The sequence below is a fragment of the Pseudoalteromonas sp. SG41-5 genome, assembly GCF_014164495.1.
GTDB classification, from domain to species: Bacteria; Pseudomonadota; Gammaproteobacteria; order Enterobacterales; family Alteromonadaceae; genus Pseudoalteromonas; species Pseudoalteromonas rhizosphaerae.
In genome coordinates this window covers 1-41,936 of record NZ_JACJFH010000041.1, presented here as the reverse complement: position 1 = coordinate 41,936, position 41,936 = coordinate 1, and the positions used below count along the sequence as shown (strand labels likewise).

The window sequence follows — 41,936 nt, the reverse complement described above, 5'->3', positions numbered from 1 at the left end:
AACGCCTCCCTTGGTACCAGGCTCCCGAAACAGCTTACACACAAGATGAAAACGGTTTATATCACTGGTATGCCGACGGCCAACTTAATAGCTGCTTTTTAGCGGTAGATCAGCATGTTATTGCCGGCCATGGCGATGAAACAGCGTTAATTTATGACTCACCCGTAACCAATACCGCGCGCAGCTACAGCTACTTTGAACTGCAACAAGAAGTCGCTAAATTCGCAGGGTTAATGCAGTCTTTAGGCGTAACAAAAGGCGACCGCGTGGTTATTTATATGCCCATGATCCCCGAGGCCGTAATTGGTATGTTAGCCTGCGCTCGCATCGGCGCTATTCATTCGGTCGTTTTTGGCGGGTTTGCAGCACATGAGCTTGCCGTAAGAATTGATGACGCCAAGCCTAAGTTAGTACTCAGTGCCTCTTGCGGTGTAGAAGTGAATACCGTAATTGAATACAAAGAGTTACTTGATAACGCCCTCGAATCAGCCTCGTATAAAGTAGAACATTGTATTATTTATCAGCGAGAGCAAGTAACTGCACCACTTATGCCTGAGCGTGATATTGACTGGGCTGTTGCAATGCAAACAGCTACTGGCGTTGATCCCGTTCCGGTAAATGGCGATCACCCGCTTTATATTTTATACACGTCAGGCACAACGGGTACTCCCAAGGGGGTTGTTCGTGAAAATGGCGGCCATGCCGTGGCCATGCATTACAGCATGGAAACCGTATACGGAATGAAACCCGGTGACGTGTTTTGGGCCGCTTCGGATATTGGTTGGGTTGTAGGCCATTCGTACATAGTGTATGCCCCGCTTATGTACCGCTGCGCCACTATTTTATTTGAAGGTAAACCAATAAGAACCCCGGATGCCAGTGCATTTTGGCGTGTGGTTGAACAGTATAAAGTAACGGCTTTATTTAGCGCACCAACGGCCTTTAGAGCGATAAAAAAAGAAGACCCCAATGCCGATGGGTTTAAACAATACGATACTTCAAGTCTGAAACGCTTGTTTTTAGCAGGCGAGCGCTTAGATCCCCCCACCTACGATTGGCTCAAAGAAAAAACAGGCCTACCTGTACTTGATCATTGGTGGCAAACCGAAACTGGCTGGGCGATAGCCTGTAACCCTGTCGGCATTGAGCACCTGCCTACAAAAGCAGGCAGTTCAACGGTTGCTACTCCTGGGTTTGACGTACGTATTTTAGATATGAATGGTGACCAATGCGCCCCCAATAAACAAGGTGCAGTCGTTATTAAACTGCCTTTACCACCAGGATGTTTACCCACTATTTGGCAAAATACCGAACGCTTTAAAGCCGGTTATTTAACTGAATATGAAGGCTATTATCTTTCTGGCGACGGCGGTTATATTGATGATGATGGCTACCTATTTATTATGGGCCGCACCGATGATGTAATTAATGTCGCGGGGCATCGTTTATCAACTGGTGAAATGGAAGAAATTGTAGCCGCTCACCCAGCAGTTGCTGAGTGTGCCGTATTTGGTATTAATGATGCGCTCAAGGGTCAAAACCCCATGGCCATGGTAGTGTTAAAAAATGATTTTCGTGGCTCGCATAAAGAAGTAGAGCAGCAATTGGTGCAAACCGTGCGTAATCAAATCGGCGCTATTGCGTGTCTTAAAAATATTATGTGTGTAGAGCGCTTACCAAAAACACGCTCGGGTAAAATTTTACGCAAAAACTTACGTCAACTTATTGATGGTGAAGAACTGCAAATTCCATCAACCATTGACGATCCGAGTATTTTTGAGGAATTAACTCTGCAACTTGCTGAAAGTAAAATATAAATATTATTTTTAAAACGTCTATTTAAGCGCGGCTTAAATAGACTTTTCTCGCCCCATCTGCTTAACTAGATTTCATTAAATAGATGAAACTCACGCAAATAAATCTCTTGGGAATATAAATGACTGAAATACGATCGCAGCTGCGAGAATTTTTACTGCAATGGTTTAGTCTTTATTTTCCTGGGAGTGCGCATTTATGGTACAACATATTAGTACTGTGCTGGGTTGGCTTATTTGCGCTCATATTGCACCTCATCTTAAGGTCAGTTTCAAAACGACTACTTAAAGGCCGCTTTAGTGATAAAGTTGTTCAAACCGATACCCACACGCCTGCCGACTTAGCGCTTAAATTAACACGTAATATTTCCTTTGTTTTACAAGGTGCTGTGGTTGTTATACAAGCAAGGCTCTGGGTTCCCGAAGGAACGGCTTTTTTACATATCATTGAGATGTTTACTGATCAGTGGATCATTTTATTTGCACTGCTCTCGCTGTTCTCTTTGCTCAATATTTTTCAAGCAATATCTGACAGGCAACCCATTGCAGCTCACTTTCCATTACGTGGTTTTTTACAAACAATTAAACTGATCGCCAGCGTATTAACCGGTATTTTAGCGATTTCATTATTAATGAATAAATCCCCGTTAATATTACTCAGTGGTTTAGGTGCGCTATCGGCTGTACTGCTCCTGGTGTTTAAAGACGCTATTTTAGGGCTGGTGGCCGGTATTCAGCTTTCAGCAAACAATATGCTTGCGGTTGGTGATTGGTTAGAAATGCCCAAATACGGCGCAGATGGCGATGTGATTGATATAGCCTTGACCACAGTTAAAGTAAGAAATTGGGATAAAACCATTACCACTATCCCAACCTATGCGCTAATTTCTGACTCATTTAAAAACTGGCGCGGTATGTCAGAATCCGGTGGCAGACGCATAAAACGGAGTATCCATATAGAAATGAGCAGTGTGCGCTTTTTAGATGAGCAAGAGATCACCGCGCTGAAAAAAGCAGATTTATTAAGTCACTACCTCGAAATTACCCTACCGGTTATCAACGAGCAAAATACCACAAAAAAAGTAGATATGAGCTGTACGTTAAATGGTCGTCGGCTCACTAATGTTGGCACATTTCGTCATTATTTAGTCGCGCTATTAAAACATCACCCACATATTCATCAGGGAATGACACTGATGGTAAGGCAGCTAGAGCCAACTAAAAATGGCTTACCCATTGAGATTTATGCATTTACCAATACAACTAATTGGGGTGAGTATGAAAGTATTCAGTCAGATATATTTGACCATATATTAGCGATATTACCCGCCTTTTCGTTACGTGCCCATGAGGCACCAACAGGGAACGATATTCGTCAACTAATTAAATAATCACTAAATCCGTTTTAATTGCGCTATTAACCACTGGTGAATATCGCTGTTATTTGAACGTGGATGCCACGCTGCAATCACCTTAAATGGCGGTGGTAATAATTCAACTTCAAGCTGTTTCACTTTGGCGTTTGGCAGTAAACGCGATGGGTAAAAAGCAATTAAGTCAGTACTGCAAAGCAAATCGGGTACAAATGAAAAGCCAGGCACTGACATAACTATATTGCGCGCATAGCCCTTATCAGCAAACCATTGGTCGTGAGAGCCTCTTAAGTTAGCACGTGACGCTGAAACCACTAATTGAGGGTGTGCCGCCACTTCAGCAAGGCTCAACGTCGATGAAGAAAACACTGTGTTTTTCCCCGCAATACAAATATGTTGTTCTTCAAATAATGTGTCATAGATTAAGTTTGCAGGGATAAATTCAGGAAAACTAATTAATAAATCCAGCTCTCCTGCACTTATTAATTGATTAACATTATCAGAGGCAAAGTCACGAATAATCAGCTTTAATCCTGGCGCTTCGCGTCTTGTTATTTCTAATAATTGTGGCAAAAGAGCTGCTATAGCGTAATCAGTCGCACTTATTGTAAATACGCCCTTGTAGCTACTTGGGATAAATTGTTTAGGTATTAATAACGCTTCTACCTGAGTTAATATTTGATTAACGGGCTTCTCTAGTGCAATTGCCTTAGGTGTTGCAACCATTGTATTGCCTTGTCGAATAAAAAGCCGATCGTCAAATAAGTCACGCAATTTTCGCAGCTGCTCACTAATAGCCTGCTGGGTTAAGCCCATTTTGCGGGCCACATCCGACACATTTTTTAGTTTAAGTAATGCACTCAATATTCGTAATTGTTTTATATCAAGCCGAGATATACCATTCATAATTGTATCTTAAACAAAAAAGCATTGTTTCAAATTGTACCTTTTAATCCCTATGCTCACCAGCATTGTAATTGGCACTAAACAGCATTATTAATTTAAAAGGTATTAAAATGAGTCAACCAAGTAAAAATATCGACAGTCTATTTTCATCAATCAATTTAGGCCCATACACACTTAAAAACCGTATTGTAATGCCGCCACTTACACGTTCACGTAGCACGGTTCCTGGCAATATCCCCAACGAGGTGATGGCCACATATTATGCACAGCGTGCTAGTGCTGGTTTTATGGTTACCGAAGGCACTCAAATTGAACCAAGAGGACAAGGGTATGCCTGGACACCGGGCATTCATTCTAATCAACAAATAGCTGGTTGGAAAAAAGTAACTGATGCAGTACATGCAGAAGGTGGAATTATTTTTGCCCAGCTTTGGCACGTTGGCCGCGTTTCACATACCAGCTTACAGCCTAATGAAGCCAAACCTATTGCTCCCTCAGCTCTAACAGCTGATAGCGTTAAAGTCTTTATTGAAACAGGACCGGCTCAAGGCGCTTTAGCCGATCCAAGTGAACCACAAGCTTTGACAACCGATGAAGTAAAAGAGCTTGTTGGCATGTATGCACAAGCTGCCCGTAATGCGCTAGAAGCGGGGTTTGATGGTGTAGAACTGCATTGTGCTAATGGGTATTTAGTAAATCAGTTTATTTCTGAGCACACCAATAAACGAGATGATGAATACGGCGGATCTCTTACTAATCGCCTGCGCTTTTTAAAAGAAATTGTCGCGGCAGTAAGTGACGTAGTAGGCCCTGAGCGCTTAGGGGTTAGATTTGCGCCCTTATTTAGCAGTACTGATGAAACCCGTGTTTATTTAGGGTTAGTAGAATCAGACCCACATCATACCTACATTGAAGCGATTAAAGTACTTGAACAAGCCGGTATTGCTTACCTTTCAATTGCAGAAGCTGATTGGGACAATGCTCCTGATTTACCAGAGCTATTTTATCAAGCAGCTAGAGCTGAATTTTCTGGGCGTATTATTTACGCTGGTAAGTACACTGTTGAAAAAGCGGTGGCGATGTTAGCTAAAGGCTACGGTGATTTATTTGCTTTTGGTCGCCCTTTTATTGCAAACCCTGATTTACCAGCGCGCATAAAAAATCAATGGCCATTAAATGAAGCCGATGCAGCCACTATGTATGGCGGCACTGAGCAAGGTTACAGTGACTATCCTTGCTATAAAAATGATTGATAAAAATAACGGAGTAAGAGGCAGCTTAAGTTAAAAATAAATGACCCAAACATGCAGCCTATGTTTGGGTCATTACAGGGTATTACTGCTTTTTATCTATCACCATTTTTAGTTCATTTAATGCAGAAACCGAAAAACCCCGATCATAAAAGTAAATAATCTTACCGCTACCATCAATTAATACGATGCGGCTATTATTCGGATTTTCATTACCAGTGAACGCTTGTACTGCATCACCGTCTTTATAAATAGTGATCACCCCGCCCCACAGTTCTTTAGGAATGCCTTTTCTCATACCGCTATCAATAAAAGTACTAAACATACGCGGCACCATGCCTTGAATTGTGGGTAACTCATAAGCGGTGACGTTTATGCCACTCATATCCAAGCCAATAAGCCAGCGATCAATATCAAATTGACTATCTTGTTTATACCCAATTAACAGTAATGTCTGTGCGTTGTTAAAGTCTGTAGGGATAGTAAATTGCTGTTGCTCCAAGCTTTCACCACTGATAGTTGGAAACTGTTTACCGACTAAGTTCTGATTTGGGTATTGACTCGAACACCCACTTAAAAAAATAAAAAACATTAAACCAACAACTGATCGCAACATCTCTGTTCTCACTATTAATTAATAAACGATTAGGAAAAATTCTTTTGAATACAAATTTTTGATACGAATAAACACGCTATTAAGATCTAAATAACAACCAAAGAAGTCCATTCATACTGTTTTTTATCATTGCTTAATTTACCATTGATTATTAGCACCTTTAAATAGAAGCTCAACGGTTATATTTGTGTACAATAGTATTTTTTATACTCAAACATTATTAGCACATATCAATTTGTTCTATAGCATATCAAAAGTGTATTTTCGTTACCCGATACAAAACGCTAAAGTGCCGCGCTTATTCACAGCTTTAAAGAGGATGCTATGTCGCTTGCTGTTTTATTAATGCTGGCATTATTTGTCGGTTTGCTGTTTGCGATTTATCTTTTTTCGCAAAAAAGTAAAACCTTATCTCGCACTGTTTTATTTGGCTTAGTTGTTGGTAGTGCTTTTGGTTTAGCCTTACAATTTTTATTTTCCCACTCCCCAGAGTTTATTAATGACGTTTTAAGTTGGGTAAGTGTTGTTGGTAAAGGCTATGTTGGGCTATTAAAAATGATCATCATGCCATTGGTATTGGTGTTTATGATTGCCGCCGTGGTGAAACTAGAAAACCAAGGCTCTTTGGGCAAAATATCGTTCATTAGTATTGCTGTTTTACTCTTTACTACGGCAATTGCAGCCTTAATTGGTATTGCCGTAACCTATGGCTTTAATTTAAGTATTGAAGGCTTAGTTTCGGGAACCCGTGAGGCAGCAAAAATGAGCACGCTAGAGGGTAAAGCAGCCAATGTAGCTGATTTAAGTGTGCCACAAATGCTATTGAGCTTTATTCCAGAAAATCCATTTGCTGATTTAAGTAACCAACGCTCAACCTCTATAATTGCCGTCGTTATTTTTGGTGTCCTTGTAGGGATTGCCGCACGCAAGGTGATGCTTGAACGTAGCGAACTAGCAGATCCAATTCGCAACGGTGTTAACGCCTTACAAGCCATAGTAATGAACTTAGTAAGAATGGTGATAGCGCTAACGCCTTATGGCGTCGCAGGGTTAATGGCAAGCGTTGTGGCAAACTCAAGTAGCAATGATATTGTTAATTTACTGGCGTTTATTGTGGCTTCCTATGTCGCTATATTATTAATGTTTATTGCTCATGGTTTATTACTTAGCCTAGTTGGTGTGAACCCTAAGAGTTACTTTGAAAAAATTTGGCCAGTACTGACCTTTGCATTTAGCTCGCGTAGTTCAGCAGCCTCTATTCCTATGAATGTGGATGTACAAATTAACCAGCTAAAAGTGCCGCCTGCTATAGCTAACTTATCGGCTTCTTTTGGCGCCACTATTGGCCAAAATGGCTGTGCCGGTATTTACCCAGCCATGCTGGCAATGATGGTAGCACCCAGCGTAGGAATTGATCCGCTGACATTCGAATTTATTTTACCGTTAATTGGCATTGTTGTTATAAGCTCTTTTGGTATTGCCGGAGTAGGTGGTGGCGCAACGTTTGCTGCATTGGTTGTATTACCGACCATGGGATTACCGGTTGAGATAGTCGCGTTACTGATCTCAATTGAGCCATTAATAGACATGGCACGCACCGCATTAAACGTATCAGGGTCAATGACCTCAGGTGTTATAACGAGTAAATTAATTAAAGTGCACTAGATTTTTTGTAGTCGCCCAGCTTTGGCTGGGCTTTTTTATCTGTATTACTCCCTCCGCCTTAAGTAAAAACAATCCATTTATCTAATCACTAAAACAAAATCAATCATATTTATAGATTGTAGTAATCGCTTTATTTCGCACACACATTTCAGCCCGTTGCTATATTCTTTTCATTGCTTTGTTATTCAGGCTTGATTAAGCCTCACTTGAGCAAACAAATTTACAACTCAATAATTTTTAAAACGATTGAGATCTCTGTTTAAAGTAGTAATACGCTTTGTATAACGAAATTCGTTAACTTTAAGGAAGCTGACAATGAAAAACCGTTCATTCAATAAAAAAGCGCTTGTTGGATTTATAAGTATGGCACTTATATCTGGCACCGCTGTTAGCCAAGAAAAACCACAAATGTCAAAGCCACAAGGTGCTGTTGGCATGGGTGAAGCTAAAATGGGCGCAACCAGAACAAACCAGTTTTGGTGGCCAGATCAACTTAACCTTTCACCTCTGCGTGATCATGATGAACGCTCAAACCCTTACGGTGCCGACTTTAATTATGCCAAGGCATTTAATAGCCTAGATTTAGACACAGTAAAAAGTGATATTGATGCCCTACTAACACAATCTCAAGATTGGTGGCCGGCGGATTTTGGTAACTATGGGCCATTTTTTATCCGTATGACATGGCACAGCGCAGGTACTTACCGTACGCTTGATGGCCGCGGTGGTGCTGGTGGCGGTCAACAACGTTTTGAACCTCTCAACAGCTGGCCAGACAACGTAAGCCTAGATAAAGCCCGTCGTCTACTTTGGCCTATTAAACAAAAATACGGAGAAGCACTTTCATGGTCAGATTTAATCGTATTAGCCGGTAACGTTGCTCTAGAAAACATGGGGTTTGAAACCTATGGTTTTGCCGGCGGCCGGACTGATGACTGGGAACCAGACATGGTTTACTGGGGCCCTGAAGTAGAAATGCTTGCCAGCGACCGTGAAGATGCCAGCGGCAAATTAGAACGCCCATTGGGTGCAACTCACATGGGTTTAATTTACGTAAATCCTGAAGGCCCTAAAGGGGTTCCTGATCCAATCGGTTCAGCTAAAAATATTCGTGTGGCGTTTTCTCGCATGGCCATGAACGACGAGGAAACTCTTGCACTTATCGCAGGTGGCCACACCTTTGGTAAAATGCATGGTGCGCACAAACCGAAAGATTGTGTGGGTGCAGAGCCCGCAGCAGCAGGCATTGAAGAACAAGGGTTAGGCTGGAAAAACAAATGTGGTAAAGGCCACTCTGAAGATACCGTATCAAGTGGTTTAGAAGGCGCATGGACACAAGCTCCTACTCGCTGGTCATCACTGTACCTTAGCAATCTACTTAACTTTGAGTGGAAACAAACTCGCAGCCCAGCGGGTGCGATCCAATGGATCCCAACCGACGAATCTATGCACAAAACCGTACCTGATGCTCATGTGAAAGGTAAGTTTAATTCACCAGTCATGACGACTGCAGATTTAGCACTTAAATTCGATCCTGAATACCGCAAAATTGCTGAACGCTTTTTAAACGACCCTAAAGAGTATCAACTGGCATTTGCTAAAGCATGGTACAAATTGACTCACCGAGATATGGGGCCACCACGTAACTTCTTAGGTAAAGAAGTTCCTAAAGGAGACTTAATTTGGCAAGATCCTATTTCAGCAGAGACTCAATCAAACATTGATGCTGGCGCAGTAAAAGAGCTTAAAGCCAGTATTTTAGATTCAGGTCTTAGCGTATCAGAGCTAGTACGTGTTGCATGGGCATCTGCAGCAAGCTACCGTCATTCCGATATGCGCGGTGGTGCCAATGGTGCACGCCTTGCACTTGCACCACAAAAAGACTGGGCTGTGAATAATCCAGCTGAAACAGCAAAAGTAATCAAAACCTTAAAAGCGATTCAAACCGACTTTAATGATAGTTTCTTTAGCAAAAGCCAAGTGTCACTGGCCGACCTGATTGTGTTAGCTGGTAATGCAGCGATTGAAAAAGCAGCGAAAGATGCAGGCTACACAGTAGACGTACCGTTTAATGCTGGCCGTGGCGATGCTACGCAAGCTCAAACTGACGTTAATGCATTTAGTTTATTAGAGCTGCCTGCCGATGGCTTTAGAAACTACTTTGATGCTGAACAAAGCTACAAATCGCCAACTGAAATGCTAATAGATAAAGCAGATCAACTTGATCTAACAGTGCCTGAAATGACGGTATTAGTAGGCGGATTACGTTCGCTTGATGCGAACTATAAAGGCACTGACTACGGCGTATTTACTGACAAGCCAGGCACTCTAAATAACGATTTCTTTGTTAATTTATTGGATATGTCTACGGTTTGGAAAAAGTCATCAGATGCGGGGATTTATCAAGGCTTTGATCGTCAATCAGGTGAGCAAAAGTACACAGCCACTTCAGTTGACCTTATCTTTGGTTCAAATTCAGAGCTGCGTGCAGTTGCAGAAGTATATGCCTTTGATACATCAAAGCAAAAGTTTGTAGAAGACTTTGTTGCGGCATGGACTAAAGTAATGAACTTAGACCGTTAATAACCATTAAGTAATGCAACCATAGCGCTGCAATTAATTGCAGCGCTTTTTATGTTGGTTAATCATACTCTTTTATATATTACTGCATTGCTTTGCAGCTAAACATACTGCCCAAACCTTGCTGAGTGTAAGTGCCTATAAAGATAGTCAATAAGCTTCGTCATCACTAAAAACCGTCACTGAAAGCTCTTCATCTATATTTTCAAAAACTAAAAAATTAATAGGCTTACAACAGACTTGGCAGTCCTCAATATATTGTTGATCAACATCTGCCGGATCGAGCAGCACGTCAATATTCTCACCACAATAAGGACATGCTATCGTTTTTTCAGTTAATTGATTCATTGCTATAACCTCACATATTACTTGCTATACCCATTATCATTAGACATATAGTATCAAGCTGCATTTCTTTGTGCAGGCTCTTTGTTGAATTTCTTTGCAGGAGCAATCAGCATACTATACTCACTCATAGTACTGCCGATAACATACTTACACTCAAAGTGTTTTAACAAACAACTTTATTTATTGCTATATTAAACTCATTAAATTTAAGGGTGTTGGGTAAAACGAAAAAGCAACAGGCATAAATATCTTTGCCTAAGATAGTGCATATCTAGCCTCACAAAATTTAGGACATTAAAAGATATTTGCATAAATATATTCAAATTCATCATCTTTTTCATAAAATACGACATCACAAAGGGATCCTTTTGCTCCGCCTCGCTTTTTGCAAACTCAATATTTTTGCGCATATAAGAGCTCAAAATATCTAAATGACTTCAAGGAATTGGGATTTAATTTTTAGCAGCTTAGATTGCACTCCAGCCTCTATAAAAATCTAACGAGCCTGAAGAATAATTCGTTTTTAATTTATTTTTTATTGATGTACTAACCACAGTCGAATTCCTATTTTGATTCAATCGGTTACTTCTATTTCACGAAAAATATAAAAAGAGGACTTGGTGTTGTTTTAATTGGCATTTTGGAAGTTATTACAGGTGTTTGAGGATATAAAGCGCAGTGCTTTAGAAAAGTAAAAAAGCGCTGCAACAATACAGCGCTTTCATTACTCATAAAAATTATTTGTTTAAGCTTAACCGCTTTATTTAAAAGAAGCCGAGCGGATCTTCGCTGTAGCTTACTAATAAATTTTTAGTTTGTTGGTAATGGTCAAGCGCAAGCTTGTGGGTTTCGCGGCCGATGCCTGATTTTTTATAACCACCAAACGCAGCGTGTGCAGGATACATATGGTAACAGTTGGTCCATACACGGCCTGCTTCTATTTTGCGGCCAAAGTGATAAGCACGGTTCATGTTGCGGCTCCATACCCCTGCGCCTAGACCAAATTCAGAGCTATTAGCCAGTTCGAGTGCTTCGGCTTCGTCTTTAAAGGTCGACATTGAAATCACCGGGCCAAAAATTTCTTCTTGGAATACCCGCATATCGTTAGTGCCTTTTAACAGCGTTGGCTGAATGTAATAACCGCCATTTAGCTCATCTGTTAGTTGCTCTACATTGCCGCCAGAAAGTACTTGTGCGCCTTCTTTTTTGCCAATTTCAATATAGCTGAGAATCTTATCAAACTGTGCTTTAGACGCTTGTGCGCCTACCATGGTTTCACTATCAAGCGGGTTACCGCGTTTAATTTTTAATGTGCGCTCTAAAATACGCTCAATAAACTGCTCGTAAATATCTTCTTGAATAAATAGTCGCGATGGGCAAGTACACACTTCACCTTGGTTAAAGTACGCAAGTACTGCGCCTTCAATGGCTTTACTTAGGAAGGAATCGTCTTTTTCCATTACATCGTTAAAGAAAATATTCGGTGATTTACCACCGAGCTCAACCGTTGATGGAATAATGTTATCAGCGGCACATTTTAAAATGTGTGAACCAACAGGGGTTGAGCCGGTAAAAGCAATTTTAGCTATACGCGTGCTGGTTGCCAGCGCTTCGCCCGCTTCTTTACCGTAGCCATTTACTACATTAAGCACGCCTGCAGGCAATAAATCACCAATGACTTCCATCAACACTAAAATAGATACTGGTGTTTGTTCAGCCGGTTTGAGTATCACACAGTTGCCTGCGGCAAGCGCTGGTGCAAGTTTCCATGCGGCCATTAGAATTGGGAAGTTCCACGGAATGATTTGTCCAACAACGCCCAGTGGCTCATGAAAATGATACGCGACTGTGGTTTCGTCTATCTCGCCAATACTGCCCTCTTGGGCGCGAATACAACCGGCAAAATAACGAAAATGATCTGCCGCCAGTGGGATATCTGCCGCCAATGTTTCGCGAATGGCTTTACCGTTATCCCACGTTTCGGCAACTGCAAGAAGCTCAAGGTTTTGCTCTATCCGATCAGCTATTTTTAATAATATATTGCTACGAGCCGTTACTGAAGTTGTAGCCCAAGCAGCTTTTGCAGCGTGGGCTTTATCAAGGGCAAGTTCAATATCCGCTTTATCAGAGCGTGGTACTTTACAAAATACTTTACCGTTAACGGGACTAATATTATCAAAGTACTGACCATTTACAGGCTCGACCCACTGTCCGCCAATGTAATTACTATACTGGGATTTAAAGTTAATAAGTGCGCCGTCGCTGCCAGGATTTGCATAGATCATTGTGTGTGTCCTTTATTCAAAATGTTGCTTTTTAAATTTAATCAAATTGACTAAGTTTGACGGGAGATTGTTGTTTATTTATCCGTCACCTGTTGACATTAGCTTATAAGAAGCATAAAAACTTGATTAGCTGTCCAAAAAACATGTCTGTGCGTCCAAACTCTGTTGGTCGTGTTTAAAGGAAATAAAATGAATACCACGTTATTGACTGAAAAACTGACTAAAAAGCGCCAAGCGGTTGATGTACTGATCGAAAATAAAATTACTTTTGCCTCAGACAACGCCGAGCTGAGCATTTACGACACCTACCAAGACGCACAAAAAGTAGCACTGCATTCCAGCGAACTGCTGTTTTGCGGCATGATCAGCGGTAAAAAAGTGATGCACGTTGCTGACAGTAACTACCATGAAGAATTTTTACCCCAGCAATCATTTGTATTAGCACCCGAACAAGGGGTTTTAATCGACTTCCCAGAAGCATCAATGAAGCAACCTACCACCTGTTTGGCTATCGAAATTAGCCGCGATAAAATCAGCCAAGTAGCTGACGCGCTAAATATGCAGCAGCAAATAAGCAGCGATGATTTTTTTCATTACATTCCAAAGCTGGTGCATACCCAACACAATCAACAAACCCAACAATTACTTGAACGGATGATTGGGTTATTTAGCGAAAACGAGCAAGATCGTCATTATTTAATTGATCTATCAGTAAATGAGTTAATCACTCGATTATTACAACAACAAAGCCGCGATTTAATGCTCGCCAATTGCCAACAAACTATTGCATGCCCATTAACCGATGCCCTACATTTTATTAAAGAACATCTTAATCAAACTTTAGATATCGATACTTTATGTAAAATAGCCTGCATGAGCCGTAGTAAATTTTACCAGCAATTCAAACTCGCCTTTGGGCAAACTCCGGCCATGTGGCAACAACAGCTAAGATTAAAGAGATCTCGCCAACTTCTACAATCAGGACAACAAATAAGTCAAGTTTGCTACGATCTTGGCTTTACCAACCCCAGTCACTTTAGCCGTTTGTTTAAGCAAAAATTTGGTGTTTCACCTAAACAATGCAAGCATTAATATTCATCTATTAAGAATTTTTAACTAAATTAAAAGTTTTTATTGACTCGAACGCAATTGCAGATTATTTTCCCGCTGATGTTTTTATCGGCATAACAATAGCGGCATGCATCCCCTGCACCGTCTGGCGCCAAGCCAACGCATTTTACTGTGTCGCAATTGTGCTAAACCCACCGCGAAACCTAACAGTGACTTCTGCGTGCAAAAGCAGTGACTTGGAATATCAGCCGTTGGGCTAACATTCTTTGTTTTTGTTAAGCAGTTTGAGCCAATTACTCAAATGCTTTTTATTTTGTGAATACTTAAATGCTCGAACCTTCTGCGTTAAGTCTTGTGCCGCCAGTTGTAGTGGTGGTTTTGGCGATCGTGCTACGTCGTCCTATTTTATCTTTGCTGATCGGTGCCCTTGTTGGCCTTGCTATGCTAAATCCTGTTGAAATGCTTAGCAACTTTGCTGCGGCATCGTTAAAAGTAATGGTAGATGAAACAATCGGCTGGCTTATTCTAGTGTGTGGTGGCTTTGGTGCGTTAATCGCATTACTAGTGCGTACCGGTGGTGCAGCAGCATTTGGTAGTTTTGCGCTGCGTTTTTGTAAAGGCCCACGCTCATCTTTACTCATGACCTTTTTGCTTGGTATCGTTATTTTTATTGATGACTACCTCAATGCGCTTACCGTGGGTGAAACCATGAAACGCATTACTGATAAATTTAAAATCAGCCGTGAAATGCTTGCCTACGTGGTCGACTCTACCGCAGCGCCAATCTGTGTATTAGTGCCGCTGTCTACCTGGGCGGTGTTTTTTGGCGGCTTGTTGGTTGATAACAACATAGCCGTCGAAGGCCAAGGTATTGCTGTGTATATTCAAGCAATACCCTATATGCTGTATGCATGGTTTGCCGTGTTACTTGTGCCATTAGTGGTACTTGGTGTTATCCCTTTATTTGGGCCGATGAAAAAAGCCCAATTACAGGCGATGCAAGAACAACCGCAAGTAGATCCTGCACAGTACAACGAAGTGCAAACTGCCGATGAATACGCAGTAAAAGCCGTTGAAGAAAGCTTTGAAAGCGCAGACAGCCACGGCAAACTGTACAACTTTTTACTACCTATTTTATTGCTCGTTGCGTTCACTGTGTATTTTGACATCGACGTGTACAAAGGGTTATTAGCGACATTCGCCGTGACGCTGCCATTTTATATGCTGCAAAAGCTAATGCCATTTGCCGAAATGATTGAAAAAATGCTCGATGGTTTTAAAAGCATGTTGCCAGCAATAGGAACTGTGATCGCCGCATTTATTTTTAAAGATGTGTGCGACCAACTACTATTACCACAGTTTGTAATTGATTCCTTAAGCCCATTCATGACCGCAGGCTATTTACCTGCAGTGGTGTTTTTAGCAATGGCAATTTTGGCGTTTGCTACAGGCTCAAGCTGGGGTATTTTTGCGGTAACAATTCCTATTGTGATGCCTCTGGCAGTCGCGGTTGATGCAAATATACCGCTGGTGATTGGTGCGCTGTTATCTGCCTCATCATTTGGTAGCCAAGCATGTTTTTACTCAGATTCAACTGTCCTTGCAGCACAAGGTTCAGGCTGTAACTTAATGAGTCACGCAATTACTCAATTGCCCTATACACTCATCGCAGCAGCCTGTGCATTTGTCGGGTTTCTAGTGATAGCTTAGGCCGATAGGTTTAAGAGGAAAGTTGCAAGGTTAAAGGTTAAAAACAAACCCATCATTTAACTAGACAGCCACTCTAATTGAGCAAGTAACACTGTACCAGATAGTAAGCGGTCGAATCAGCCGCTTACTAAAGCTTTAAAGCCAATCTTTTAGGGTAACTAAATGGTTGGCATTCAACGCATTTTATTTCATGCGCATCAGTATGTGCGGGATTTATTATAAAATTATACTCATCTGAACAAACAGATGAAGGAACTTGCAGTACAGCTTCTCCCATACTCGTTAACCAGTCGCTACCCACTATTTGGGTTTTTAATATATAAGGGTGATCATCCCAGTCACTTGGTAGATCAGATACAACCAAGCGTTTAATTTTCAGTTTATCAGGTATCAATATAGATGTGACTGATAGCTGCTTGTTAAGTATATCCGTAGAGTCGTTCACTAACCTCTCAAGCATTGCAAGTGAACGGCTACTTGCTGTGTAAACAACAGGTTTACCAGCCATGTGCCATCTACCTTCTGCATAAAGCCCACCTAGGCCTGATAGCGCGTTATTTGAATTGTTATGTTCAGTTGGGGCAATTCTATAACAAATCATCAAGCAGTGAATCCATACTCTAGCCCATAAATAATTCGCTTAATTAACTCACGGCCGCGAATGGTATGCAAAAATTCTTTTGGCGCATTGCCATCGAACTGCGTATGAGCGGTGTTCAACCACTCATTCCAACGTTTTACATCACCAAAGTATGAAATACCTATAGACGACAAACGTGCAACTTCCAATGCATTTTGACTTAAGTTAATACCTAAACGTTTGCGCTCTTTTACATGTCGCTCCAATGTCCGCGTAGTAGTACCAATAGTCTTAGCTATTAGTTTTTGTTCCCATCCAAGCGATTTACTAAGAAGGAAAATGGACGAAGCTTTCAAGCCTGTAGTAGCAACAGTAATTTCTTCTAGTGCATTAGAGTTATTAGTGATTAACCCACCACTCACTACTTTTATAAAATCAAACTTTAAAGTTTCCATAGACACCTCCAGCGACAATTGTCGTTAATTATAATACCAAGTGTCAAAACTAGCAAGGTGACATAGCGCTATTCGCTGATAGCTGAACGAGATGGCCGCTGGGGTTCTTGCATCTCATGCGCACCATGCAATTTGTCTAATTCTGTATCAGTCTAATGTAAAGTACTCTCTTGAGTAAATTCAAACACACTAACAACTTTGGCCTTTAACCTTGCTAACTTTACCCTCGCGAGCATTACTCTTTTCCAATTAACCACGACTATTACTTGTATCTGCTCCCCTAAAAAGCGGATAATTGCAGCTAAATGAAAATACACTGACTAAGTCTGGCGCAAACACCTGCAAGCCTTACTTATTAGTGCGCATGAAGGTGGACCAACTCAATGGAAATTAAAGTTAATTTTCTCGATAATCTTAGATTAGAAGCTAAGTTTGACGATTTCTCAGTCATTGCGGATCAACCAATCCGTTACAAAGGCGATGGCTCTGCGCCAAGTCCATTTGACTACTTTTTAGCATCTTCGGCTTTATGTGCTGCGTACTTTATTAAAGTGTATTGTAATGCCCGTGATATCTCGACTGACGGTATTCGTGTTGCGCAAAACAACATTGTTGATCCTGAAGATCGTTATAACCAAATCTTCCAAATCCAGGTTGAACTCCCTGAAAGTATTTCTGAAAAAGACCGCACCGGCATTTTACGCTCTATTGATCGTTGTACCGTAAAGCGTGTTATTCAAACCATACCTGAATTTAAAATTGATGCCGTAGAGAGCTTAGATAACGACGCGCAAGCCATGTTAATGGCAAAATCAGCAGGCAGCGAAAACACCTTTATTTTAGGTAAAGATTTACCGCTTGAGCAAACCATTGCTGATATGACTGCGATTTTGGCTGACTTAGGCATGAAGATTGAAATTTCATCATGGCGTAATATTGTACCAAACGTCTGGTCATTGCATATTCGTGATGCTGCATCACCGATGTGTTTTACCAATGGTAAAGGCGCCAGCAAAGAAAGCGCATTATGTTCAGCCCTTGGCGAGTTTATTGAACGTTTAAACTGTAACTTTTTTTACAATGACCAGTTCCTTGGTGAAGAAATTGCCAACAGCGAATTTGTTCATTACCCGAACGAAAAATGGTTTCAGCTCACTGATGATGACTCACTACCAGAAGGTATTTTAGACGACTATACCTTGAGCATTTACAACCCTGAAGATGAACTGTGCGGCTCGCACCTTATCGACACAAACTCAGGTAATATTGAGCGCGGTATTTGCTCTATCCCGTATGTGCGTCAATCTGACGGCGAAACCGTATACTTTCCATCAAACTTAATTGAAAACTTATTTTTAAGTAACGGTATGAGTGCCGGTAATAACTTTGCAGAAGCCAAAGTACAATGTTTATCTGAGATTTTTGAGCGCGCGGTTAAACGCCAAATTATCGAACAAGAAATTGTACTGCCTGATGTACCGGAAGAAGTACTTGCTAAATATCCAGGTATTGTTGCTGGTATTAAAGGCTTAGAAGAGCAAGGCTTTCCGGTTGTTGTAAAAGACGCATCTCTAGGCGGGCAATTCCCTGTCATGTGCGTAACGTTAATGAACCCGAAAACCGGTGGCGTATTTGCTTCATTTGGTGCACACCCAAGTTTTGAAGTCGCCCTTGAACGTAGCTTAACAGAGCTATTACAAGGTCGCAGCTTTGAAGGTTTAAACGACGTACCTAAACCAACATTCAACAGCATGGCAGTATCTGAACCTGAAAACTTTGTTGAACACTTTATTGATTCAACCGGTAAGATCTCATGGCGCTTTTTCAGTGCTAAACACGATTATGACTTTGTGGAATGGGATTTTTCAGGTACTAACGAAGAAGAAACAGCTAGCTTATTTGGTATTTTAAAAGCCTTAGGTAAAGAAGCTTATATTGCTGAATTTTCAGACCTTGGCATCGCATGCCGTATTTTAGTGCCTGATTATTCAGAAGTTTACCCTGTCGAAGACTTAATTTGGGATAACACCAATAAAGCCCTTAAATACCGTGAAGATATTTTAAATCTGCACAGTTTAGATGAAGACCAACTTGCCGACTTAGTTGAGCGCTTAGAAGACAGCCAGCTTGATAATTACATCGATATCATCACCTTAATTGGCGTTGAGTTTGACGAAAACACCGTGTGGGGTCAGTTAACTATTCTTGAGCTTAAGCTGCTAATTTATTTAGCATTAGGCGATTTAGAAGCGACCATGGAACTGGTTGAAACCTTCTTACAGTTTAACGATAACACTGTTGAACGCGGGTTATTCTACCAAGCAATGCACGCGACTTTAGAAGTTGCGCTAAATGATGACTTAGAAATTGAAGACTACATTCACAGCTTCACCCGCATGTTTGGCCAAGAAGTAATGGATGCAGTCGTCGGCTCTATCAATGGTGATGTGATGTTCTACGGTTTAACTCCAACCAATATGCAACTTGAAGGGTTAGATCGTCATCAGCGTTTGATCGACAGCTATAAAAAACTGCATGGGGCTCGCGCTGCAAGAGCCAAATAACTATTGTCAGCGCGAGATTTGCGTAGGCGGGAGTTTATATCGCGCTGTTACTCTTTCTGTCGGACAATAACGTCTTAAATTTAAGCACCTAGCAATGGCAGGTGCTTTATTTTTTTATAGCGCAAAGCCAACGATATACAATGGGCTAGCTCTTTAACTGGCACGGTTTGATTAAGCTTAAACACCAAAGCACGGTTACCTTCATAGCTAAACGTATCACCATAAAGCTCTTTGAAGGTTTCAATAAGTTTAGTTTTACAGTTAAAGTAAATACAAAATTGCTCAGCTGATTTTGGTTTGTGATCAAAACGAATGGTAGAGCCTATTTTTGAAATATAACTCGGCTCTCCCCACTTGAGTGTTTCTTCAAGTTCAGTGATGCCATCCTGCACAGCTACCTGCAAAATCAGACTTCTGATCTCATGTAATACAACCGCGATATTTTCAGGGTACGTCGTAAATTTTTGTTTAACACTCTGATGCATTTAACGCTCCTTAAAGAGTCGTAAAATTAGGCTATTTCGTTAACTCAAGTATTTTTACTTTGTTTATCTGTGCTGAGTAAATTTTGCCCTGCCACTTCGACTTTTTAGCTAACTATGCTGGCTTTTCTGAATGTTTCCAGATACCCGCGATCAATTAACGGCTGGCTCATACCGATAATGCCCTGTAATTTTATAGCGAAACAGCACGTCTTCACGCTGCGGCCCTGCGCCTATGTTATGCACTATCAATGGGGTTTTGTTATCTGCAGTGTATGTATCTACCACGATACCGATATGCGGCAAATTGCCCGGCAGCATCCACGTGACAATATCGCCTGCTTTATAGGTCTGAGCATTATTAGTTATGGGCAGTACTGTACCGTGGCGTTTAAAAAAAGCCTGTAAATTAGGCACGCGACGATGATCTATATTACTATCGGGTTTAGTAAGCCCCCATATTCTTGTTGATGGATAGACTGAAAAATTATCGCGCATATCTTCATGAACTAACTTTTGTAAATCGATACCCAATGCTCGGTAGCTGCGAATAATCACATCTGTGCATACGCCAATATTGGCAGGTACATCGCCATTTGGATAGGCAATACGGTGATAAGCGCCGTCATAGCGCACGCTTTGTGTTGTTCTATCATTTGCAGCGTTTACAAAATCATCAGCAAATGAGTTGGCTAAGCTATAAAAAGGGCTTAGCAGTAGCAATATGGACACTATCTTATTCATCAAAATCCTAGCGGTTTGAGCTGTTCCTTTTTTATATAGTTACACTGTATGTACATTTTGTAAATTATTTAAAAGATAATGATTCATAAAAAAAAGCCCAAGCAAATCGCTTGGGCTTTAATCTTTTTCAACGCTTCAATGTGCTAAATTACTTTTGCAATTTAATGCCATTAAAGTGCGCTTGTAAGTCTGTTACCAATGTTTGTTTTGGTAAATCTGCAAACGGTTTGTCGGCAAATTTGCTACCACGAAGCTGTACGTTTAAACGCGCAGCTTGTGGGTTTAACATAGTTTGCTGGTAGTAGTCTTTAATATCTGCAAGCGTGACTTTTTCAACTTCAGCGATTAACTTATCCTTTGAATCAAAATCAAAGTTTTCACGATACCAATCGCCAATAAGTGGGCCCATTTCATCGCTAAGATTTTTAGGCTGCTGTTTAAGCGACACTAATACGGCGTTTTTAAGTTGAGCAAACGTTTCTTCGCTCATGTTATCAAGCTCTACTGCATATTGCATTTTGAACTCTTCAAAACGCGCTTGCATGGTTTTTACATCTTTTACCGGGGTTTGAATAAACAAGCCAATCGCTGAGTAATCTTCAATCGGCCTTGCTAAACCACCAACCGCATACGCTAATTGCTCTTCAGTACGTAACTTGTCAAACGCGACGGTGCTAAAGTGACCTTGTAAGACTTGCGCTTGCGCTTTTTGCTTATAGCCTGCAATCGGGTGTACAGTCATATCAATGATAGCTACATCAGCCACATCAATATCTTTTTGCAATACAATCGTTTCGCCTGGTTGCGGTAACCACGCTTTACTGCGCGCAAATTCAGTGCTTTTATGCGCCGCTGGTAAAACTGCCGTTAACTCTTTAGCTATCGCTTCAACATCTGATTGGTTATAGTTACCATAAGTGAACACCCGCATTTCGTTATTAGCAAAGGTATGCTGTTTAAGCTGCTCAAAATCTGCAATGGTTAATGCTTTTGCCGTATTGATCAGTGCATCGGTGTCAAAGCTGCCTGTTCGTATTAATTTAGAGTACTCACCAAATGCTTGATAATAAGGGAATTGTTTTTGGGCGTTTAATAAATCACGTTGGTAACGATCAAGCGCTTGAGCAAAACCTTGCTCAGTTACTTGCACATCAATATTTGTCAGTGCTTGCGCGAGTAAAACATTTTGTTTATCGGTAAAACCACTCATTGAAAGGACAAGTCCGTTACTTGCTTCAAGGCCAACACTCATACCTGCCACGGCAGCTTCGGTACTTAGCTTGCTTTGTTGTAAGTTAAATAAGTCAGACCATACTGAATAAAGTACTTTAGCTTTGATATCCGTCAGAGCATCTGGGGTATTTAAGTAAACTTCGACCAAACCTTTCGGTTGCTCGGCAAAGTTTTGACTCGCTTGACGCCATACTTTTACGCCATTTTTATCATATACCAGCTTAGGGTGTTTTTGCTCTGCAAATTGTGCTGTTTTAATCGCAAAACTCTCAGGTAATAAACGATTTACCGTAGGTAATGCTAAGGCAAACTGACTAGGCTTACTCCAGCTGGCAATTTCAGCATCACTGATATCTTCAATGCGGTATTTACCATCGTAAAAATGCAATTGTGAATCGGTTTCTTCTTGCTGTGAGGTATACCAAATACGCAGAGTATCAGCATTGAGTTGCGCAAGTACGTTGTTGATCGCAGCTGCATCAAACTTAGCATAATAGAAAGGCGCATTAATAACGTGGTTTAGTGGATAATCTTGCATGCTACCAGTTAAATTACTGACATAGCCAAATTCATCGCCTTTTTCTAAAAATTGAAATTCATTATTAAGTGAAGTGCGAATTTCATTAAAGTATTTACTATCTACACCTTCTTTTTTGATCAAATCAATATATTGCATTATTGTTGCAACGATCGTTTCACGGTTTTTCATGCCTTCGTCTGTTAATTGCACATTAACCGTCAGCGCACCGTAATTACCATATTGGGTTGGCGCTGCCCCGGCTGAAAGTTGTGAAACCCAGCCTTTATCACGCAAAATTTGCGCCGGGCTACCTTGCATTTCATTGCTTAATAAGTATGCTACAAAACGGTTAGGTTTAACGGCAAACTCATTGCTGTTATCGGTAATAGTAAAATCAAGTTGTAACTCTTTTACGTCTTCATTTGGCGCGTAGTGAACGCGTTTTCCACCTACGTTATCAAAATCTAGCTTTGTGGTAACAGTTGGTTTGTCGATCTTTTTATCTTCAATATCAGCGAAGTATTTTTGTGCTTTCGCTTCCATTTCCGCAAGTGGTAGATTTGAAATCATTGCTACTTTCATAATGTTAGAAGAGTAGTATTTATTATAAAAATCAACGGTTTCTTTATGTAAAGAGCTACCGTCTTTATCACCTAATGTTTCAAGATTACCGATTAAAAAACGATTAGCTGGATGATCGCCCATCATTTGTCGGGCAAGCTTAAACTGACCAAAAAAATCCATCTCGCGACGCATTGACCATTCGGCGTTTACTGCGTTTTTTTCTTTATCGGTGTATTCTGGGTAAAGCTTAGGGGATTTAAAAAAGTCAGCAAAACGATCCAATGCTTCATCGTAAGCATCGTTATTTACTTCAAACATGTAATTAGTAATATCTAACCATGTATAAGCATTGTGGGCGCCGCCGTTTTTAGTCATAAAAGCAGAGTAACCCTTGGTATCTGGGTAACGATCTGTGCCTAAAAATAGCATGTGCTCTAAATAATGCGCCATTCCCTGCTGGCTGATTGGATCATGTAATAAACCAACACCCACACTCAATGAAGCTGCTGATTTTTCAGCAGTTGGATCCGACACTAAAATTACTTCAATCTCATTCGCAAGTTTAAGGGTTTTATATTGACGAGTATCGTTGGGACTTATTACCAGCGTATCTGAAAGTAATGACGTTTGCTGCTGTACCGCTGTGGTGGTAGTCCCGCAGCCACTTAATACTGCTAAAGCAATAGCGCTTAAAGTAATTATTTTTTTCATATTGAGAATGTGATCCATACTTATTTGTTGTTTGAATGATCGGTAAAATTCAAAAAGCTTGCAATCATTTTTCTAAATACTTTGTAACACATTGTGAATTATAAAGACAAACTGCTAGGCTTAAAGTTACGTTATTTATCAAATGAGACTCTTAATGGAAAAATATGTATTACTCGCGATGTTTTCTCAGGTACTACTCACTTTTACGGTAATGGTAGTCATGGGCCGCCGCCGTTTTAGTGCGGCGCGTAACAAAACGATTACTATGCAAGATTTTGCCACTATGCAATTAAATAATGCGGGTGATGATGTATATATTGCCGGTAGAAACTTTATTAATCAGTTTGAAATACCTGTGCTATTTTTTGTAGCCTGTTTAGCTGCTTTACAGCTCAATGCAGCGGGTTATGTATTTATTACTTTAGCCTGGGGTTTTGTGATTTCGCGCGTCATTCACAGTATTATTCATTTAGGCAGCAATAGCGTAAAACCTCGCTATTATAGCTTTTTGCTTGGCTGTTTACTGGTTTTAACTATGTGGGTGTTATTAGTAATGCGGGTATTTGCACTCTAAAGCGTTACGTTTGCTATCGGGACACATAACCCGATAGCAAGTATATACCTTTAAGCTGCGCGGCGGCGTTTAAAGCCAAGCAATAATAATGGTAGTAACCAGCTCATACTACCACTTGAGCTATCCCCATCATCAGGCTGAGTTGGAGTCGGATCGTCAATTAGCGTATTTTCTTTTGGAGATAAATTTACTGACGAATTTGGATCATCATCAAGTACCAGAACACTATTGATCGACACTAAATTAGCAATAGTCAACGTGGTATCTGCACTTGCACATTGGTCTTTAGTTAGATTAACTACCGGTATTTCACCGCAATGCACTAACGCAGAGATCTTATCAAGCACAGCATAACTATCTGCTGTAATCTGACCAAATACGGTAAAACCGCCATTTTGCTTATCTAAGTTTGCGCTATTATCTTTGAGATTAAAAAACCATTGACTTGTGGCACTATTCGCATTATTGCTTAATTTAGCCATGGCAATCGTGCCTTTTACATTCGATAATTCTGGCTCATTCACAACAGCTGGTGACGTTGTGATCGCTTTAAAATCATCGGTAAAAGTAAAGCCTCCACCTTGAATAATAAAATCCTTGATTGAACGGTGGATCACGGTTTGATTGTACGCATCACTTTGTATATAACTTAAAAAGTTCTCGACCGTTTTGGGGGTCTGTTGATCAAACAAATCAACCTTAATAGCACCTTGTGAAGTTTGCATTTCAACTACAGTTGCATGGCTTGCAAATGAGGTTGCGGTTAACAAACCGCATAGTAATAGTTTTTTCATTATTATATTTATCCTGAAGAATGTTGTGGTTATGTGAATTTAATGCAAATAGTAAAGAACTCTTGTGGAGATTACGATAGCAAAACGTACCTTTAAACAAATCAAACCGAATTGATTACATTTAAATTACATGTGGTTACAATGTGTTGTTATTCACTCACGTTATAAATAAATTTTGTTTAAAACGAAATCGTCTTAATAGCCGAGTTTATTTTGTTAGTATTATTTATAACAATAAAACACACACAACAGGATTAACAACTATGTCGTATGAAGAGCAACACATCTGTGATTTTGGTTTACACCAAGGAGAGGCGTACACTAAGTTACCGGCAAGCTTTTTAAACTGGATGGTGGGTAATAACCATGAAAAATCAGCATTAGCAGAACAAGAGTTACAGCGACGTCAATTAGCGGCAACTGGAAAGTTAAATTTCCAAGATGACATTAAAATAGAATAATTACGTTATTTTGCAATAAAACTAGTTTAAACTATGCGCTTAATAAATAGCACAACACTGACAACACGGGTCATATTATGCGCATATTACTTTCATTTTTCCTATTACTAAGCATTACTGCATGTAGTAATCATCAAACCTCCGTTCAACAAGCTGACACAGCAGATATTCACTATCTCACCATTTTACATACCAATGATAATCATGGCCGTTTTTGGCATAACGAAAAAGGTGAATACGGTATGGCTGCACGTAAAACCTTAATAGACCAGTTACGTGCTGATGCGCAGCAACAAGGTCACGCAGTGCTACTTCTATCTGGTGGTGATATAAATACAGGCATTCCAGAATCAGACCTGCAATTTGCAGAGCCTGATTTTAAAGGAATGTCATTAATTGGTTACGATGCGATGGCGATTGGTAATCATGAATTTGATAATCCACTGAGTGTTTTAAAACAACAGCAGCAGTGGGCAAATTTCCCGCTTCTTTCGGCTAATATAATTGATAAAAAAACCGGTAAAAATGCCTTCGAATCTTATAAGATTTTTAACAAACAGGGGCTGAAAATCGCCGTTATTGGTTTGACAACCACAGATACCGCTAAAATAGGCAACCCGCAGTATATCGGCGGACTTGAATTTCAAGAGCCCGTTGCAGTAACCCAAGCTTTAGCCGAGAAAATCAAAGCACAATATCAACCGGATATCACGATTGCAGTAACTCATATGGGTCATTATGTTGATGCGAATTATGGTATAAATGCACCTGGCGATGTTACCCTTGCCCGCTCTTTACCAGCTCATACCCTTGATATGATCATCGGCGGTCACTCACAAGAACCTGTGTGCATGGCAAGCGAAAATAAAAATGACGATAACTTTAAACCCGGTATGACATGTAAACCAGACCAACAAAATGGTACGTGGATAATGCAAGCTCATGAATGGGGTAAATATGTCGGCAAAGCCGAGTTTAAACAAGAAAACGGCGTATTAACCTTATTAGATTATAAACTATTGCCAGTTAACTTATACGTTGATAAAACGCAAGCTGATGGTTCAATTAAGCCTGAGCTTGCCAACGAATACATCAAACCAGACGCTGCCTTAAAAACATTTTTAGCTGATTACCAAGCCAAAGGTGCAAAACAAATTGAAGGTGAAATTGGTTATGTTGATGCAAAGCTTGAGGGCGATCGCAATAAAGTTCGTTATCAACAAACCAACTTAGCGCGCGTTATTGTGCAAGCACAAATGAATGTTGTTGGCGCTGATTTTGGTATCATCAGTGGCGGTGGCGTACGTGATAGTATTGCTGCAGGTGCAGTTAGTTATAAAGATATTTTAAAAGTACACCCTTTTAAAAATCGCATCGCGTATGTTGATTGGCAAGGCCAAGAGCTTTGGGATTACCTTGAGACTGTAACTAGTTTCCCACCGGATTCTGGTGCTTATTTGCAATACCACAAATTAAGCTTCGAGCGTAACGATAATGCGCTGACTAAAGTGATGATCAACGGCAAAGTTCTGGATAAAAACAAAACCTATCGCATGAGCATTAATAGCTACAATGCATCTGGCGGTGACGGCTACCCGATACTGATAAATCATAAAGGATTTGTCAGCACTGACGAAACAGATGCACAGGCATTGAAACGCTTCTTTATTGAAAATAGTCCAGTCAGAGCCATTGAATTTGCTCCTAAATAATCAGAGCTTACCTCACACAGTTTAAGTATTAGCAGTGTGAGGTTTTTATTCTGAACTAACTTACTAACCAGGTTAAGGTTATTTGCCTATCACCTCTATATCATCTGCTTTGATATTCGATAAACCATAACTATGTAACCGTGACCGAGAGCCTTCACCATGTGCCTTAGGAGGGTAATATTTCTCCTTCAGCTGTGAGTGTTCAATAAGTACCTCATCCAATGCAGCCCTAATTTCACTCAAGGTTTTTTCTAGACTGTTAGTAAAATTAGGCCGTTTACGAATAGTATGGCCAAGTTGTGTTAATCGGTAAAAATACTTATTAGCAAGTTCAATTAACTCATCCGGCACATCTTTGTTTTGATTAAGTATCACGTCCGGATTCTCAACGCAAAACTCGATTAAAGCCAAGTAAAAACACAGTGGTTTGTTAGCTAAGCCAGCTTTTATCTCAGCGTTATCATTAATAGCCAAAACTTTGGCTTGCAAATCAATCACTAGTTTCACTTGCACATTAATCAGTGGAAGTTGCTCTACTTGTTCTTTTAATGCTAAGTGTTTCAGCGATGTTCGGTTAATAAGTTCAGCCCACTTAGAAAATAAAAAAGCCAATAATAACAATACAATAAAGGCATAAATATCGCTTGTATGCCACCAACGCGTCTCAATTAAAAATGTAATCGCAACTTTTTGATCACTTGTTTCAAGATACTCTATCCGACTTTCGCGGCCATTATTTGTTAATGCCAGTGAGACATCATTGATGGTATTAACTTGAATTGGCTGTTGTATCAATTGCATATTCAAACGTTGTAGATAACCAACAATAGCATCATGATTACCCGAGTGTTTCAAAAAACGATTTGATAAGTCTAACCGAGGTAAATCTAGTGCAATTCGGTTTTCAATATCAGCCATTATTAAATCGTTATGTTGCGCCTGCTGCAGATAACTAGAGAGTTTAAACGTCAATAGCGCCGCACTAAAAATAAGCAGTGTCACGCCAAACAAGCGCTTATTATTCATCACGTTGCTCTCCTAAGAATTCAGCTTTACCCGCTGAACAATGCCAGTATGGTTCAACATGATTAAAATAAGTAGACACTTGCTGCTTAGATAATTGGATTAATTGAGATTGGATAGCGCACAGCAAATCAGTGTTCTCATGCTGCATTTTAAAGTACCAACGTGTGCCTATTACATTATCGCTGATTGGAGTTATATAATTTTTAGAAAAATGCGCCTGATCTGCTTCCTTCCAAAAAGAGGCTATTAAATCAACCTGTCCATTGGCTAATAACTCCCTAAGCTCATTATGTGAACTGGCGTAAGTAATTTTTAAATTTTCAAGGTTGATCCCTAAATCTTTAAACTTTTGTTTAGGTAGTATATGCCCCGATCGGCTTGTAGGATAATCAAGTAAGCCAATCCGTTTCCCCAAAAAGTATTGCTTGTTAATTTTTGGCTTTTCTTTAGCTGAAATAAAAAACGCAGTATAACTTGGAAAGCCAACCACAGGCTGGTAGTTATAGGTCGATTCAGCTTTGAAGGCTGACATAATGTTGTTTTTTGCTAAAATTAAATCAGCAATACCTTTACCAATGAACTCAATGCTATCGGCAGTACGGTAACCCCATAAAGCGATCACTTCGCCATATTGTTTTGCTACAACGGGATCGTCACACAGGTTTTGTGTTAAAGAACGAGCAACCTTTTGCGACGAGGCATAGACAATTAATTGCAATTGGTTTTCTGTTGCCCTCGTCTGACAGCGACTAGATGTTTCAATTAAAGGCTTCAAGGTCCCCGTTGATGTAACCACACTCAGCTGGCCACTGAGCCAAACCAACAAAAAAAACAGTAACAAAACAGTAACAAAGAAGCTGTGTTGCAAAAGCAGCTGTTTAATTTTCAAAAGTTCAACAATCCAAAACGATTCATCCTCCTATTTGACCAATTTAAATTACTTATTACAACAAGTAATTTTACCCAAAACAGTTAAGCTTATGAATTGAAAGAACTATCAATGGGAAATTATGAATTTCTTTGAGTCCTTCCTATTTATCTCAAAATCAGGACAATTCGCGCTATAGAAGAGGCCGCTCTTGTCAAATAAGATCATTGAGGAAAACACAAATGTTACGCAAAATTACACATGGATTTAGTTATCTTTTAGTCGGCGCAGTACTTTTATCATCACAAAATGTATTGGCTTGGGGACAAAATGGCCACAGAATTGTCGGTAAAATTGCCGAAAATCACATAACAGACGCAACTAAAGCAGAGCTTAAAGAACTTTTAGAAGGGCAAAGCCTAGCGCAAATTGCTACTTGGGCTGATGAAATGCGCTCTGATCCGAGTCCTTTTTGGCAAAAAAAATCTTCTCGTTGGCATTACATCAACGCGCCAAGCAACTCAACTACATTTACTCACAACCACGATGAAAATTTAAATAAAGATAATGTAAGCAACATTCTTGAAGGGATGTATTTTGCCATCGATACACTAAAAAACAAAAACAGCTCAATAGATGCCAAACGTTTTAGCTTACGCTTTCTTGTTCATTTAGTTGGCGATAGCCATCAGCCGTTTCATGCCGGACGTGCAGAAGACAGAGGTGGTAACCGTGTTAACGTTACCTTTTTTGGCCAGCCAACCAACCTGCACTCATTGTGGGACACTAAATTAATCGAAAATGAGAACCTATCATTCACTGAATTCGCGCAGTTTATTGATACTAATAATGCAGAAATAATTGCTGAGTACCTAGCCAGTTCACCAGAACAATGGGTAACAGAGTCACACAATTTAGCTGACAAACTATACAAGCTAAATAATGACGAGATTGGCTTTAGCTACATTTACGAAAACACACCGATTATTAAAACTCGCTTACAACAAGCCGGTATTCGATTAGCAGGATTATTAAATACGTTATTTGATAGTTCAGCAAAACCGTTAGCAAAGGCACTTAAGATGTCAGCTAACACAAACAAGTAATAAACCTTAACTTTCCACGGGAATCAACAAAATGAATAAGCTTCGCCTTTCGAAATTAACTGGGGCTGTGATCCTAGCCTTAGGTGTTTCTACAAGCGTAATGGCAGCAGATACCTCATCCGCTATGCGTGGTAAAATTACTACACCTTCTGGCACTGCAGCTGCAAATGTGAAAATTAAAGTTATTCACCAACCAACTGGCACTGTAAGCGAATTAACAACCAATGAAAGCGGTACCTTTATTGCCAATGGTTTACGTGTTGGCGGCCCTTACACTGTGTTTATTGATTCAGACCAATTTACCGATACCATGCTTGAAAATATATATTTAGAACTGGGCGATACATATCGTCTTAATTCTCAGCTTCAAGCAGCTAACATCGAAAAAATTGAAGTATCAGGCTATAAAATTATTCAGCAATCTGGTGGTTCAAGCAGTACCTTTGGCGAAGATACAATCAATAACATGCCAAGCTTTAACCGTGACATTAAAGATATTGCCCGTCTAAATCCTTTAGCAAGTATCAATGGTAATGGCGAGTTAACTTTTGCGGGGAGCAACCCTCGTACTAACGGTCTAACTGTTGATGGTATTGGTCAAAACGATGACTTTGGTTTAAATTTTGGTGGCTACCCGACGTCTCAACCTCCCGTTTCACTTGACGCAATAGAGCAAGTTTCAGTTGACGTATCGCCTTTTTCAGCTTCTAAAGGTAACTTTGGCGGCGGTACAATAAACGCCGTAACGAAGTCTGGTACTAATGAATTCAAATTTTCAGGTTTCTATGAAACATCTACACCGGATATGGCCGGCGATGTTCAAACAATTAAAGAAGAAGATACTGATAAAGCCGGTTATAAAACTTATTCAACGAATAAAGTAAAACCGATTCAAACTGAACAACGTTTTGGTTTTAATGTCGGTGGCGCAGTTATTAAAGATGAACTATTTTACTTTGTAAACTACGCACAGTGGTCAAGTGAGCAGGATTTAGATTATGGCTTTAAGGATTCTGGTGCTGCAAATGAATTTAAAATAACAGAAGACAGCTACAATCGTTTTATTGCTATTTTAAATGACGAATATGGTTTAACCGATTCATTAGCAGGCGCGCCTGAAGACACCAACAAAAATTTATTAGTTAAACTTAGCTGGAATGCCAGTGATGAGCATCGCCTAGATTTCACATATCAATGGCAAGACGATCAAGCTGAGAAAAATGAGAGTAAAGGTGGAAATAGAGTAGTCTTAAAATCAAATACATATGCATATGTTACTAAGTTTAATAATTTTGCCACTAAACTTTATTCTGATTGGACTGAAGACTTTTCAACAGAGATTGGTATTGCCTATAAAGATGTGACCTCTGACAGTATTACTCGCTCAAACTTAGGTAGCATTACCGTAGAAGAAAATGGCAGAAAGGGCCCTAACTTTAATTTTGGTACTGATAGATATCGCCATGCGAACAAATCTGAAACTGAAAACTTAACACTGACACTTGATGCAACTTATCTAATGGACGAGCACGAGATAAACTTTGGTGCTCAATATGAATCACTTCGTTTATATAACTTGTTTGCTGAAAACTCATTAGGTACATGGAAATTTACTAGTCTAGAAAATTTTGCAAACCGCGAAGTAGGTGCTTATGATTTCTCTTATCAAAATGCGTACACTAATAATTCAGCAGATACCGCCTATGATGTAACTCGTAGTCAATTAGCTTTATATATTGAAGATACCTTTTACTTAAATGATGACTTAGAAGTGACAGCTGGCCTTCGCTATGAGCGCTTATCATCTGATGATAAACCGACTCTTAATGAAAGCTTTCTAAGCACCTATGGTTTTAGTAATCAAGAGAACCTTGATGGTTTAGATATTATTCTACCTCGCGTTGGCTTTAAATATTATGCAACTGAAGCATTAACTATTAACGGTGGAATTGGTCGTTTCCAAGGCGGTATTCCAAATGTCTGGTATAACAACTCATTTCAAAAAGATGGTATTACCCTCGTTTCTGCACCAAATAGTGTAATAAACGACTACTACCAAAATAACCCAGCAGATATCACTCAGGTCCCTGATGTTATTAAAAATTCGTTAGAGCAAGGCGCAGGAAGTACTGCTTACATTGATCCTGATTTCAAGTTACCTTCAAGTATTCGCGCTCAAGTTGGCTTTGAATATGAATTTGATTCTGAACTATTAGGTAATGGCTTTAAATGGCAGGCCGAAATTGCTTACCACAAAAAAGAAAATGAAGCTGTATGGCATAATACCTCTATCCGTCCTATCGGTTTAGCGGCTGACGGCGAGCGTGTAATTAATGAAACCATCTACAGTGGTGCATTGAAAGATAATGTTGATATTGCAATGACTAATTCAACCGACGATGGTCGCTCTATCATTATCTCTACTGGTATTGCTAAAGAATGGGATAACGGTTTATTTGTTTCTGCAAGTTATGCTCATCAAGATGTTACTGAGTCTTCTGTTGGATCAGCGTCGCAAGCCGAAGGTAACTATAAGCACAATATTACTGCTAATCGTAATCAAGATGTGGCAGCACGTGGCTTTTATGAAGTTGAGCATAGTTTCAAAATTAACTTAGGCTACAATGCTGAATTTATTGCCGGTTATGCGACTAAATTTAATATGTATTTTGAACGCCATTCTGGTCGTCCATTTAGTTATACAATGAATATGCATAAAGATGCTCACTTAGGTGACACAAGTTCTTTATTTAGTAGCAGTGCTTATTTGGCCTATATTCCAACGGGTGCTGATGATGCGAATGTCAATTGGGCTGATTCTGAAATGAATTGGGCACAATTAGCAGAGCGTTTAGATCGCGCAGGTATCTCTCAACGTGGCGGCATTATCGGTAAAAATACTGGAACGCAGCCTTGGGTTACCACCATGGACATCAGCATTAAACAAGAAATCCCTGGCTTTGCTAACGGCCATAGTGGCGAGCTATACCTTATGATTGATAATTTCGCTAACCTACTTAATAGCGATTGGGGTATAGAAAAAAGCTTGGGCTATTCAGACCAATCTATTTATGATTTTGGTGGTCTTGATGACCAAGGACGCTATATTATTGATAATAGCTTTGGTGGAGCTGATGTAAGAAACTATAGCCAAATAACGAGCTCATCAACATGGCAAGCTAAGATTGGTATCAGCTACAAGTTCTAATTTTTAACTCTATGTAAAACCCGCTTTTAGCGGGTTTTTTTATGCATAAAGCACTGGGTTTCATACTTTTGTCATATTTAATGAGTAAATTGACCCATGGGTACTAAATTGCTCGAAAAACCGCAATTTTGTTCTAAACTACTTTTATTACAAATTTATGTGCAATGTAACTTATTTGTAATGAAATAATAGGGTACAATTTAGCTGCTTGGAAAATCCGAGCAAATTAATACCAAAACTAAAAAATATTACACCTTACACGGGAAATAAATAATGAAAATTCAACTCCGCAAAACAGCACTTTCACTTGCTATCGCAGCTTGTGTTGGCGTAAGTGGCGCAGCGTTTGCAAATGAAACTGCATCATCTGTAAAAGGCCAAATCACAGGTCCAAATGGCAACCCAGCCACTGGTACTCAAATTACTATTATCCACTTACCTTCTGGTTCAACAAAAACAACAACAGTAAATGAACAAGGTAACTTTTCTACAAAAGGTTTACGCGTAGGCGGCCCATATAAAATCATTGTTGATTCTGATAAATATGAAGATACTCAACTTGATGATGTTTATTTAACTCTTGGTCAAACTTACCCAGTAACTGTTGCACTTCGCTCGCAACAAATGGAACAAATCGTTGTTAGTGGCGCACCAATTAGCGCTCAATCAGGCAGCACAGGTCCAGCTGCTTATTTCACTTTAGATGATTTAGAAAACAAACCAGCTATTAACCGTGACTTAAAAGATATTATTCGCGCTGATCCACGTATCTATATCGATGAAACAAACGCTGGTGCTATCAATTGTGGCGGTGGTAACCCACGTTTTAACAGCTTAACTGTTGACGGCGTTCGTATGAACGATAACTTTGGCTTAAACTCAAGTGGTTACCCTACTGAAAGAATGCCTTTCTCGTTTGATTCAATTGCACAAGTTGCAGTAGAACTTGCACCATTTGATGTTCAATACGGTGGTTTTACTTCATGTAACATTAACGCCGTAACAAAGTCAGGTACCAACGAAATCACTGGTGGTTTCTTCTATGATTATACCAATGACTCAATGTCAGGTGACTCAATTGAAGGCGAGAAACAAGAGCTTGGTGATTACTCAGAAAAACGTTACGGCTTTAACGTAGGCCTTCCTCTTATTGAAGATAAGCTATTCTTATTCACTTCTTATGAGAAGCTTGAAGGCGCTGAGATTTTCGAATATACGCCATTTGTAAACAAAAGAATTGACCAAGCAACTATAGATCATATTACCCAAATCGCTAAAGACACGTATAACTATGATCCAGGTACTATGATACCTAGCATGCCCGTTGAAGATGAAAAAATCTTAGTTAAACTAGATTGGAACATAAACGACGAACATCGTGCAAGCTTTGTATATAACTACAATGATGGCTTCTCAATCGCTCAATCGGATGGTGGTTCAAGCAGATTATCTCTGTCTAATCATTTTTATGAACGTGGCGCAAAACTTGAGTCATATGTAACGTCATTATACTCAGATTGGACTAATGATTTCTCAACTGAAGTACGTGTAGGCTATTCAAAACTTGATAACCGTCAAAATTCACTTGATGCAGCATCTGGTTTTGGTGAATTTAATGTGTTTACTGGAAGTGTTAATGTTTACTTAGGTCCAGATGATTCTCGCCAATCAAACGTATTAAGTTATGATAATTTATCACTCAAATTAGGTGGTACATATTACCTTGAAGACCATGAGCTATCATTTGGCTATGAGCGTGAAGAACTCGATGTATATAATTTATTTGTAGCGCATTCGGAAGGAGAATATCAATTCTTTTCAATTAAGGATTTTGAAGAAGGTCTAGCTCGCGTTTATTACGGCAATGCCGAAAGTCAAAACCCTGACGATGCAGCAGGTGAATTTAAGTACGCATTAAATACGTTATACTTCCAAGACAAATTTGATCTAATTGATTATGATGTAACATTTACTGCAGGCCTTCGTTATGATTGGTATACAAGTAACGATAAACCTACCCATAATCAAAACTTTGAAGACCGTTATGGCTATTCGAATAGCCAAAACCTTGATGGGGTTGACTTACTTCAACCACGCTTAGGTGTTAACTGGATATATAATGATCAGTTAGAATTGCGCGGCGGTATTGGCTTATATTCAGGTGGTAACCCTAACGTATGGATTTCTAACAGCTATTCAAACGATGGTGTTCGTAATGTCCAAGTTAATCAAAAAAATATGCAAATCCTTGGTCCGGATGCTGTCGCATTCAATGGCACAGGTCAACCTGGTTACGATATTCCACAAGGCTTATATGATAAAGTAGGTCAAGGTGGCGCAGATGCTCCAGTAAATGTGACAGATCCTAACTTTGAGATTCCATCAGAATGGAAATTCTCACTAGGTGGTACTTATATCACTGAAAGCGATTATGTGTTTAATGTTGATTATCTTTATACCGATAAGCAAGACTCAGCCATTGTTAAAAACATATCGTATAACAAAACTGGCACAGCACCAGATGGTCGCCCTATTTATAATGGTGGTTCTGACTTCTTGCTAACCAATGTTAAAGGTGATGATGCTTACTCGCATATTCTGTCTCTTGCAATGAATAAGTCATTTGATAATGGCATTGACTTTGCTCTTTCTTATGCATATACAGTGTCTAAAGATGTTAACCCGATGACTAGCTCTGTAGCATTTTCTAACTATCATTACGTTGCGGTGTCTGATTCTGAAAACCCAGGTGTGGCAACATCTAACTATGAAATTCCGCACCGCTTTACAATGAGTTTAGCGTATAGCCATGAGTTATTTGATGGTTACGAGACTAAGTTCAACTTATTTGGTCAAGCTCAACAAACCACGCCGTATTCTTATGGTTTTGATGACAACAATAACTATGCTCTTGGATATAATGGTGCTGCGCGGCAATTATTATATGTACCAACACTTGACGACAGCCAAGTTGTGTATGGTGCTGACTTTGATCAAGCAGCCTTTAATGAGTGGGTTGAAAGCGAAGGCCTAACTCGCGGTAAAATCAATAACCGTAATAGTATTGATGGTGATTGGTGGGTTACGTTCGATTTCAAAGTTGAGCAAGAATTTATGGGCTTTACTGATGATCAAAAAGGCTCAGCATACTTTGTTATCAAAAACATCGGTAACATGCTAAATGACGATTGGGGCGTGCTGAAAAGCGGCAGTGCATTACAAAGTGCTGTAACGACTGAAATTGTTAATGGTCAATACGTTTACACCAGCTTTAATGATCCAGCAGGTGCAAGTGTGGAAACTAAGCCGTCACTTTGGGAAATGCGTGTAGGTGTTAAATACACATTCTAATTTGCTAAGGTAACTTACAAATTAAATTAATTTTAAAGCCCATCTTTTGATGGGCTTTTTGTTTTATTCATCTAATTTACTAGTTAACTTATCTAAACAACTAAGCAAGGTTTGATACTCGGCTTGAGTTAAAACATCCAACAGATTCTTCTCCCACGCTATAGCAGCTGAGGCTAATTGCTGATACAAGCCCAACCCTTGCTCACTCAACGCTAACAAGCTGGCGCGTTTATCTGCTGGATCGATTAAGCTCACTACATAGTGTTTATCTATCAATCCCTTAATAGCCCGCGATACCGTGGATTTATCCATTGCTGCTTGCTCGCACAATGCTTTCGCGTTGCTTTGTCCAAACTGGGCTAAATTAAACAAAATACGCCACTGAGGAATGCTTAAATCACTTTGTTGTTGATACACGGGTGCAAACTGTTCACTCATTTTACTGGCTAAGTTAGCCAGACGATAAGGTAAAAATGTCTCTAAATCGAGAGCCATAACGGCTATGTCCTGTTAATTTACAATCATGTTTAAGTGTCCATAAATATGTACAGTGGCAAAAAGCATGATGTTTGAATTTAGTCTCACTTGAGAGTATCTTACAGTAAAACATAAAGGAGTCGAGTGATGACCAGCGAATTAAAATATATGACAGGATTTGGCAATGAGTTTGAAACCGAAGCTCTGCCTGGCGCATTGCCTATTGGGCAGTTTAGCCCGCAAAAAGTAAAATACGATTTATACGCTGAACAATTTAGTACCACCGCATTTACCGCGCCGCGTGCTGATAACCGCCGCACTTGGATGTACCGTATTCGCCCATCGGTTGTCCAAAGTGATTACAGCGCAATTGATAACGGTTTAATTCGCACCGCTCCAATTACCGAAGTCCCAACTCCACCTACTATGCTTCGTTGGGATCCAATTGATATTCCAACCACGCCAACCGATTTCATTGATGGTTTGATCACTATGGCTGCAAACGGCAGCGCCAATGGCCAAACAGGAATTGGCATCCATGTTTATGTAGCGAATAAATCAATGACTGATCGTTATTTTTATAATGCCGACGGCGAAATGTTATTTGTGCCGCAGCAAGGTCAGTTACTGCTGAAAACAGAATGTGGTAATTTAACGGTTAAAGCGGGTGAAATCGCAGTGATCCCGCGTGGCATTAAATTCCAAGTCGTTTTGCTCTGTGATACTGCTCGTGGTTATATCTGTGAAAATTATGGTCATGCTTATGTGTTAGCTGAGCGCGGCCCAGTGGGAGCCAACGGCTACGCTAACGACCGTGATTTTCAATACCCTGTTGCTGCCTTTGAAGATAAAGAAGGTGAGTTTGAGTTGGTTGCTAAGTTCAACGGTAATATGTTCCGCTGTGATATAGGCCACTCCCCTTTAGATGTTGTAGCCTGGACGGGCAACAGTGCACCCTATAAATATGATTTAGCACGTTTTAATGTAATGAATACAGTGAGCTTTGATCATCCGGATCCGTCTATTTTCACAGTACTGACATCACCATCAGGCACAGAAGGCGTTGCTAATATTGATTTTGCAATTTTTCCTCCACGCTGGATGGTGGCAGAAAACACTTTTCGCCCACCCTATTATCACCGCAATATTATGAGTGAATTTATGGGCTTAATTGAAGGCGTGTACGACGCCAAAGAGCACGGCTTTGTACCAGGAGGCATGAGTTTACATAATTGTATGTCACCGCATGGCCCAGAAGCTGATGTATTTGAAAAGGCCTCTAACGCAGAGCTTGAACCGCAACGCTACGAAAATACCCTCGCGTTTATGTTTGAATCACGTTACGTTATTTCACCAACAAAATACGCATTAGAAGGCAAAGAGCGCCAACCTAACTACACTGATTGCTGGCGAACTATTAAAAAACACTACAGTGGCCCACAAGGATAATTGAACCATGAAACTTTATACATATTTTCGTTCATCTGCCGCATATCGCGTTCGTATTGCGCTTAATTTAAAAAATATTAAGCATGAGTTAGTAACTGTTAACTTACTAAAATCTGAGCAACAAGCACCTGAATACCTAGATAAAAACCCGCAAGGGTTATTACCTGCGCTGGAAACCAATGACGGTGTACTCGCACAATCGATGGCAATTTTAGAATACCTTGAAGAAACACACCCCGACACACCACTATTATTTGGTGATGCCTGGCAAAAAGCCCAGATCCGTAATTTATGTTATGCCATTGCCTGCGATATTCATCCTATTGATAACCTACGGGTACTGAAATATTTAAGTGGTGAACTTGGTGCTGACGATGCAATCAAAAATACCTGGTATCGTCATTGGGTAGAGGTTGGTTTTGAAAAAATTGAACAGCTACTTGATCATACAAATGAATATTGTGTGGGTGATAAACCTAGCCTTGCTGATGTGTGTTTAGTGCCGCAAGTATTTAATGCTTATCGTTTTAACGTCGATATGACTGCGTATCCGAAAATAGCAGCCATTTATGAACGTTGTAACAAGCTTGATGCATTTATTGATGCTGCACCACAAAACCAACCGGATGCAGCCTGATATTTTTTAATTACCCAACGCACTGTGTAGCACGGTTACGTGCTCTATCAGATCTAAGCCCAGATCGGTTAAGTAACCGCCATCTGGGCTATCTATAATACCTTTATCAAACAATCGTTGTGCCGCGCTTAATAAGCTTTCATCAGCATCACTATGTAACTTAATACCTTGCATTTTACTGGTTAATGGAAATTTTGCTAACAGTGTAAATTCGTCAATCATCGTTTGTTTAAATTGCATGTGTTCACCTTGTCTTTAGAAAATTATTTTTGTGGATTTTACCCTAACACATTTTATGGCCAAGTCACCCTAAAACCCTAAGTGGGCTGGTTTAAACGCATTTAATTGCAACTGAAACTAGTATTTTGGGGTAACTTAGGTATAAGCTTAGTGTAGTTATTTTTTAATGCAAAGGCTAAATATGCGAATTATAACGATTATAGGCATCTGTTTTATCAGTGTAATTTACTCGGCTAATAGTTTCAGTAATAATCAAAAACCGGCCTTGTTTCTTGACGCAAAAAATAAAGTTAGCGAGCAGCAACTATGTTGGTTTGAAGATCAACGCTACAGTGAAGGTGCGATTATTTTAATGGCTAATGTGCGGGTGATCTGTGCAGCAAAAAACCCTCATCACAATAATAGCGCGTTAAATTGGTTAATGCTCAACGAGCAAAATGAAATTATTTACCCAACCGCCCCTAAAACAATTCGCGTTAATTAATAGAATTGGTATCAACGCACAGTTACGTTACAATAGCAGCGACTTTTATCAAGCAATAGTGACTTATGAATCAGCAAGCAAACAACCCGTTACATGGCATTACACTCGAACAAATAGTAGTAAAACTCGAGCAAACACTTGGCTGGAAAGCAATGGGTGAGCATGTTGATATTCGCTGTTTTAAATCTGACCCAAGTGTAAAATCGAGCCTTAAATTTTTACGTAAAACACCTTGGGCGCGTACCAAGGTCGAGCAGTTATACCTCGATAACTGTGTCGATGCACAACCGCAAAACAGCGGTTTTGTGTGGCCTAGTATTAAAAAGAAGTAACAGCCATTGCGCGTTATAGCTTATAACGCGCAACAAGTTCAGTTACTCGACCTGCTCTGCACAGATCACCGCCAGTGATTGCGGAGTAATTTCAATGATCAATTTATCAGCACTTTTAACTTCACCATCAAGTACATATTTTATTTCCTGAGTCGCCGATATTGCAACGCGGCGCGCATTGGTATGATGTGAATTAATCGCAAAATGTGCTTGGGTAATACTGCTAAATACCAGCTCAGCAATACTTAATACATTGGCTGATGCGTCTTGGTTTGGAGTGAGCCAATTAACATCGAGCAAGCCATCGTAATGATCTGGCTGTCCCCCACCTTGCGCTAGTAAAGTAGTAAAAGGTGCAGCATTAGCGACAATTAAACTATTGGTATGTATTTGCTGCGGCTCGTTATCATCTAGCTGTACGGTGAAATCTTGGGCTTTTTGTTCGCCTAAAGCTTGCCAGAAGCCCTGTAAATATGCGAACTGACCAAGCTCATTTTTAGTATCCCGATCGGCTTTTTCAATCATGTGTTGTTCAAAGCCAATCCCTGCTAACAGCAGCATTAACTCACCATTGCAATATGCTGTATCCATTTGCTTGGTTTGCCCTTCAATAATCAAATCACATGCTACTTCCACAGGGATCAACTTTGACTTAATTCCCATTAACACATGTGCTAGAGCATTGGCCGTGCCAAATGGGATAATACCTAATTTACAGTCTGTGTTTACCAAAACACTTGCCACTTCTGCCACGGTGCCATCGCCGCCGCAGGCGATGATCATATCTGGCTTATCAGCTATCGCTTGTTTGGCCAACACAATCCCATTTTTCTCGACTGATGTGATCATCACTTTTAAGTTATAATAAGCAGATAAACGCGCAACAATTAAATGCTCTTTTTGCTGCCATAACTTAGTGCCGGAAACTGGATTGGCAATTAATACCGCTTTATTTTTGATTAATAACTCACCCTTTCTATGGCGTTTAACTAGTTGACGTAGTTGGTGTTTATTTAAATTAGCGGTTTCGCGTGTTTCTTTTATTTGCGCAAGCACTTGATGTACATCAGCCTCCTTATTTTGACTGAGTAAATAAGCCGCCATCACAAACACTGAACGACCACGACCCAACGCACAATGCACCACCACACGACGATTATCTTTAATATGATGGGCAATCCAGTTAATCGCTTGATTAAGCTGCGAACGTGTTGGGACTCGATGATCAAGCACTGGGATATTTAAATAGTTTATGTTTTCTTGTGTTGATGACCATTCAAGTCCATCAAATTCACAGGTTACATCTAAAATCGCGGTAATACCGTTATCTTTTAAAGTATCTATATCTGAAGGGAATAAGCGACAGGCTAAAAATAAGTGTTCGTTAATTTGTTGTAATGGCGGTACTTTATCGTGCTTTCGGCTCCACGCGTTATAAACTTGTGCCCCCAATAAAAAAGGTATGAAAGCCCAACGAATGTAAAACGGGATAACACCGTTTTCTCGTTTACGAAAAATTTTTGCAATATTAAAAAAATAGGCACCGCTTACCAGTAATAAAGATAAAGCCGTCCAATAGAATAGCAGCGAAAAATAGCTAGGACTAACCTGCCACCCCATAATGATAAATACAATTGCCAATAATAAGTAACTTATTGCGGCCCACATAAACGCTCCTTTTGTCGTTAGTTATACCCAAATAGAAATGCAATCTATGCGCCACTAAAAAAATCAAATGGAAATAAA

The 41,936-nt window shown here is 40.0% G+C and carries 33 protein-coding genes; 18 read left to right on the top strand and 15 right to left on the bottom strand.

Annotated features, from left to right (window positions below; all coding sequences use genetic code 11):
- Together H5232_RS12410 and H5232_RS12405 are read left to right on the top strand one after the other, a co-directional pair.
- Nucleotides 1–1,817, top strand: a 1,817-nt coding sequence (locus H5232_RS12410) for an AMP-binding protein (protein ID WP_182830947.1), incomplete at its 5' end; no start/stop codon positions are given.
- 119 nt (nucleotides 1,818–1,936) lie between these two features.
- On the top strand, nucleotides 1,937–3,205 hold the full coding sequence (locus tag H5232_RS12405; protein WP_182717563.1) for a mechanosensitive ion channel family protein: 1,269 nt from the start codon (nucleotides 1,937–1,939) through the stop codon (nucleotides 3,203–3,205).
- A 3-nt stretch (nucleotides 3,206–3,208) separates the two neighbouring features.
- On the opposite strand, the gene H5232_RS12400 is transcribed toward H5232_RS12405, so the two are convergent.
- The gene (locus H5232_RS12400) at nucleotides 3,209–4,093 is read right to left on the bottom strand and encodes a LysR family transcriptional regulator (RefSeq protein WP_182717564.1); all 885 of its coding nucleotides are present in this window, start codon (nucleotides 4,091–4,093) and stop codon (nucleotides 3,209–3,211) included.
- Between the two features lie 110 nt (nucleotides 4,094–4,203).
- Between H5232_RS12400 and H5232_RS12395 the strand changes: the two genes are divergently transcribed.
- A complete protein-coding gene (locus tag H5232_RS12395; RefSeq protein WP_182717565.1) occupies nucleotides 4,204–5,346 on the top strand; it encodes an alkene reductase in 1,143 nt (380 codons plus the stop codon).
- 82 nt (nucleotides 5,347–5,428) lie between these two features.
- Here H5232_RS12395 and H5232_RS12390 read toward each other — a convergent pair whose 3' ends face one another.
- A complete protein-coding gene (locus H5232_RS12390; protein ID WP_182830946.1) occupies nucleotides 5,429–5,959 on the bottom strand; it encodes a hypothetical protein in 531 nt (176 codons plus the stop codon).
- 324 nt (nucleotides 5,960–6,283) lie between these two features.
- Here H5232_RS12390 and H5232_RS12385 point away from each other — a divergent pair, with 324 nt between their 5' ends.
- A complete protein-coding gene (locus tag H5232_RS12385; RefSeq protein WP_182830945.1) occupies nucleotides 6,284–7,624 on the top strand; it encodes an L-cystine transporter in 1,341 nt (446 codons plus the stop codon).
- A 315-nt stretch (nucleotides 7,625–7,939) separates the two neighbouring features.
- Entirely contained in the window at nucleotides 7,940–10,207 is a 2,268-nt protein-coding gene (katG, locus tag H5232_RS12380; protein ID WP_182760760.1) for a catalase/peroxidase HPI, read from the top strand.
- A 147-nt stretch (nucleotides 10,208–10,354) separates the two neighbouring features.
- Here katG and H5232_RS12375 read toward each other — a convergent pair whose 3' ends face one another.
- Both H5232_RS12375 and H5232_RS12370 read right to left on the bottom strand, forming a co-directional pair.
- Nucleotides 10,355–10,552: a CPXCG motif-containing cysteine-rich protein gene (locus H5232_RS12375; RefSeq protein ID WP_145234329.1), complete on the bottom strand. Its 198-nt coding sequence runs from the start codon at nucleotides 10,550–10,552 to the stop codon at nucleotides 10,355–10,357.
- A 764-nt stretch (nucleotides 10,553–11,316) separates the two neighbouring features.
- The gene (locus H5232_RS12370; RefSeq protein WP_182830944.1) at nucleotides 11,317–12,837 is read right to left on the bottom strand and encodes an aldehyde dehydrogenase family protein; all 1,521 of its coding nucleotides are present in this window, start codon (nucleotides 12,835–12,837) and stop codon (nucleotides 11,317–11,319) included.
- A 189-nt stretch (nucleotides 12,838–13,026) separates the two neighbouring features.
- Here H5232_RS12370 and H5232_RS12365 point away from each other — a divergent pair, with 189 nt between their 5' ends.
- Both H5232_RS12365 and H5232_RS12360 read left to right on the top strand, forming a co-directional pair.
- On the top strand, nucleotides 13,027–13,929 hold the full coding sequence (locus H5232_RS12365; protein ID WP_182830943.1) for an AraC family transcriptional regulator: 903 nt from the start codon (nucleotides 13,027–13,029) through the stop codon (nucleotides 13,927–13,929).
- A gap of 306 nt (nucleotides 13,930–14,235) precedes the next feature.
- On the top strand, nucleotides 14,236–15,618 hold the full coding sequence (locus H5232_RS12360; protein WP_145234337.1) for a Na+/H+ antiporter NhaC family protein: 1,383 nt from the start codon (nucleotides 14,236–14,238) through the stop codon (nucleotides 15,616–15,618).
- Between the two features lie 127 nt (nucleotides 15,619–15,745).
- Here the strand turns inward: H5232_RS12360 and H5232_RS12355 are convergent, their stop codons facing one another.
- Together H5232_RS12355 and H5232_RS12350 are read right to left on the bottom strand one after the other, a co-directional pair.
- Nucleotides 15,746–16,219: an RES family NAD+ phosphorylase gene (locus H5232_RS12355; RefSeq protein WP_182739518.1), complete on the bottom strand. Its 474-nt coding sequence runs from the start codon at nucleotides 16,217–16,219 to the stop codon at nucleotides 15,746–15,748.
- On the bottom strand, nucleotides 16,219–16,653 hold the full coding sequence (locus H5232_RS12350) for an antitoxin Xre/MbcA/ParS toxin-binding domain-containing protein (RefSeq protein ID WP_182739517.1): 435 nt from the start codon (nucleotides 16,651–16,653) through the stop codon (nucleotides 16,219–16,221). Before H5232_RS12350 ends, H5232_RS12355 begins: the two co-directional genes overlap by 1 nt.
- A 383-nt stretch (nucleotides 16,654–17,036) precedes the next feature.
- Between H5232_RS12350 and H5232_RS12345 the strand changes: the two genes are divergently transcribed.
- Nucleotides 17,037–19,217, top strand: coding sequence for an OsmC domain/YcaO domain-containing protein (locus H5232_RS12345; protein WP_182830942.1), 2,181 nt, complete (start codon nucleotides 17,037–17,039; stop codon nucleotides 19,215–19,217).
- Nucleotides 19,218–19,297: 80 nt separating this feature from the next.
- Here H5232_RS12345 and H5232_RS12340 read toward each other — a convergent pair whose 3' ends face one another.
- The 3 genes from H5232_RS12340 to H5232_RS12330 all read right to left on the bottom strand — a co-directional run bounded on the left by H5232_RS12340 (nucleotide 19,298) and on the right by H5232_RS12330 (nucleotide 23,471).
- Nucleotides 19,298–19,702 (bottom strand): DUF1801 domain-containing protein, encoded by a 405-nt coding sequence (locus tag H5232_RS12340; protein WP_182760763.1) that lies wholly within the window; start codon nucleotides 19,700–19,702, stop codon nucleotides 19,298–19,300.
- 150 nt (nucleotides 19,703–19,852) lie between these two features.
- On the bottom strand, nucleotides 19,853–20,443 hold the full coding sequence (locus H5232_RS12335; RefSeq protein WP_182760764.1) for a DUF1287 domain-containing protein: 591 nt from the start codon (nucleotides 20,441–20,443) through the stop codon (nucleotides 19,853–19,855).
- A 148-nt stretch (nucleotides 20,444–20,591) separates the two neighbouring features.
- Nucleotides 20,592–23,471: an insulinase family protein gene (locus H5232_RS12330; RefSeq protein WP_182830941.1), complete on the bottom strand. Its 2,880-nt coding sequence runs from the start codon at nucleotides 23,469–23,471 to the stop codon at nucleotides 20,592–20,594.
- Between the two features lie 154 nt (nucleotides 23,472–23,625).
- Here H5232_RS12330 and H5232_RS12325 point away from each other — a divergent pair, with 154 nt between their 5' ends.
- Nucleotides 23,626–24,045 (top strand): MAPEG family protein, encoded by a 420-nt coding sequence (locus H5232_RS12325; RefSeq protein WP_182739512.1) that lies wholly within the window; start codon nucleotides 23,626–23,628, stop codon nucleotides 24,043–24,045.
- A 50-nt stretch (nucleotides 24,046–24,095) separates the two neighbouring features.
- Here H5232_RS12325 and H5232_RS12320 read toward each other — a convergent pair whose 3' ends face one another.
- Nucleotides 24,096–24,839 (bottom strand): peptidylprolyl isomerase, encoded by a 744-nt coding sequence (locus tag H5232_RS12320; protein ID WP_182739511.1) that lies wholly within the window; start codon nucleotides 24,837–24,839, stop codon nucleotides 24,096–24,098.
- Between the two features lie 263 nt (nucleotides 24,840–25,102).
- Here H5232_RS12320 and H5232_RS12315 point away from each other — a divergent pair, with 263 nt between their 5' ends.
- Both H5232_RS12315 and ushA read left to right on the top strand, forming a co-directional pair.
- Entirely contained in the window at nucleotides 25,103–25,300 is a 198-nt protein-coding gene (locus H5232_RS12315; protein WP_145234351.1) for a hypothetical protein, read from the top strand.
- A 77-nt stretch (nucleotides 25,301–25,377) separates the two neighbouring features.
- Nucleotides 25,378–27,012 (top strand): bifunctional UDP-sugar hydrolase/5'-nucleotidase UshA, encoded by a 1,635-nt coding sequence (ushA, locus tag H5232_RS12310; RefSeq protein ID WP_182830940.1) that lies wholly within the window; start codon nucleotides 25,378–25,380, stop codon nucleotides 27,010–27,012.
- 78 nt (nucleotides 27,013–27,090) lie between these two features.
- Here the strand turns inward: ushA and H5232_RS12305 are convergent, their stop codons facing one another.
- Together H5232_RS12305 and H5232_RS12300 are read right to left on the bottom strand one after the other, a co-directional pair.
- Nucleotides 27,091–28,038, bottom strand: coding sequence for a hypothetical protein (locus H5232_RS12305; protein WP_182739535.1), 948 nt, complete (start codon nucleotides 28,036–28,038; stop codon nucleotides 27,091–27,093).
- On the bottom strand, nucleotides 28,031–28,927 hold the full coding sequence (locus H5232_RS12300; RefSeq protein ID WP_182717580.1) for a PhnD/SsuA/transferrin family substrate-binding protein: 897 nt from the start codon (nucleotides 28,925–28,927) through the stop codon (nucleotides 28,031–28,033). The genes H5232_RS12305 and H5232_RS12300 overlap by 8 nt, the downstream gene beginning before the upstream one ends.
- A 221-nt stretch (nucleotides 28,928–29,148) precedes the next feature.
- On the opposite strand from H5232_RS12300, the gene H5232_RS12295 reads away from it, so the two are divergent.
- The 3 genes from H5232_RS12295 (at nucleotide 29,149) to H5232_RS12285 (ending at nucleotide 36,571) form a co-directional block, all read left to right on the top strand.
- Nucleotides 29,149–30,012: a S1/P1 nuclease gene (locus tag H5232_RS12295; protein ID WP_182717581.1), complete on the top strand. Its 864-nt coding sequence runs from the start codon at nucleotides 29,149–29,151 to the stop codon at nucleotides 30,010–30,012.
- Nucleotides 30,013–30,043: 31 nt separating this feature from the next.
- On the top strand, nucleotides 30,044–33,220 hold the full coding sequence (locus H5232_RS12290; RefSeq protein ID WP_182717582.1) for a TonB-dependent receptor: 3,177 nt from the start codon (nucleotides 30,044–30,046) through the stop codon (nucleotides 33,218–33,220).
- A gap of 273 nt (nucleotides 33,221–33,493) precedes the next feature.
- Nucleotides 33,494–36,571, top strand: coding sequence for a carboxypeptidase regulatory-like domain-containing protein (locus H5232_RS12285; RefSeq protein WP_182717583.1), 3,078 nt, complete (start codon nucleotides 33,494–33,496; stop codon nucleotides 36,569–36,571).
- A 63-nt stretch (nucleotides 36,572–36,634) separates the two neighbouring features.
- Here the strand turns inward: H5232_RS12285 and H5232_RS12280 are convergent, their stop codons facing one another.
- Nucleotides 36,635–37,066 (bottom strand): MarR family winged helix-turn-helix transcriptional regulator, encoded by a 432-nt coding sequence (locus H5232_RS12280; protein ID WP_182717584.1) that lies wholly within the window; start codon nucleotides 37,064–37,066, stop codon nucleotides 36,635–36,637.
- A gap of 129 nt (nucleotides 37,067–37,195) precedes the next feature.
- Here H5232_RS12280 and hmgA point away from each other — a divergent pair, with 129 nt between their 5' ends.
- Complete coding sequence (hmgA, locus tag H5232_RS12275) at nucleotides 37,196–38,497, top strand: homogentisate 1,2-dioxygenase (RefSeq protein WP_182739508.1); 1,302 nt, start codon at nucleotides 37,196–37,198, stop codon at nucleotides 38,495–38,497.
- 7 nt (nucleotides 38,498–38,504) lie between these two features.
- Nucleotides 38,505–39,134, top strand: coding sequence for a maleylacetoacetate isomerase (maiA, locus tag H5232_RS12270; RefSeq protein WP_182739507.1), 630 nt, complete (start codon nucleotides 38,505–38,507; stop codon nucleotides 39,132–39,134).
- Nucleotides 39,135–39,140: 6 nt separating this feature from the next.
- Here maiA and H5232_RS12265 read toward each other — a convergent pair whose 3' ends face one another.
- Nucleotides 39,141–39,374, bottom strand: coding sequence for a TIGR02647 family protein (locus tag H5232_RS12265; protein WP_145234371.1), 234 nt, complete (start codon nucleotides 39,372–39,374; stop codon nucleotides 39,141–39,143).
- Nucleotides 39,375–39,555: 181 nt separating this feature from the next.
- Here H5232_RS12265 and H5232_RS12260 point away from each other — a divergent pair, with 181 nt between their 5' ends.
- Together H5232_RS12260 and H5232_RS12255 are read left to right on the top strand one after the other, a co-directional pair.
- On the top strand, nucleotides 39,556–39,858 hold the full coding sequence (locus H5232_RS12260; protein WP_182717587.1) for a DUF1496 domain-containing protein: 303 nt from the start codon (nucleotides 39,556–39,558) through the stop codon (nucleotides 39,856–39,858).
- Nucleotides 39,859–39,923: 65 nt separating this feature from the next.
- Complete coding sequence (locus H5232_RS12255) at nucleotides 39,924–40,190, top strand: VF530 family DNA-binding protein (RefSeq protein ID WP_145234376.1); 267 nt, start codon at nucleotides 39,924–39,926, stop codon at nucleotides 40,188–40,190.
- A 42-nt stretch (nucleotides 40,191–40,232) separates the two neighbouring features.
- Here the strand turns inward: H5232_RS12255 and H5232_RS12250 are convergent, their stop codons facing one another.
- Complete coding sequence (locus tag H5232_RS12250; protein ID WP_145234378.1) at nucleotides 40,233–41,858, bottom strand: diacylglycerol kinase family protein; 1,626 nt, start codon at nucleotides 41,856–41,858, stop codon at nucleotides 40,233–40,235.
- Nucleotides 41,859–41,936: the final 78 nt, after the last annotated feature.

Bases quoted from the DNA above. Each gene is read 5' to 3' on its own strand.
- H5232_RS12405 (WP_182717563.1), top strand. From the start codon at position 1,937: ATGACTGAAATACGATCGCAGCTGCGAGAATTTTTACTGCAATGGTTT.
- H5232_RS12400 (WP_182717564.1), bottom strand. From the start codon at position 4,093: ATGAATGGTATATCTCGGCTTGATATAAAACAATTACGAATATTGAGT.
- H5232_RS12395 (WP_182717565.1), top strand. From the start codon at position 4,204: ATGAGTCAACCAAGTAAAAATATCGACAGTCTATTTTCATCAATCAAT.
- H5232_RS12390 (WP_182830946.1), bottom strand. From the start codon at position 5,959: ATGTTGCGATCAGTTGTTGGTTTAATGTTTTTTATTTTTTTAAGTGGG.
- H5232_RS12385 (WP_182830945.1), top strand. From the start codon at position 6,284: ATGTCGCTTGCTGTTTTATTAATGCTGGCATTATTTGTCGGTTTGCTG.
- katG (WP_182760760.1), top strand. From the start codon at position 7,940: ATGAAAAACCGTTCATTCAATAAAAAAGCGCTTGTTGGATTTATAAGT.
- H5232_RS12375 (WP_145234329.1), bottom strand. From the start codon at position 10,552: ATGAATCAATTAACTGAAAAAACGATAGCATGTCCTTATTGTGGTGAG.
- H5232_RS12370 (WP_182830944.1), bottom strand. From the start codon at position 12,837: ATGATCTATGCAAATCCTGGCAGCGACGGCGCACTTATTAACTTTAAA.
- H5232_RS12365 (WP_182830943.1), top strand. From the start codon at position 13,027: ATGAATACCACGTTATTGACTGAAAAACTGACTAAAAAGCGCCAAGCG.
- H5232_RS12360 (WP_145234337.1), top strand. From the start codon at position 14,236: ATGCTCGAACCTTCTGCGTTAAGTCTTGTGCCGCCAGTTGTAGTGGTG.
- H5232_RS12355 (WP_182739518.1), bottom strand. From the start codon at position 16,219: ATGATTTGTTATAGAATTGCCCCAACTGAACATAACAATTCAAATAAC.
- H5232_RS12350 (WP_182739517.1), bottom strand. From the start codon at position 16,653: ATGGAAACTTTAAAGTTTGATTTTATAAAAGTAGTGAGTGGTGGGTTA.
- H5232_RS12345 (WP_182830942.1), top strand. From the start codon at position 17,037: ATGGAAATTAAAGTTAATTTTCTCGATAATCTTAGATTAGAAGCTAAG.
- H5232_RS12340 (WP_182760763.1), bottom strand. From the start codon at position 19,702: ATGCATCAGAGTGTTAAACAAAAATTTACGACGTACCCTGAAAATATC.
- H5232_RS12335 (WP_182760764.1), bottom strand. From the start codon at position 20,443: ATGAATAAGATAGTGTCCATATTGCTACTGCTAAGCCCTTTTTATAGC.
- H5232_RS12330 (WP_182830941.1), bottom strand. From the start codon at position 23,471: ATGAAAAAAATAATTACTTTAAGCGCTATTGCTTTAGCAGTATTAAGT.
- H5232_RS12325 (WP_182739512.1), top strand. From the start codon at position 23,626: ATGGAAAAATATGTATTACTCGCGATGTTTTCTCAGGTACTACTCACT.
- H5232_RS12320 (WP_182739511.1), bottom strand. From the start codon at position 24,839: ATGAAAAAACTATTACTATGCGGTTTGTTAACCGCAACCTCATTTGCA.
- H5232_RS12315 (WP_145234351.1), top strand. From the start codon at position 25,103: ATGTCGTATGAAGAGCAACACATCTGTGATTTTGGTTTACACCAAGGA.
- ushA (WP_182830940.1), top strand. From the start codon at position 25,378: ATGCGCATATTACTTTCATTTTTCCTATTACTAAGCATTACTGCATGT.
- H5232_RS12305 (WP_182739535.1), bottom strand. From the start codon at position 28,038: ATGAATAATAAGCGCTTGTTTGGCGTGACACTGCTTATTTTTAGTGCG.
- H5232_RS12295 (WP_182717581.1), top strand. From the start codon at position 29,149: ATGTTACGCAAAATTACACATGGATTTAGTTATCTTTTAGTCGGCGCA.
- H5232_RS12290 (WP_182717582.1), top strand. From the start codon at position 30,044: ATGAATAAGCTTCGCCTTTCGAAATTAACTGGGGCTGTGATCCTAGCC.
- H5232_RS12285 (WP_182717583.1), top strand. From the start codon at position 33,494: ATGAAAATTCAACTCCGCAAAACAGCACTTTCACTTGCTATCGCAGCT.
- H5232_RS12280 (WP_182717584.1), bottom strand. From the start codon at position 37,066: ATGGCTCTCGATTTAGAGACATTTTTACCTTATCGTCTGGCTAACTTA.
- hmgA (WP_182739508.1), top strand. From the start codon at position 37,196: ATGACCAGCGAATTAAAATATATGACAGGATTTGGCAATGAGTTTGAA.
- maiA (WP_182739507.1), top strand. From the start codon at position 38,505: ATGAAACTTTATACATATTTTCGTTCATCTGCCGCATATCGCGTTCGT.
- H5232_RS12265 (WP_145234371.1), bottom strand. From the start codon at position 39,374: ATGCAATTTAAACAAACGATGATTGACGAATTTACACTGTTAGCAAAA.
- H5232_RS12260 (WP_182717587.1), top strand. From the start codon at position 39,556: ATGCGAATTATAACGATTATAGGCATCTGTTTTATCAGTGTAATTTAC.
- H5232_RS12255 (WP_145234376.1), top strand. From the start codon at position 39,924: ATGAATCAGCAAGCAAACAACCCGTTACATGGCATTACACTCGAACAA.
- H5232_RS12250 (WP_145234378.1), bottom strand. From the start codon at position 41,858: ATGTGGGCCGCAATAAGTTACTTATTATTGGCAATTGTATTTATCATT.